Below are 55152 nucleotides of genomic sequence, written 5' to 3'. Positions count from 1 at the left end.
CGGCCGAATGCAGGTTCACGAAGCTGGCGCGGCGCGTGGCCTGGGCATAGCCGTCGGCCATGCCGACGACCACGGTTTCCTGCAGCCCCAGCACGTAGGAGAAATCTTCCGGGTAGTCGCGAAACAGCGGCAGCTCGGTGGAGCCGGGGTTGCCGAAGATGCGCGTCATGCCCAGCGCGCGCAGCATGGCGATCACGGCATGGCGCACGGTGTGGGCGGGTGGGGAACTCGAAGGGGTGTGCAAGGCGCTCTCCTGGATGCAATGGAGCGCATCTTGCGGTGCGCGATAATTTCCAGCAATTGAATAAACCATCTAAGAGATATTCGCCACATGGATATATCCGGCCTGGACCTGAACCTGCTGCGGGTGTTCGACGCGGTGTTCCGCCACGGCAGCGTCAGCCGCGCGGCCGATGAGCTGGGGCTGTCGCAGCCCGCGGCCAGCCAGGCGGTGACGCGGCTGCGCCAGCTGCTGGGCAATCCGCTGTTCGAGCGCATGCACGGCGGCGTGCGGCCCACGCCGCGCGCCGAGCGGCTGGCGCAGTCGGTGCGTGCGGCGCTGGCCACGCTGGAGGTGGCGCTGGCCGAGGCCCAGGAGTTCGATCCGCAGGCGGGCGGCAAGCGCTTTCGCATCCATCTGAGCGACATCGGCGAGGCGCGCTTTCTGCCGCCGCTGATGCAGGCGCTGCACGAGCGGGCGCCGCGCGTGCAGCTGGAGACGCTGCCCGTGCCCATGGACGAGATCGCCGATGCGCTGGACCGCGGCTCGCTGGACATGGCCATCGGCTTTCTGCCCGGCGTCACGCGCACCCAGCGGCTGGTGCTGCTGGCCGACCACTACAAGCTGCTGCTGCGCGCCGGCCACCCGCTGCTGCAGGGGCCGGGCGTGCGCCGGCTGAGCCTGGCCCGGCTGCGCCGGCTGGAGTTCGTGGCGGTGCGCTCGCATTCGCAGACGCTGCGCATCCTGCGCACGCTGGATTTACAGGCGCGGGTGCGTTTGTCGGCCGCGCATTTCATGGCGGTGCCGTCCATCGTGCGCCAGACCGACCTGGCGGTCATCATGCCGGCGGAGATCGCGGCCGCGTTCGTCGCCCAGGGCGGCTATGCGGCGGTGGAGGCCGAGCTGCCGGACAAGGGCTTCGACGTGGCGCTGCACTGGAGCTGGCGCTTCGCCCAGGAGCCAGCCAATCTGTGGCTGCGGGCGCTGGTGCAGGAGCTGTTCCAGCAGCGCGGCTAGCAGCGGTCAGGGCCGGCGCCCCAGCTTGCGGTAGACGGTGGCGCGGCTGATGCCGAGCGTGCGCGCCGCCTCCATCACGTTGCCGTGCGCAGCGGCCACCGCCTGGCGGATCAGCGCGATCTCCATGTCGCGCAGCGGCGCGCGGGCGCCCGCAGCCAGCGCGTGCGCGGCGCCGGCCAGCACCGGCCGGGCATGCAGGCGCAGGCCCGACCACAGCGGCAGGTCCAGCGGCGGCGCATCGCTGCCATGCTGGCGCGCGGCGTCGAACAGCATGCGGTGCGGCGCGGCGAACAGCTCGTCGCAGTGCAGCGGCGCGCCGGCCGGCGCCGGGGGGGCTGTGGCAGCTGTGGGGGGGGCATCAGGGCCGGCAGCATCTGGCGCGCCACCTGGTTGGCGCCGGTCACCAGGCCGTCGGCATCGAGGCAGACCAGGCCGTCGGCATCGTCGCTGCCCAGGCGCCCGGGCCAGTTCAGGTGCAGCAGCAGCCGGTGCGGCCGCGCCAGCGTGAGCGCGTTCTCGATGCTGCGCGCCGACTGCGCCACCAGGTGCTTGAGCTCGGGGCGCTCCAGCGCGTCGATGCCGGTCAAATCCAGCATGCCCACGCAATGCCCGTCGGGGCCGAACAGCGGCGCGCCCGCGCAGCTGTAGGCCGAGGTGTCGTCGAAGAAGTGTTCGCCGCGGTGCAGCCACACCGGATGGCGCTCGGCCAGCGCCGCGCCTATGGCCGAGGTGCCTATGCTGCGCTCCGACAGATCCACGCCCACGCGGGCGATGGCCTCGGCGCGCGGATCGGACCGGTCCACCGGCCCGCCCACCTCGATGACCGTGCCCTGCGCATTGGTGAGGATGGCGAAATACCGCGTGCTGGCGATGGCGCGGCACAGGCGCTCCAGCACCGGCCGCGCGGCCTGGATCAGCGCATGGTTGGCCTCCTGGTGGCGGCGCAGGGCCGCGGCCGGCACCAGCTCGAAGGCCAGGCGCTGGCCGGGCCGGCGGCCCTGCGCCAGGCAGCGCTGCCACGAGCGGGTGATCCAGGCCTGCTCGCCCTGGCCCGGGGGCTGTGATTGCGCATACCAGGCCTCGACCAGCGCATCGGTGAGCGAGCGGCCCTCGTCCATCACCGCATGGCGCGCGCGCTCGATCTGCAGCAGGCGCTGCCGGGCCAGGGTGTCGGTGGCGGGATTCATCGGGGCGTGGTGTCGTTGTGGGGCGGGGCCGAGTGTCCCATTTTGAGAATTTCCGGCCCGCGGCGCAATCGGCCCAGGGATTTCCCTAGGCCGCCGGGGCGGGGCGGCTCCAACAATGCAGGAGTCCAGGCTCGATAGAAGCCGCCGCCCAAGGAGACCCCACGATGCAAATGCGATTCACCGTGCGATTCACCGTCAATGGCCAGGCGCAGGCCGTCGATGTTCCCCCCAACACGCTGCTGGTCCACGCGCTGCGCGAGCACCTGCAGCTCACCGGCACCCATGTGGGCTGCGACACCGCGCAGTGCGGCGCCTGCACCGTGATGGTGGACGGCCGCGCGATCAAGGCCTGCAACACGCTGGCCGTGCAGCACGAAGGCGCCGAGATCACCACCATCGAGGGCCTGGCGCAGGCCGACGGCACGCTGCACCCGATGCAGGCGGCCTTCAAGGAGTGCCATGGCCTGCAATGCGGCTTCTGCACGCCGGGCATGGTGATGAGCGCGGTCGACCTGTGCCGCCAGCATCCGCAGGCCAGCGAGGCGCAGATCCGCGAGCTGCTTGAAGGCAACCTGTGCCGCTGCACGGGCTACCAGAATATCGTCAAGGCCGTCCAGAAGGGCCAGGCCGCGATGGCGGGCCACGCGATGGCCGGCAAATAAGGAGAAATCACCATGGGTGCCACCGATTTTTCCAAGCTGCCGCACATCGGCGAGGCGGTGCTGCGCAAGGAGGACTACCGTTTCCTCACCGGCGCGGGCCAGTACACCGACGACATCGTGCTGCCCCACCAGGCGCATGCGGTGTTCGTGCGCTCGCCGCATGCGCATGCGGCGATCAAGAGCATATCGACCAGGCTGGCCTCGGAGATGCCCGGCGTGATCCGGGTCTTCACCGGCCAGGATGTGGAGGGCAAGATGGGCGGCCTGCCCTGCGGCTGGCTCATCACCTCCACCAACGGCGAGCCGATGAAGGAGCCGCCCCACCCCATCCTGGCGCAGGGCAAGGTGCGCTACGTGGGCGACCACGTGGCCATGGTGGTGGCCGAGACGCTGCAGCAGGCGCGCGACGCGGCCGAGGCGGTGGAGGTGGACTACGAGATGCTCGACGCCGCGGTGGCGGTGAGCGATGCGAAGAACGGCCCCGCGCTGCACGACATCGCGCCCGACAACCATTGCTACCGATGGGCCATCGGCGACAAGGCGGGCGTGGATGCCGCCTTTGCCCAGGCCGCGCATGTCACCCGGCTCGACCTGGTCAACAACCGCCTCATTCCCAACGCCATGGAGCCGCGCGCCGTGGTGGCCAGCTACAACCGCGGCGCCGACGAGTACACGCTCTACGTCGCCAACCAGAACCCGCATGTGGAGCGGCTGCTGATGACCGCCTTCGTGCTCGGCCTGCCCGAGCACAAGGTGCGCGTGATCGCGCCCGACGTGGGCGGCGGCTTCGGCTCCAAGATCTACCTGTACGCCGAGGACGTGGCCCTCACCTGGGCCAGCCGGCAGCTCAACCGCAACATCAAGTGGACGGCCGACCGCAGCGAGGCCTTCCTGAGCGACGCGCACGGCCGCGACCACGTCAGCCACGCCGAGATGGCGATGGACCAGGACGGCAAGTTCCTCGCCATGCGCGTGCACACCGACGCCAACCTGGGCGCCTACCTGTCCACCTTCTCCACCGCCATCCCCACCATCCTCTACGCCACGCTGCTGGCCGGCCAGTACGCCTGCCCGCAGATCCATGTCGAGGTCGATGCCTGGTTCACCAACACCGCGCCGGTCGATGCCTACCGCGGCGCGGGCCGGCCCGAGGCCACCTACCTGCTCGAACGCCTGGTGAGCCGCTGCGGCTGGGAGCTGGGCCTGTCGCAGGCCGAGATCCGGCGGCGCAACTTCATCACCCAGTTCCCCTACCAGACGCCGGTGGCCCTGCAGTACGACGTGGGCGACTACCACGCCTGCATGGACCAGGCCGAGCAGCTGGCCGACGTGGCCGGCTTCGCCGCCCGCCGCCAGGCCAGCGAGGCCAGGGGCCTGAGGCGCGGCATCGGCTACAGCAGCTACATCGAGGCCTGCGGCCTGGCGCCCAGCAACGTGGCGGGCGCCCTGGGCGCGCGCGCCGGCCTGTTCGAGGCCGGCGAGGTGCGCGTGCACCCCACCGGCAGCGTGACGGTGTTCACCGGCTCGCACAGCCACGGCCAGGGGCACGAGACCACCTTCGCCCAGGTGGTGGCGGCGCGGCTGGGCATAGCGGTGGAGAACGTCGACGTGGTGCATGGCGACACCGGCCGCGTGCCCTTCGGCATGGGCACCTACGGCTCGCGTTCCATCAGCGTGGGCGGCGCGGCCATCATGAAGGCGCTGGACAAGATCGAGGCCAAGGCCAAGAAGATCGCCGCCCACCTGTTGGAGGCCAGCGACGCCGACATCGACTTCGCCGATGGCGAGTTCACCGTGCGCGGCACCGACAAGAAGCTGCCCTTCGCGCAGGTCGCGCTCACCGCCTACGTGCCGCACAACTACCCGCTGGACACGCTGGAGCCGGGCCTGAACGAAACCGCGTTCTACGACCCGACCAACTTCACCTACCCGGCCGGCACCTACATCTGCGAGGTCGAGGTCGACCCCGCCACCGGCCAGGTGCGGGTGGACCGCTTCAGCGCGGTGGACGACTTCGGCACCATCATCAACCCGATGATCGTCGAGGGCCAGGTGCATGGCGGGCTGGTGCAGGGCATAGGCCAGGCGCTGCTGGAGAACTGCGTCTACGACCGCGAGACCGGCCAGCTGCTCACCGGCAGCTTCATGGACTACGCCATGCCGCGCGCCGACGACTTCCCCATGTTCCGGCTCGGCACCGTCTGCACGCCCTGCACCCACAACCCGCTGGGCACCAAGGGCTGCGGCGAGGCGGGGGCCATAGGTTCGCCGCCGGCGGTGATCAATGCCGTGCTCGACGCGCTGCAGCCGCTGGGCGTGCAGGATTTCGACATGCCCGCATCGCCCGGCCGTGTGTGGAACGCGATCCAGGGCAGCACCCCCTGAGCGGCTGCGCCGCTTCCCCCTCTCTGGCGCTTCGCGCGGGAGGGGGACGACGCCTCCGCTGCGGGGCGGCCCTTGCTGGGCGTCCGCCGCTGGGCCGTGCCGGTTTCAGGCGATGCGATTAACGCATTGCGCTGTGAGTTAATTCAGGAGCAAGCCATGTATGCATTCAACTTCGAACGCCCCGCCTCGCTGGCCGATGCCGCCAAGCTCGCCGCCGGCGGCGCCAAGCTGCTGGCCGGCGGCCAGACCCTGCTGGCCTCGATGAAGCTGCGCCTGTCCAGCCCCGAGGCGCTGGCCGACCTGGGCGGGCTCAAGGAGCTGGCCGGCATCCGCCGCGATGGCGATGCGCTGGTGATAGGCGCCATGACGCGCCATGCCGACGTGGCCGCCAGCCCCGAGGTGCAGGCCGCCATCCCCGCGCTGGCCGATCTGGCCGCGCACATCGGCGACAAGCAGGTGCGCGCCATGGGCACGCTGGGCGGCTCGGTGGCCAACAACGACCCCTCCGCCTGCTATCCCAGCGCGGTGCTGGGCCTGGGCGCCACCGTGCTCACCACGCGGCGCGAGATCGCGGCCGACGACTTCTTCGTGGGCATGTTCACCACCGCGCTGGCCGACGATGAGATCATCACCGCGCTGCGCTTTCCCATTCCGCGGCGCGCGGCCTACCTCAAGTTCAAGCAGCCGGCCTCGCGTTTCGCGCTGATCGGTGTTTTCGTGGCGCAAACGGCGCAAGCTGTGCGGGTGGCCGTCACCGGCGGCGGCAGCGGCGTGTTCCGCCATGCCGGGCTGGAGGCGGCGCTGGCGCAGAGCTTCACGCCCGAGGCCGCCGCCGCGGTGCCTATCGACGCCAGCGAACTGAGCAGCGACATCCACGCCTCGGCCGCCTACCGCGCCAACCTGATCAGCGTGCAGACCCAGCGGGCGGTGGCTCGGATGCTTCAAGAATAGGAGCTTTTAGCGCTTGTTGGGTATGGATTTTAATATGAAAACTATTTGAAAGCCACGCCTGTCAAGCGCAAGCAGCTATGGTTTTGATGAACGCACCTTTCGACTCGATCGACGCCACGGCCTGGGCCCTGGAAGGCGTGGGCTACTACGCCGACCGGCGCCTGGCCACCGCCGTCTTCCTCGCGCTCAGGCTGCAGCGCCCGCTGCTGCTCGAAGGCGAGCCCGGCGTGGGCAAGACCGAGCTGGCCAAGGCGCTGGCCCAGGCCCTGCGGCGCGCGCTGCTGCGCCTGCAGTGCTACGACGGGCTGGAGCTGCGCGAGGCGCTGTACGAATGGAACTATGCCGCGCAGCTGCTGCACATGCGCGCCGCCGAGTCCCAGCACCTGCATGCCGACGCCATCGAGCGCGAGGTCTACCAGGAGCGCTACCTGATCCGCCGCCCGCTCTTGCAGGCGCTGCAGGCGCCGCCGCCGGGCGCGGTGCTGCTGATCGACGAGCTGGACCGCGCCGACGAGCCCTTCGAGGCCTTTCTGCTCGAATACCTGGGCGAATACCAGGTCAGCATCCCCGAGATCGGCACCGTGGGCGCGGCCGCCGTGCCGGTCACCATCCTCACCAGCAACCGCACGCGCGAGCTGCACGACGCGGTCAAGCGCCGCTGCCTGTACCACTGGCTCGACTACCCCGAGCGCGAACGCGAGCTGGCCATCGTGCGCGCCCAGGTGCCCGAGGCCGGCGCCGCGCTGTCGGCCCAGGTGGCGGATTTCGTCGGCCGGCTGCGGCGCCAGCCCTTCTCCCATGCCTTCCAGCGCGCCCCCGGCATCGCCGAGAGCGTGGAATGGGCCAAGGCCCTGGTGGCGCTGGATGCGCTGGCGCTCGACCCCGAGCTGGTACAAAGCACCGCCGGCATCCTGTTCAAGCAGCGCGAGGACGTGGCCGCGCTCACCCGCGATCTGGCCGCGCAGCTGCTCGCTCCCGAATCCGCGTGACCATGCAGCTCGGCGACGCGCGCACCGGCAAGCTGATCGGCAACATCCTCGGCTTCGGCCGCGCGCTGCGCCGCGCCGGCGTGCCGACCGACGCCAGCCGCATCGCGCTGGCCGTGGATGCGGCGCAGGCCGTGGGCGTGGCCGACCGCGGCGATCTGGGCGCGGCGCTGGAGACCGTGCTGCTCAGCCGCGAGCAGGACCGGGGCGTCTTCCGCGAGCTGTTCGACGCCTATTTCCGCAACCCCGAGCTGGCCCAGAAGCTGCTGGCGCAGATGTTGCCCAAGGCGCCCGGCGCCGAACCCGCGCGGCGCCGGCCGCGCGTGAGCGAGGCGCTGGCGCCGCCGCGCCGCCGCCAGGAGGCCGCGCACGAAGAGCTGCGCTTCGACGCCGCGATGAGCGCCAGCGAGCTGCGCCGCCTCAGGCACGCCGACTTCAACCAGTTGAGCGCCAGCGAATACCGCCTCGTCGTCCGGCTGGCCTGCGAGCTGGCGCTGCCGGTGCCGCAGCTGCCCGGCCGCCGCAGCCGCCCCGGCACCCGCGGCGCGCGCCTGTACTTTCCCGGCGCGATGCGCCAGGCCGCGCGCACCGGCGGCGAGCTGCTGTGCCTGCCGCGGCTGGCGCGCCGCCGCCAGCCGCTGCCGCTGTTGCTGCTGGTCGACGTGTCGGGCTCGATGGAGCGCTATGCGCGGCTGCTGCTGGCCTTTCTGCATGCCGCCACGCACAGCGTGCAAGGCCGGCGCGTGCGGCGCGATGTGTTCGCCTTCGGCACCGGCCTGAGCGACCTGACCCCCGCCTTCCGCCTGCACGATGTGGACGAGATGCTGCTGGCCGCCGGCGCGCGGATCGCCGATTTCGCTGGCGGCACCCGGCTCGGCGCCGCGCTGGCCGAACTGCGCGAGCGGCATGGGCGCCGCCTCGTGGGCCGGCGCACGCTGGTGCTGCTCATCAGCGACGGCCTCGACACCGGCGAGCCCGAGCAGCTTCACGCCGAACTCGCCTGGCTGCGCCGGCGCTGCCGCCGGCTGCTGTGGCTCAACCCGCTGCTGCGCTACGAGGGCTATGCGCCGCTGGCGCGCGGCGCCGCCGCGCTGCACGCCCAGGCCGACGCCATGCTGGCGGTGCACAACCTCGATAGCCTCGAAGCACTGGCCGCCAGCCTGCGGCGGCTGCTCGCCCCCCATTGACATCAGGCCGGATCTTTTCCACAAGGAGCCCCACCATGGACATGCAAGCAAGCCGCCAGCTGGCCGTCACGCAACAGCAGGCCTGGGATGCCCTGAACGACCCCGAGGTGCTCAAGCTCTGCATCCCCGGCTGCGACAAGGTCGAGGCCAGCGGCGAGCACGAGTACGCCGTGGGCATGGCGCTCAAGATCGGCCCGGTGTCGGCCAAGTTCTCGGGCCGGATCACGCTGTCGGACATCGTCGCGCCCAGCAGCTACACGATTGCCTTCGACGGCCAGGGCGGCGCGGCCGGCTTCGGCAAGGGCAGCGCGCAGGTCAGGCTCACCCCCAACGACGAGGGTTGCGAGCTGGCCTACAGCGTCAGCGCCCAGGTCGGCGGCAAGGTGGCGCAGCTCGGCCAGCGCCTGATCGACGGCGCGGCCAAGTCGCTGGCCGAGGACTTCTTCAAGCGCTTCGACCAGGAAATGCAGCGCCGCCATGGGCCGCAGCCCGAGCCGCAAGAGGCCGCCGAGGGCGAGGCCAAGGCGGGCATGGTGTCGGGGCTGATGAAGAAGATCGGGCTGGGCAAGAAAGACTAGCTATTCCATTGCTAGATCATTCGTGACGCGAAGCCGAGCCGCAGACATTGCTGTGGCAAGGCAAGGCGACAGCGACAAAGTCATGGATGGTCTAGCAATGGAATTACTCGTGCTGCAGCAGCGCGTTGACCAGATCGCGCTGGCGGCTGTGCGGCTGTGACTCCAGCTGCAGGCTGGCCTCGATGCGCGACAGGTGCGCGCGCATGCCCTCGACCGCGGCCTCGGCATTGCCGCTGCGGCACAGCTGCAGCAGCTCCTCATGCTCGTCGGAGGAGCACTGCGGGTCGTTGGACGTGTGGTAGAGCATGGCGATCAGCGAGCTGCGCGCCACCAGCTCGCGCACCAGGTCGGACAGGGTGCGGTTGCCCGCTGCCTCGGCCAGCACCACGTGGAAGTCGCCCAGCAGCCGCTCGCGCACCGTGCTGCTGGCGGAGCGTACGTGCAGTGCCTGGCGCTCGAACTGGATATGCTCGGCCAGCACCTGGTAGTCGCGCGGCTTGGCCCGCGCCATGAACAGGCGCACCACCTCGGCTTCCAGGATGCGGCGCACGCTGAACACCTCGCGGGCCTCTTCCACGCTGGGCTGGCTCACGAAAGAGCCCTTGTCGGGAATGTTCTCGATCAGCTTGTCCTTGGCCAGCATCACCAGCGCGGCGCGCACCTTGGTGCGGCTGACGGCATACACCCGGCCCAGCGCCTCCTCGCGCAGCCAGGTGCCTGGCGGCAGGCGCCGCTCAAGGATGGCCGTGGCGATATCCTGGGCAATGGATTCGACCGATTGGCGGTCGGTGTCGCTGGCTTCGGCAGAGGCGGCCGAGGGAGCGGGAGGCATTTTGCGTGGACGGGGCATGCCGCATTGTGACGCAGATGGCCGGGGCCACCCGCCCGGCTAGCCTTGCAGGGCAAAGGGCTGCAGCAGCCCGGCCATGGGCTTGGCCGGTGGGCGGCCCAGCTCGCCGTGCTTGCTGGTGGCCAGCTTGAGCGCGACCAGCGACTCCACCAGCTGGGTGCCGGCCGTCACACCGTCCACCACGGGCACGCCCAGCGTCCTGGAGATGTGCTCGCACAGGTCGCTCATGCCGGCGCAGCCAAGCACGATCACATCGCTGCCGTCCTCGGCCAGCGCGCGGCGGCACTCCTCGACGATGCGCTCGCGCGCGCGCGAGCCGGGCTCCTCCAGCTCCAGCACCGGCAGCTCGCAGGCGCGCACGTTGGCGCAAAAGCGCTGCATGCCGTAGGCTTCGGCCAGGTGCCAGGCATGGCCGATGGTGCGGCCCAGCGTGGTGACGACGCTGAAGCTGCGCCCGATGAAACTGGCCATGTGCATCGCCGCCTCGGCGATGCCCACCACCGGGCCGCGCGCCAGCTCGCGCGCCGCCAGCAGGCCCGGATCGCCGAAGCAGGCGATCACGTAGCCGTCGCAGCCCTCGCGCTCGCCGGCCGCGATCTCCGCGAGCAGGCCAGGCACCGCCAGCGCCTCGTCGTAATGGCTCTCGATGGAGACCGGCCCCATGGCCGGGCTCACGGCCACCACTTCGGTGCCGGGCCGCGCCACGGCGCGGGCGCAGGCGCCGATCTTCTCGGTCATGCTCCAGGTGGTGTTGGGATTGATGATCTTGATGCGCATGCGGCTCTCTTATTTGCGGTGGAGGATGGGATAGATGGCCAGGCCCAGTCCCATGCCGATGAACCAGGCATAGTTGGCGGCGCCGTGCAGCGCGGGCACCACGACGCACAGGATCGGGACGATGGCCGCGGGCACCATGGTCCAGACGGCGGCCTGGTTGTAGCCGTTGCTGTACCAGTACTTGCCCTGGCGGCTCATAGTGTAGAGCTCGTCGACCACCACATGGCCCTTGCGCACCAGGTAGAAGTCGGCGATCAGGATGCCGAACAGCGGGCCGATGAACGAGCCCAGGATGTCCAGCGTGTAGTGGATCACCTCGGGGTTGTTATACAGGTTCCAGGGCGTGATGAAGATCGAGCCCACGGCGGCGATCATGCCGCCCGTGCGCCAGCTGATGTGCTGCGGAGCCACGTTGGAGAAGTCGAACGCCGGCGACACGAAGTTGGCCACGATGTTGATGCCGATGGTGGCGATCATGAAGGTCAGCGCGCCCAGCACCACGGCAGTGGTGCTGTCGATCCGGCTGACGGTGTGCACCGGGTCGGTGACCAGTTCGCCAAACACGGGAACGGTGGCTGCCGAGGTAATCACCGTGAGCAGCGAGAAGAACACGAAATTCACCGGCAGGCCCCAGAAATTGCCTTTCTTCACGGCGCCGAAGTCCTTGCCGTAGCGTGAGAAGTCGCCGAAGTTGAGCATCGGGCCGCTGAAATAGCTCACCACCAGCGCAATGGCCGACAGCATCACGGGCAGCGCGTTCCAGCCCTGGTAGCGCACGCCGCCCAGGTTCAGGTCGATGTTCTCCCAGCCCGCCTTCCAGACCAGCCAGCCGCACAGCACCATCATCACCACGTACACGCCGGGCCCGGCCCAGTCGATGAACTTGCGGATGGCCTCCATGCCGTGCCAGAACACCAGGGCCTGCAGCACCCACATCACCATGAACGACACCCAGCCCAGCGTGGACAGGCCCGCGAAGCCGTGCAGCTCCACCAGCGAGTAGGGCCCGAGCTGCGGAAAGAAGTGCAGCGCCAGCACCATGAAGGCGGCGGACGCCAGGTAGGTCTGGATGCCGTACCAGGCCACCGCGATCAGGCCGCGGATGATGGCGGGAATGTTGGCGCCTTTCACCCCGAATGCCGCGCGGCAGATCACCGGATAGGGCGTGCCCGTCACCTGGCTGGGCTTGGCCACCAGGTTGCAGAAGTACTGCACGATGACGATGCCCACCAGCAGCGCCACCAGCACCTGCCAGCTCGTCAGCCCGAGCGAGAACAGGCTGCCCGCGGTGATGTAGCCGCCCACGCTGTGCACATCCGCCATCCAGAAGGCAAAGAAGTTGTACTGCCCCCAGGTCTGCTGCTTGAGCGGGGCCAGGTCTTCATTGGTCAGCGCCGGGTCGTAGCCCGGCTTGATCAGCGCATTGGAGTCGGCGTGGTCGCCGTGCGCCGGCAGCGGCATATCGGCGGGCATCTCTAGGGTGCTCATGGGTGTCTCCTGTGTGTTGGCTTGCACAAAGAACCAGATCCGGCCGCCCGGCATGCAATGCATGGAACAGGTGGCATTTAATGGATACGTTATTTGTATACAAAAATAGGATTCAAACAAGTGCACGGCATGGCCGGGAAGTCGGGGTATTCCCTTGAGGCAGGGTAATCCTTAGATGGGAAGTGCCATACTGGAAACTTCGCATTCAGCTATAAAACGAGTAGCTGAAAATGAGGCAAATGAAGGCTGCAACGGCTATGCAATAGGAGCTGTCTGCGGTACGGTGACGCTATGGAAAACCTTGATGTGATGGTGCTGCGCCAGTTGCGCGACTGGCGCCAGGCCGGGCGGCGGGCGCTGCTGGCCACGGTGGTGCGTACCTGGGGCTCATCGCCCCGGCCCATTGGCTCGATCATGGCGCTGTGCGAGGACGGCGCGGTGGTCGGCTCGGTATCGGGCGGCTGCATCGAGGACGACCTGATCTACCGCTTCACGCAGGCCTATGCGCAGGCGGCCCCGGCGCAGGCCGGCAACGCCCACACCATGCCCTCGGGCGCGCCCGGCTTCGTCAAGTACGGCATCACCGCCGACGAGGCGCACCGCTTCGGCCTGCCCTGCGGCGGCACGCTGGAGCTGCTGCTCGAATACGATCCCGACGCGGCCAGCCTGGCCGAGCTGGTGCGGCTGCTCGCGGCCGGCCGGCTGGTGCAGCGCCGCGTGTGCCTGGCCGACGGCGCGGTGCAGCTCGCCGAGGCCGCCGCGCCCGAGGCGCTGGCGCTCTCGGGCACCGAGCTGGCCAACACCTTCGGCCCCGAATACCGCATGCTGTTGATCGGCGCCGGCCAGCTGACCGAATACCTGGCCACGATGGCGCTGTTCTCGGGCTTCGCGGTCACCGTCTGCGACCCGCGCGAGGAATACCGCGGCGCCTGGCGCGTGGCCGGCGCCACCGTGGTGGCCGACATGCCCGACGACGTGGTGCTGGCCTTCAGGCCCGACCGGCGCAGCTGCGTGGTGGCGCTCACCCACGACCCCAAGCTCGACGACCTGGCGCTGCTGGAGGCGCTCAAGACCGAGGCCTTCTACGTGGGCGCCATCGGCTCGCGCCGCAACAACGAGGCGCGCCACCAGCGCATGATCGAACACTTCGAGCAGACCGAGCAAAGCCTGGCGCGCCTGCGCGGCCCCATCGGCATCTACATCGGCAGCAAGACGCCGCCCGAGATCGCGGTCAGCGTGATGGCCGAGATCCTGGCGGTGAAGAACGGCGTCGCGCTGCCGCGCGACGTGGACGTGACCCAGGCCAAGAACGAGCGCGAGCTGCCGCCGAACGATCCGGGGCTGCTGGTGTGCGGGTTGCGCTAGGCGCGAAAGCCGCAAAACGCAAGGCGCTCGACCCCCCTACAGCTCCATCCCCGCCTCGCTCATGCGCCGCGCATAGACGCTGAGCACCACGCGCTCGGAGTGGTTGAGGTAGTCGAGCATCTGCTCGGCGGCGCGGGCCATGTCGCCGGCCTCGAAGCGTTCGAGGATCGCGGCGTTCATCTCGATGTAGGGCGCGTGCAGGAATTCGGCATTGCTCAGCATGCCAAAGGCCAGCCGCAGCTCCACCAGGAGGTGCGAGAACAAGGTGTTCAGCCGCTCGCTGTCGGCCAGCGCGACCACGCCCTTGTGAAAGCGCATGTTCGCGGTGCCCACTTCGGTCCACCGGCCTGCCTCGCGCAGCTGGAGTTGCTCGGCCACCGCCTCGCGCATCTGCTCGCGCGCCGGATGCTGCGGTATCGCCTGCGCCAGCGACTGGCACTCGACCATGCGGCGCACGCGGTAGATGTCCATGATCGACGCCATGCTGGGGATGGCCACGAACACGCCGCGGTTGGGCACGTGGCGCAGCAGCCCCTCCTTGGTCAGCAGGCGGAACACCTCGCGCAGCGTGTTGCGCGAGATCTCCAGGCTTTCGCTCAGCGCCACTTCCGACAGGCGCTGGCCGGGTTCGAACTCGCCGCGCACGATCTGCTGGCGGATCTGTTCGGCGACGCGGTCGTTCAGGGTGGGGGCGGACATGGGCGCGAATCTCCGGTGGCAAGGGGCGCCGCCATCATACCGGCGCCCAATCCAGGGCATCGATCTTGCCTGATGAACAAAAACTAGGGTTTTTTCGGATGTTTTGCGGATGTTTGTATGGCTAAATTCTAATATTGTTGAACAAAATGGCAATTTGAGTGCATGCTTGAGATTGTTTGTTGAACAAAAGAGAGGCCCAGGCCTTTCATTCCTTGGTCGGCGCGCCGCGTTGCAAGCGGTGCTCAGGAGAATTCGATATGGATACCCATCTGGTCAATCTGTGGCCCCTTGTGGGCGTGGCAGTCATCATTGCGGGCTTCGTGCTGCGCTTCAATCCGTTTGTGGTGGTCGTGGCCACCGCGCTGGTGACGGCGGCGGTGGCGGGCTTCCCGGTGCAGAAGATCCTCGCAACCATCGGCACCGGTTTCGTGAAGACGCGCAACCTGCCGCTCATCATCATCCTGCCGCTGGCGGTGATCGGCCTGCTGGAGCGCCACGGCCTGCGCCAGCATGCGCAGAACTGGATCGGCAAGGTCAAGTCGGCGACGGCGGGGCGGCTGCTCATCGTCTACCTGGCGGCGCGCGAGCTGACGGCGGCGGTGGGGCTGACCAGCCTGGGCGGCCACCCGCAGATGGTGCGGCCGCTGCTGGCGCCCATGGCCGAGGGCGCGACCGAGACGCGCTACGGCAAGCTGCCCGACGCGATCCGCCACCGGCTGCGCGCCTTCAGCGCGGCCACCGACAACGTGGGCCTGTTCTTCGGCGAGGACATCTTCGTGGCCTTTGGCGCCATCGTGCTGATGACCACCTTCCTGCACGAGGCCGGCATCGATGTGGAGCCGCTGCATGTGGCGCTGTGGGGCATTCCCACCGCGATCTGCGCCTTCCTGATCCATTCCGCCCGCCTGCTGCGCCTGGACCGCGCGATCGAGCGCGACATGCGCGCCTGGCAGGCCGGGGAGGGCGGCGGCGCCGCCGCCAGCCTTGCCCGATGACTATCCCCTGCCCGATAACGACCGATAACCACAAGGTGCAACGATGATCTTCTCCATCAACCATCTGTACTACCTGGCCGGCTTTCTGCTGGCCTGCGCCGCGCTGTTCAACCTGCTCGATGCGGGCAACCCCAAGCGCTGGAGCACCGGCCTGTTCTGGGGCGTGTATGCGGTGATGTTCCTCATCGGCGACCAGTTGCCGCCCGAGCTGGTGGGCGCCGGCGTGGTGCTGCTGGCGCTGATCGTGCTGGGCAAGGGCGTGGGCTCGGGCAAGCATGTGGAGCGGGCCGAGGCCGACTACCAGGCCAGCGCGCGCCGCCTGGGCAACAAGCTGTTCGTGCCGGCGCTGACGATTCCGCTGGTGACGGTGATCGGCAGCGTGCTGCTCAAGGATGTGAAGCTTGGCGGCGCCTTCCTGATCGATCCCAAGAACGCCACGCTGGTGAGCCTGGGCCTGGGCTGCGTGATCGGCCTGGCGCTGGCCTGCTGGCTCACCCGCGAGACGCCGGTGCAGGGCCTGCGCGAATCGCGCCGGCTGATCGACGCGCTGGGCTGGGCGCTGGTGCTGCCGCAGATGCTGGGCATGCTGGGCCTGGTGTTCTCCGACGCCGGCGTGGGCAAGGCGGTGGCCCATGTGACCACCACCTACATCAACATGGACCTGCGCTTCGTGGCCGTGGCGGTCTACGTGGTCGGCATGGCGCTGTTCACCGTCATCATGGGCAACGGCTTCGCGGCCTTTCCGGTGATGACCGGCGGCGTCGGCGTGCCGGTGCTGGTGGGCGTGTACCACGGCGACCCGGCGGTGATGGCGGCGATCGGCATGTTCTCGGGCTACTGCGGTACGCTGCTGACGCCGATGGCGGCCAACTTCAACATCGTGCCGGCCGCGCTGCTGGAGCTGCCCGACCAGAATGCGGTGATCCGCGCCCAGGTGCCGACGGCGCTGGGCATCCTGATCTGCAATATCTTGCTGCTGAACTTCCTGATGTTCCGTTGAGGGGAAACCAACCATGAGCACTACCGCGATCGATCTCAACAGCGACCTGGGCGAGAGCCTGGGCGCATGGAGCATGGGGGACGACGCCGCCATGCTGTCCATCGTCAGCAGCGCCAACGTGGCCTGCGGCTTCCATGCGGGCGACCCGGTCGTGATGCTGGCCACGCTGCGCGAGGCCAAGGCGCATGGCGTGACCGTGGGCGCGCATGTGGCCTACCGCGATCTGGTGGGCTTCGGGCGCCGCCCCATGGATGTGCCGCATGCCGAGCTGGTGGGCGACGTGATCTACCAGATCGGCGCGCTGCAGGCCATGGCCCGCGCGGCCGGCACCGAGGTGCGCTATGTCAAGCCGCATGGCGCGCTGTACAACACCATCGCGCACGACGAGCGGCAGGCGAAATCGGTCATCGAGGCGGTGAAGGCCGTGGGCGGCGACCTGGCCCTGGTGGTGCTGGCCGGCTCCAGGCAGGTGCAATGGGCGCGCGACGCGGGCCTGCGCGTGATCGAGGAGGCCTTTGCCGACCGCGGCTACACGCCCCAGGGCACGCTGGTCTCGCGCCGCGAGCCGGGCGCGGTGCTGCACGATGCCCAGGCGGTGGCCCGGCGCATGCTGCAGCTGGCCACCGAGGGCACGGTGCAGGCGGTGGACGGCAGCACCGTGCGCGTGCGGGCCGATTCCATCTGCGTGCATGGCGACAGCCCCGGCGCGGTGGAGATGGCGCGCGAGGTGCGCAAGCTGCTCGAAGCCAACGGCGTGGCGGTGCGCTCTTTCATGGAGCCGCGCGCATGAGCGCCATGCCGATGCGCTTTCTGCCCGTCAGCCATAACGCGCTGCTGGTCGAGCTGCCCGACCTGGCCCGCACGCTGGACCTGCTGGCGGCGCTGCAGGCCGAGCCGCCTGCCGGCGTGAGCGAGCTGGTGCCGGCCGCGCGCACCATCCTGGTCTGCTTCGAGCCCCGGCAGACCCAGCCCGCCGCGCTGCGCCGCGCCATCGAAGGCCTGCGCGTGCAGGCCCGCCAGGGCGGCGGCGGCGAGCGCGTCGAGATCCCGGTGCGCTACGACGGCGAAGACCTGGCCGATGTGGCCGCGCTGCTGGGCATAGCCGTGCCCGAGCTCATCCGCCGCCATACCGCAGAGGACTACACCGTGGCCTTCACCGGCTTCGCGCCCGGCTTCGCCTACCTGAGCGGCGGCCACGAAAGCCTGCAGGTGCCGCGCCGCAGCACGCCGCGCACGCGGGTGCCGGCCGGCTCGGTGGCGCTGGCCGGCGGCTTCAGCGCGGTCTATCCCGATGCCACCCCGGGCGGCTGGCAGCTGCTGGGCAGCACCGATGTGCGCATGTGGGATTTGCAGCGCGACCCGCCCGCGCTGCTGCAGCCGGGCATGCGCGTGCGCTTTGTGGATATTGCATCTAAAAAGATAGCTGCTGGCGCTTTGTCTGCAAAGATTTCAGATAAAAATCACATTGAAATAGAGGCTGACAAGGCGCCAGATGCTCTCATTTTGAGTGTCCGCGCCACGGGACTGCAAACCCTGTTCCAGGACGGCGGCCGCCCCGGCCGGGCCGGCCAGGGCGTATCCGCCGCTGGCGCCATGGACCAGGGCGCGATGCGCCGCGCCAACCGCCTGGTGGGCAATGCCGCCGGCCTGCCGGTGCTCGAGGCGCTGGCCGGCGGGCTGCAGCTGGCCAGCAGCGGCGATTGCGTGGTGGCGGTGACCGGCGCCAGCGGCCCGCTCACCCTCAGCACGGCCGACGGCCGGTGCTGGCCGGTGCCGCGCAACCAGGCGCTGGCGCTGGCCGACGGCGATGTGCTGGCGCTGGGCGAGCCCGGCGCCGGCCTGCGCAGCTATGTGGCGCTGCGCGGCGGTTTCGTGGTCGATCCGGTGCTGGGCAGCGCCAGCACCGACACGCTGGCCAAGGTGGGCCCGGCGGCGCTGGCCCTGGGCCAGCAGCTGCGGGCCGGCATGGAGCCCGCGGCGGCCGTGGCCGAGCCCGACAGCGCGCTGGCGCCGCTGCCCCAGGTGGGCGACACCGTCGCGCTCGACGTGGTGCTGGGCCCGCGCACCGACTGGTTCACGCCCGAGGCCGTGGCCCTGCTGGCCGCGCAGCGCTGGCAGGTCACGGCGCAGTCCAACCGCATAGGCCTGCGCCTGGCGGGCGAGACCGCGCTGGCGCGCAGCCCCGCGCACGAGGGGCAGGAGCTGCCCAGCGAAGGCACCGCGCTGGGCGCGATCCAGGTGCCCGCCAGCGGCCAGCCGGTGCTGTTCCTGGCCGACCACCCGCTCACCGGCGGCTATCCGGTGATCGGCTGCGTGGCGCCGCACCACCTCGACCTGGCCGGCCAGATCCCGCCGGGGGCGTGGATCCGCTTCAACCCGCTGGCGCCGTTTGCCGACATTGCAGGATGACTGTCATGAAAAAAGTTTTGATTGCCAACCGAGGTGAAAACGGCCGCGCAGCGGACGTTTCACTACATCGCGGTGCCTGCGCAGCAGGCTGCGGCGATTTCGCCACCCTGTGCTCGTTTGGGGCGAAAGGCTGAAGCCATGAAAAAAGTACTTATTGCCAACCGTGGCGAAATCGCCGTCCGCATCGCCCGCGCCTGCGCCGACTATGGCGTGCAGTCCGTCGCCGTGTACGCCAATGCCGATATCGATGCGCTGCATGCGCGCATGGCAGGCGAGGCCCACGGGCTGGACGGCGACACGCCGGCCGACACCTACCTGAGCATCGAAAAGCTGCTGGCCGTGGCCCAAAAGAGCGGCGCCGATGCGGTGCACCCCGGCTACGGCTTTCTGTCCGAGAACGCCGGCTTTGCCCAGGCGGTGATCGATGCCGGCCTCACCTGGATCGGCCCCAGGCCGGCCACCATCACCCAGTTGGGCGACAAGGTGGCGGCGCGCAAGATCGCGCTGCAGGTGGGCGCGCCGCTGGTCGCGGGCACGAAAGACCCGGTCCAGGATGCCGGCGAGGTGCTGCGCTTTGCCCAGGAGCACGGCCTGCCCATCATCATCAAGGCGGCCTTCGGCGGCGGCGGGCGCGGCATGAAGATCGCGTGGCGCATTCATGAAGTCGAGGAGCTGTACGCCTCGGCGGTGCGCGAGGCGGTGACCGCGTTCGGGCGCGGCGAATGCTTTGTCGAGCAGTTCCTCGACAAGCCGCGCCATATCGAGGCCCAGGTCATCGCCGACAGCCACGGCAACGTGCTCGTGCTCGGCACGCGCGACTGCTCGCTGCAGCGGCGCAACCAGAAGCTGGTGGAAGAGGCGCCGGCGCCCTTCCTGAGCGATGCCCAGCGCGAGCGCATCCATGCCGCCGCGCGCGACATCTGCGCCGCGGCCGGCTATGTGAGCGCCGGCACGGTGGAATTCTTGCTGAGCCAGTCGGGCGCGATCTCCTTCCTCGAGGTGAACACGCGGCTGCAGGTCGAGCACACGGTGACCGAGCAGACCACCGGCATCGACCTGGTGATCGAGCAGCTGCGCGTGGCCGATGGCCTGCCGCTGTCGGTGGGCGCCACGCCGGCGCCTGTCGGGCATGCGTTCGAGTTCCGCATCAACGCCGAGGACGTGGGCCGGGGCTTTCTGCCCACGCCCGGCCCGGTGGCGCGCTTCGATGCGCCCAGCGGCCCCGGCGTGCGGCTGGACAGCGGCGTGCAGGCGGGCTCGGTGGTGCCGGGCAGCTTCGACTCGATGATGGCCAAGCTCATCGTCAGCGGCGCCACGCGCGAGCAGGCGCTGGCCCGGGCGCGGCGCGCGCTGGCCGAGTTCCGCATCGAAGGCGTGGCCTCGGTGCTGCCCTTCCACCGCGCGGTGCTGGACGAGGCGGACTTCATTGGCGGGCAGGGCTTCAAGGTGCACACGCGCTGGATCGAGACCGAGTTCGCGGCCAACCTGGCCGCCGCCGCGCGCGCCGAGCCCCAGCCCGATGCCAGCCTGGTGCGCACCGCGATCGAGATCGACGGCCGCCGCGTGCAGCTGGGCCTGCCGGCCAGCCTGCTCGCCGGCCTCGCCGCGGCCCAGCCCGGCGCGGCGGCGGCTGCGGCGGCCGTGGCCGAGCCGGTGGACGAGCAGGCGGTCACCGCCCCGGCCGCCGGCAACCTGAGTGCCTGGAAGGTGGCCGACGGCGCCCAGGTGCAGGCTGGCGACCTGATCGCGGTGATGGAGGCGATGAAGATGGAGATGCAGGTGCATGCGCACCGCGCGGGCACCATCGAGCTGCTGGCGCAGGCCGGCGCCGCGCAGGCCGTGGGCGCGGTGATTGCCCGCATTGCCTGAGCCCTGGGCTTGATCCCGCCCCCCGGGCCTGTTCATGCAGAACGCGTGGGCAGGCCCTTGTTCCAGGAAAACCCGCGCGCCAGCTGCTGGCGCTGAAGGCGGCGGTGGATGGTGGAGCGGTTGACGCCCAGCAGCCGGGCTGCCTCCGATACGTTGCCGTTGCATTGGGCCAGCACCTGCTCCAGCGTCGCCGCGCTGGCTGATTGAGCGGGCGGGGCCATGCCGGCCACGGCGGCGGGCTGCAGGGCGTCGGGCAGGTGCGGGGTGTCGATCTGCTGGTCGGCCAGCGCTGCGGCATAGCGCAGCGCGTTGTGCAGCTCGCGCAGGTTGCCAGGCCAGCGGTGGGCCTGCAAGGCGGCCAGCGCGGGTTGGCTGATGGGCAAGACTCGGTCCATGCCCGCGAGCATGCGCCCGGCCAGCGCCGCGAGGTCGCTGCGCTCGCGCAGCGCCGGCAGGCGCAGCTCGGCGGCGTTGAGCCGGTACAGCAGATCGGTGCGAAAGTTTCCGCCTGCCGCCAGTTCGGCCAGCGGGCGGTGCGAGGCCGACAGCACGCGGATGTCCACCTTGCGCGGCGCGCGCGCGCCCAGCGGGGTGATTTCCGATTCCGACAGCACGCGCAGCAGCTTGGCCTGCAGTGCCAGCGGCATGTCGCCGATCTCGTCGAGAAACAAGGTGCCCCGGTGGGCCGCCTCGATCAGGCCCTCGCGGCCCTTGCTGGCGCCGCCGGTCCAGGTGCCGGGCAGGTAGCCGAACAGCTCGCTTTCCAGCAGCGCCTCGGGGATGGCCGCGCAGTTGATGGCCATGAAGGCGCCGCCGCGGCCGCTGGCGGCATGCAGCGCGCGCGCCAGGTACTCCTTGCCGCAGCCGGTTTCGCCCTGGATGAGGATGGGCAGGCTCTGCGGCGCCAGCCGCGCGGCCTTGTGCAGCACCTGGCGCACGGCGGCGTCGCCCGTGTCCAGCGCCTGCAGCGCCGGCTGCAGGGCGGGGCGGCCCACGGCCTGCGAGGCGCCCCGATGCCGCGGCTCCATCGCGTGGGCGAACCAGATGCTGCCATTGCGCGCGCGCAGAATGCGCTCTTGCACCGGGCGGCCGCGCATCAGCTGCGGCAGGGCGCTCGGCTCGATGTCGAAGAAATGGGCCAGCGGCTGGCCGCACAGCTGCTGGCGACGGCGCCAGTCCAGGCCGGCGATGGCGGCCAGCATGCGCGCGCCGGCATGCGTCATCGTGCGGATGCGCCCGCGCGCATCGATGCTGAGCGTGGCATCGGCGTCCACGTCGAGAAAATCGGGCGATTGCGCCAGCCGCAGCACCCAGTCGTGGCCGGACTGGGCCATCAGATTGGCCTGCTCCACACGCCGGGCGGCCGACGTGACCAGGTGCAGCGCCATGTGCTGGCTGGCACGCTCGGCCGGCGAGCGCAGCAGCGACAGGTCGAGCACGGCGGCGAGCTCGCCCCGCAGGTCATAGATCGGTGCGGCGCTGCATGACAGCGTGGTGTGGGTGAAGTCGAAATGGTCGCTCTGGTGCACGGTCAGCGCTTCGCCCGTGGCCAGGCATGCGCCGACGGCCGAGGTGCCCGCCATGTCTTCGCGCCACTGCGCGCCCAGGTACAGGCCGGCGTTGCGCAGGTCGCTGGCGTGACTGTCGTGGCCGAGAAAATCCACCGCCACCCCTTGGCGGTCGGCCAGCAGCAGCACGTAGTCCAGGCCTTTGAGCTGCTGGTACAGGCGTTCGAGCCCGCTGCGGGCGATGCGGATCAGCGATTCCGATTCCTCGCGGTGCGCGCGCAGCTGGCTGGCGGGCACGATGTGGGCATCGCAGGTGGAGGCGGGGTCGAGCCGGTGCTGGTCGATGCAGCGCCGCCAGCTGCCCAGCACCGCGCGGTCGCGCTCCAGTCCATGCCGCGGGTAGCCCATGCCAAAGGCTTCCAGCTCCTGGACATGGTCGGCATAGCTTTGTACTGGCATCGCGGCTCTCCTGCAGATACCCGGCCGATTCTGTCGCGCTCCCCCTGGGGCTGCCAATGAAGACATACCCGCAGCGGATGTTGCGATGCGATCGGGCGGACGCAACAGGTGTTGCATCGGCTGCGGCACCGGGGCCGTGTGCCCGGGCGCTGGCAAACCCTGGGTTCCCGGGCCGCATGCAAGGAGGTTGCGCTGCAGCATGGCCGCTGGCACGGGCCTTGCAAAGAGTGCGCCGTGCCGCCGGCTGGCTGGCGCAGACAACCCATAGGAGACACGAAGATGACCGCCACCATATCCACCACCGCCACCGCCCATGCGCAGGCCGTGCTCGACCAGTTGAACCAGGCCCTGGAGCGGCGCGACTTCGCCGCGGCCAGCCGTCTGTTTGCCGATGACAGCTACTGGCGCGACCTGGTGCTGCTGACCTGGAACATCAAGACGCTGGAGGGCCGGGCCCAGATTGCCGACATGCTGGCGGCGCAGCTGGATGCCGCCGCGCCCGTGGTGTTCAGCCTGGACGCGAAGGAGAGCGTGGATGAAGCCGATGGCGTCACCTCCGCCTGGCTCACCATCGATGCGCGGCATGCGCGCGGCGTAGGCCATCTGCGCGTGCGCGATGGCCGCATCTGGACCTTGCTGACCACCATCCAGGAATTGAAGGGCCATGAGGAATCGCAAGGCGTGCGCCGCCCCATGGGGGCCGAACACGGCATCCACCGCGGCCGCAAGACCTGGCTGGACCACCGGGAGGACGAAGCCGCCGAGCTGGGCACGAGCCGCCAGCCCTACGTGCTGGTGATCGGCGGCGGCCAGGGCGGCATTGCGCTGGGCGCGCGGCTGCGCCAGCTGGGCGTGTCGCACATCGTCATCGACCGCCAGCCGCGCCCCGGCGACCAATGGCGCAACCGCTACAAATCGCTGTGCCTGCACGATCCGGTCTGGTACGACCATTTGCCCTATATGCCGTTTCCCGACAACTGGCCCGTCTTCGCGCCCAAGGACAAGATCGGCGACTGGCTGGAGATGTACACCCGGGTGATGGAGGTGAACTACTGGCCGTCCACCAACTGCCTGAACGCCCGCTTTGACGAGGCCGCGCAGGAATGGGAGGTGACGGTGGAGCGCGACGGCCGGCGGATCGTGCTGCGCCCCAAGCAGCTGGTGTTCGCCACCGGCATGTCCGGCAAGGCCAATGTGCCTGCCATCCCGGGCCAGGACATCTTCCGGGGCGAGCAGCAGCACTCGTCGCAGCACCATGGGCCCGAAGCCTATGCGGGCAAGAAGGTGGTGGTGATTGGCGCCAACAACTCGGCCCACGACATCTGCGCCGCGCTGTGGGAGCATGGCGCCGATGTGACCATGGTGCAGCGTTCGTCCACGCACATCGTGCGCTCCGATTCGCTGATGGACATCGGCCTGGGCGAGCTGTATTCGGAGCGCGCCCTGGCCAACGGCGTGACGACGAAGAAGGCCGACCTGATCTTCGCCTCGCTGCCCTACCGCATCATGGCCGACTTCCAGGTGCCGGTGTACGACAAGATCCGCGAGCGCGATGCGGAGTTCTACCGCAAGCTCGAAGCGGCGGGCTTCATGCTCGACTTCGGCGACGACGGCTCGGGCCTGTTCATGAAGTACCTGCGCCGCGCATCGGGCTACTACATCGACGTGGGCGCCTGCGACCTGGTGATCGACGGCAGCATCAAGCTGCAGGCCGGCGAGGGCAAGGACATCAGCCGCCTGAGCGAGAACGCCGTGGTGCTGGCCGACGGCACCGAGCTGCCGGCCGACCTGGTGGTCTACGCGACCGGCTACGGCTCGATGAACGGTTGGGTGGCCGATCTCATCAGCCAGGACGTGGCCGACAAGGTCGGCAAGGTCTGGGGCCTGGGCTCGGACACCACCAAGGACCCCGGCCCCTGGGAAGGCGAGCAGCGCAATATGTGGAAGCCCACGCAGCAGCAGCAGCTGTGGTTCCATGGCGGCAACCTGCACCAGTCGCGCCACTACTCGCTGTACCTGGCGCTGCAGCTCAAGGCGCGCCAGGAAGGGCTGCCCGTGCAGGTCTACGGCCTGCAGCAGGTGCACCACCTGCGGTAAACCCGAATAATGCCCATGGGGCGGCCGTGCCGCCCACCGACCCAACCTTGCAAACCAGAAAGTCCAAGCATGAAAGCAGCACGTTTTTACGACCGCGGCGACATCCGCATCGAAGATATACCCGAGCCCGTCGTGGAGCCCGGCACCGTCGGCATCGACGTGGCCTGGTGCGGCATCTGCGGCACCGATCTGCACGAGTTCATGGAGGGGCCGATCTTCATTCCGCCCTGCGGCCATCCGCACCCCATATCGGGGGAGTCCGCGCCCATCACCATGGGGCACGAATTTTCCGGCGTGGTCTATGCGGTGGGCGCGGGGGTGGACGACATCCAGGTCGGCCAGCACGTGGTGGTGGAGCCGTACATCGTGGCCGACGACGTGCCCACCGGGCCGGGCGAGAACTACCACCTCTCGAAGAACATGAACTTCATTGGCCTGGGCGGGCGCGGCGGCGGCCTGGCGGAAAAGATCGCCGTCAAGCGCCGCTGGGTGCACCCCATCTCCGGCGCCATCCCGCTGGACCAGGCCGCGCTGATCGAGCCGCTGTCGGTGGGCCACCACGCCTTCACCCGCAGCGGCGCCAAGGCGGGCGACGTGGCCCTGGTGGGCGGCGCGGGCCCCATCGGCCTGCTGCTGTCGGCCATTCTCAAGGCCAAGGGGCTGACGGTGATCGTCACCGAGCTGAGCGCGGCGCGCAAGGCCAAGGCGCGCGAGTCCGGCGTGGCCGACCACATCCTCGACCCGTCCGAGGTGGACGTGGTGGCCGAGACCCTGCGCATCACCGGCGGCAAGGGCGTGGATGTGGCCTTCGAGTGCTCCAGCGTCAACCAGGTGCTCGACACCCTGGTGGCCGCCACCCGGGCCTCGGGCGTGGTGGTGATCGTCTCCATCTGGAGCCATCCGGCCAGCATCAGCGTGCACAGCGTGGTCATGAAGGAGCTGGACGTGCGCGGCACCATCGCCTACTGCAACGACCACCAGGAAACCATCGAGCTGGTGGAGCAGGGGAAAATCAACCTGGAGCCCTTCATCACCCAGCGCATCCAGCTGGACGAGCTGATCGAGAAGGGCTTCGACACGCTGATCCACAACAACGAGTCGGCCGTGAAGATCATCGTGCAGCCCAGGATGGGCGGCAGTCGCGCACCAGGCTGACACGCCGGGGGCGGGAGCCGGTGTCAGAATCGGGCCATGCCTGTCTCTTCCCCACCTGCCCTGCAGCGGCTGATCGATCGCTTTCACCCGCTGCGCCCCTTCTACGCCGCCGTGCAGCTGTGGCTGCAGGCCGACGGCCTGCGCATGAGCGCGGCCATGTCGTTCTACGGCATGCTCAGCCTGGCGCCGCTGCTGCTGCTGCTGGTGGGCCTGCTGGGCTGGTGGCTGGACCGCGAATACATCGAATCGACCCTGATCGCGCAGGTGCGCTCCGTCATCGGGCCGCAGGTGGCCGACGTGGTGCGCGGCGCGCTGATCAGCGCCAAGACGCCGTCGCAGGGCTGGATCGCATCGGTCGCCGGGCTGGTGATGCTGCTGTCGGGCGCCACCGGCGTGTTCGTGGAGCTGCAGAACTCGCTGGAGCGGCTGTGGAACCACGGGCTGCCCGGCACCAAGGACGGCGCGCCCTGGTGGTATTCGCTGGTGCAGCGCATGCGCGGGCTGGGCTACATCATGGTGCTGGGCTTTCTGATGCTGATCTCGCTGGTGATCACCACCGCCATCAACCTCACCGCGAAATGGGCCGGCACCTACCTGCACATACCGGCGCCCGCGCCGGTGCTCAGCGGCGTGAACGAGCTGGTGGCGTTTGCGATCACCGTCACGCTGTTCGTGGGCATGATGCGCATAGGCACCGGCACCAAGCCTTCGCTGCGCTACCTGATCGCCGGCGCGGCCATAGGCGCGCTGCTGTTCACCGTGGGCAAGCAGGTGCTGGCCTGGTACCTGTCCACCGCGGCGGTGGTCTCGGCCTACGGCGCGGCGGGCTCGCTGGTGGTGCTGCTGATGTGGATCTACTTCTCGTCGGCCATCCTGCTGTTCGCCGCCAGCTGCGCCAAGGCGCTGGAGAACGCCTCGGTGGCACTGCACAGGGGCGAGGCCGCGCCGGCGCCCGCTGCGACGCAGGCGCAAGCGCAGGTTCAGGCGCAGACCGCGGCCGAGGCGGCCAAGGGGGATTTTCAGATCTGAGGGCGCATGCTGCCGCTGTCCAGGTAGCGCTGGTGCCACGACAGCGCCTCGGGCAGCAGGTGCGGCGTGTGCAGGCCGGCCGATCCGCGCAGCGCGCGCGCTGAATATTCCTGCAGCAGCGGGCGGTAGTCGGGGTGGGCGCAGCGCTCGATGACGAGCTGCGCGCGCTGGCGCGGCGAGAGCCCGCGCAGGTCGGCCAGGCCCTGCTCGGTGACGATGATCTGCACGTCGTGCTCGGTGTGGTCCACGTGCGAGACCATGGGCACGATGCAGCTGATGGCGCCATCCTTGGCCACCGACGGGGTGACGAAGAACGACAGGTAGCCGTTGCGCGCGAAGTCGCCCGAGCCGCCGATGCCGTTCATCATGCCGCTGCCCATGATGTGGGTGGAGTTGACGTTGCCGTAGATGTCGGCCTCGATCATCGCGTTCATCGCCACCACGCCCAGGCGCCGCACCAGCTCGGGGTGGTTGCTGATCTCCTGCGGGCGCAGCAGGATGCGCTCGCGGTAGAAGTCGATGCGCGCGCAGAAGTCGGCCATGGCCTCGGGGCTCAGCGAGATGGCGGTGGCCGAGGCCGAGCGCATCTTGCCGGCGCGGATCAGCTCCAGCATGCCGTCCTGCAGCACCTCGGTGTAGCCGGTGAGCCCCTCGAACGGCCCGTGCAGCAGCCCGGCCAGCACCGCGTTGGCCACGTTGCCCACGCCGGACTGCAGCGGCAGCAGCCCGGCGGGCAGCCGGCCCTGGCGCACCTCGTGCTGCAGGAAGTCGATGATGTGCGCAGCGATCTGCTCGGACACCGCGTCCGGCGGCGCGAACTTGGAATTGCGGTCGCTCTGGTGCGTATGCACCACCGCGATCACCTTGGCCGGGTCCACCCGCAGGTAGGGCTCGCCGATGCGCTGGTCGGGCCGGGTCAGCGGTATCGGCTGGCGGTGCGGCGGCAGCGCGGTGCCGTAGTAGATGTCGTGCATGCCCTCCATGGCCGCGGGCGGCAGGGTGTTGACTTCGAGGATCACGCGCTCGGCCAGCTCCAGCCAGGTCTTGTTGTTGCCCACGGCGCTGGACGGTATCAGCCGCCCGTCGGGCAGCACGCCCAGCACCTCGACCACCGCCACGTCCAGGTGGCCGAGAAAGCCGAACCAGGCATGCTGCGCCACATGCGACAGGTGCATGTCGGCGAAGTGCATCTGGCCGCTGTTGATCTTCTGGCGGCAGATGGGGTCGGACTGGAAGGGCAGGCGCATCTCGATGCCGTCCACCTCGGCCAGCGCGCCGTCGAGCTCGGGCGCGGTCGAGGCGCCGGTCCACACGCTCACCTTGAACGGCTGGCCCTGGGCGCGCAGCGCGCGGATGCGTTCGGCCAGCGCCAGCGGCACCGCCTTGGGATAGCCGGCGCCGGTGAAGCCGCTCATGCCTACGTTGGCGCCCGCGGGGATCAGCGCGGCCGCCGCGGCGGCGCTCATGGTGCGGGCCTGCAGCGCGCTGCAGCGGACTCGGTCGTTCAACGACATGGGGTTCATCTCCTCGTGGGATTGTTCTGGCCTCTGCGCTTGCAGGGCAAAGCCAAAATCCTACGGGGAAGCGGCGCTGCGGCGCAGTGAAACTTTTTTCAGCGGCGGGGCGGGTTTGAATTTTTTTGCAGGCGGCCATGGCGGCCTGGACGCATGGCTGCCGTTGTTTCGGAGCATTCACGCATATATATTCGTGTTCATGAGTTCGAACGATGTAAAAAGCGCCAAGCGGGTATTGGAGATCCTCCAGTTTTTTGCCGCCACCCAGACTCCTGCCAGCCTGACCCAGGTGTCGGCGGCACTGGATATCCCGAAATCCAGTTGCCTGGCCCTGTTCGATACCCTGGAGGGTGACGGTTACGCGCACCAGATCGCCGGGCGCTACTACCTGACCCGGCGCTGGCTGAACGAGGCCCAGGCCGTTGCCGAGCATGATCAGCTGGTCATGCGCATCCGCCCCTCTTTGGAGGCGTTGCGCAACGAGCTTGGCGAAACGCTGATCCTGGCCAAGCGCTCGGGCGAGCGCGTGATTTACCTGGATGTGGCGGAGCCCGATCGCATCGTGCGCTTCACCGCCAGGGTGGGCCAGCTCAAGCCATTGCACGCGTCTGCCTCGGGGCGGGCGCTGCTTGGCGCCCTGCCCGCCGACGAACGCGAAGCGCTCGTCTCCCGCTTGAGCCTGGATCGCTATACGGACCGGACATTGCAGGCCCCGCGCAAGCTGCTGGCCTTGGTCGATGCCGAAGCCAGGCAAGGCTGGCATGTGAACCTGGGGGAGCATCAGGCGGACACGCTTTCGGTGGCCGCTCCATTGGTGCTCTATGGCACGGCGCTGGCAATCGTTGTCGGCGCGCCGCTGGAGCGGGCCGGCTCGAAGGCCAACGCCATTGGCCAGGCCCTGCTCGCGGCCAGCAGGCAGCTGGCCCGGCAGTTTGAGCCTCTCGCGCCCGCATCAACGTAGAAATAGTCCGCTGCCGCCGGCCGCGCAAGCGCCTGCTGCGCAGGCGTGCCTGCGCTCGCCTGCAAATGTCGGGTTTGTACCTATCTGTGCCCTGTTTTCGTTTGCTGTTCATGGATATAAACTTTGGTTCATGTTCATAAACATGAACATGTGTTTATGGGTGAGAACAAGAACCTTGGTGCCCGGGTTTCCGTACCCCCAGCGTGGGGCCGCGCCGGTTTCGAAAGGAAGCAACATGGCAGGTCTTTACTACGAGCAATTCATCCCAGGCCAGACGTTCCACCACGACTGGACGCGCACCGTGACCGAGATGGACAATGTCTTGTTCAGCACGCTCACGATGAATGTGCAGCCGCTGCATCTGGACGCGCACTTCGCCGCCAAGACCGAGTTCGGCAAGCCGCTGGTCAACAGCCTGTTCACGCTGGGCCTGCTGATCGGCATGACGGTGAACGACACCACGCTGGGCACCACGGTGGCCAACCTGGGCATGAGCGAGATTGCATTCCCGAAACCCGTTTTTGCGGGCGACACCCTGCATGTACGCACCTGCGTGCTTTCGGTGAGAGAGAGCCAATCGCGTCCGGCCGCCGGCATCGTCGAGTTCGAGCACACGGCGCTCAATCACCGCGATGAAGTCGTGGCGGTGTGCAAGCGCTCGGCCCTGATGCACAAGCGCCCGGCGTAGGAGCGGCACAACATGACCCGTTCCATGCTGTTCGTGCCCGCAGACTCGGAGCGCAAATTCGCGCATGCCCTGGCCGGCGCGGCCGACGCCCTGATCCTGGATCTGGAGGATTCCGTGGCCCCGGGCCAAAAGCCCGCGGCACGTATCCAGGTGCAGGCCTTCTTGCACAACCGGTGCGACAAGGCACTGTGGGTGCGTATCAATGCCCTGGATGGGCCGCAGGCACTGGCCGACCTGACGGCCGTCATGCCCGCGCGCCCTGAGGGAATCGTTCTGCCCAAATGCGCGGGCCGCGCCGACTTGCTGCGCCTGGCCCATTACCTCGATGCCTTCGAGGCTGCCGCGGGCAGCATGCCGGGCAGCACGCGCATCCTGGCCATCGTCACCGAAACAGCGCAGTCGCTGTTCGGGCTGCACGACTACCGCGGCGCCACGCCGCGGCTTTGGGGACTGTCCTGGGGCGGGGAGGACTTGGCCGCCGATCTCGGGTCTTTGCGCAACCGAGTGGCGGGCCGCTATACCGAGCCCTTTCGGCTGGCGCGCTCGCTGTGCCTGATGGCCGCCGCGGCGGCAGGGGTGCGGGCGGTGGATACGGTCTGCGTGGATCTGGATGCTCCGCAGGTCCTGGCCGAGGAAACCCGCGAGGCCTTGTGCGACGGCTTCGCCGCCAAGATGGCCATCCATCCGCGCCATGTCGATGCGATCAACGCGCTGCTGTCGCCCGATGAGAGCCAGCTGCAATGGGCGCGCGCCGTCGTTCAGGCCTTCGACGCGCATCCGGGCGAGGGGGCGTTGAAGCTGGATGGCAAGATGATCGACATGCCGCATCTGCGCCTGGCGCGTCGTCTGTTGGGAGACTAGCCATGCCAGGACCTCTGCATGGAATCCGCGTGGTCGACATGACCAGCGTAGGCATGGGGCCCATGGCCACCCAGATGCTGGGCGACATGGGGGCGGATGTCGTCAAGGTGGAGTCTGCCGACGGCGATGTGTTCCGCCACGTCACGCCGCAGCGCCATGCCGCGATGAGCCATGCGCACCTCAACCTCAACCGCAACAAGCGCAGTGTCGTCATCGACGTCAAATCGGAGGCGGGGCGCAAGCAGCTCGATGCGCTGATCGCCAAGGCGGATGTCTTCATCACCAACATGCGCGCACCGGCCGTGCGGCGGCTTGGCTTGGACTATGCATCGCTGGAGCCGCGTTTTCCGCGGCTGGTCTACTGCGCCTGCTATGGGTACTCGGAACGCGGCCCCTATGCGGGCCGGGCGGCCGTCGACGACACCATCCAGGCGGTATCCGGCCTGGCCTGGCTGCAGGGCGGAGCCAAAGGCCAGGCCCCGCGGTACGTCAACACGGTGGCGGCAGACAAGGTGGTGGCGCTCTATGTTGCCAACGCCGTGACCAGCGCGTTGCTGGCGCGCGAGCGTGGCGCCCCGGGGCAGGCGATCGAGGTGCCCATGTTCGAATGCATGGTTGCATTTCTGGCGCCCGAGCATCTCGCCGGGCTGACCTTCGTGCCGCCAGAAGGGCCGCCCGGGTATTCGCGGCTGCTCAATGAATATCGCCGGCCTTTCCGCACCCGGGATGGATATATCAGCGTCGTGCCGTACACCACGCCCCAGTGGCAGCGCTTCTTCGCGCTGACGGGGCACCCGGAGATGGCTGACGACCCGCGCTACCAGACCCTGAGCAGCCGCAGCCGCCACTTCCCCGAGCTCTACCGCTATGTCGACGCCGCGCTGGCCGAGCGCAGCACCGCCGAGTGGCTCGGCCTATTGGCGACGGCAGACATCCCGTTTGCCCCGGTGAACGATTTCGCGGCGCTGCTGGAGGACCCGCATCTGAAGGCCACGGGTTTCTGGCACGAATCCGAGCATCCCACCGAGGGGGCGCTGGTCCAGGCTGGCTTGCCCGTGAGCTTCAGTGCAACGCCGCCGGACATCCGGCGCCATCCCCCGGGCCTGGGCGAGCACACGGCGGAAATCCTGGGACCGCTTCGCGCAGGCACCTGACGCTCCGAGAGGGGCCAGAGGAGACGCTGATGAATAGGCTTATGCAACCCGCCCTGCTGGCGGCGGTGGTTTGGGCATCGGCGGCGGCTGGTGCCGCCGGCTATCCGCAGGCGGATAAACCCATACGTTTCGTGGTGGGGTTTCCGGCCGGCAGCAGCATCGACAACGTGTCGCGCATCGTGCTCGATGACATCCGCACGCGCACCGGCGCCCAGATCGTCGTGGAGAACAAGCCGGGAGCGCTGGGTGTATTGGGCGTGGATGCGGTTGCGCGCGCGGCCCCCGACGGCTACACCATGATGCCCAGCTCAAGCGCCACCAGCTCGTCCGGGCCGCACTTGTCCAAGGCCTTCCAGCGCTACGACGCGCTCAAGGGCTTCACGCAGCTTGGCCGGGTGGTGCGCTTCGACGTGGTGATCGTGACCCGCGCCGGTGGTCCGCTCGAAAGCGCCGAGCAGCTGATCGCCGCGGCCAAGGCCCGGCCGAATGCCGTGACCAGCGGCTACGGCTCGGGTACCGGCCAGGTGGTGGCCGCCGCCTTCAGCCGGGCCGCCGGGGCGCAAGTGCTGAGCGTCGCGTACAAGGGGCAGCCGGCTGCGGTGACCGATCTGATCGGGGGGCGAGTCGATTTTGTCGCCTCCGACCTGGGCGCGGTGCTGACGCAGATCCGCGCCCGCAACCTGAAGGCGGTGGCCCTGATGTCGGGCAGGCGCTCCACCATCTTGGCGGATGTGCCCACGGCGCAGGAGCTGGGGTTGGGCAAGCTGGAGCTGACAGGCTGGATCGGCGTTGCCGGCCCTGCGGAGCTGCCCTCCGAAGTCAGGAACTGGTGGGCCGCGCAGTTGGGGGAGACCCTGCGCAATCCCGCCGTTCAGGAGCGGCTGCTCGGCATTGGCATGGAGCCCGACCTGATGACCGGCGCTGCCTTGCAGGAATTCGTGCGGACCCAGTACGAAAGCTGGGGGCAGCAGATCCAGCAGGCAGGCATTCAGGCCGAGTGATCCGTTTCGGGCCTGGCGACCGCCATAGGCAGGCCTTAGGCGTCTACCTGGTCGTTGGACAACGAGACGTAGATCAGCACCAGCAGCAGCGTGGTGAAGAAGCGGCTGGCGTCGGGCACGCCGTTCCATTGCTTGGACATCCACATGCCGAACCACTCGCCGCCTATGGACATGAAGCCCACCTGCCAGGTGAGAAAGCCCAGCGTCAGGCCGGCGATGGCGAAGCGCTTGGCGCGCCGGAACGCGGCGTCGTCGGCCTTGAGCGCCTTCAGCAGCCGGATGCCGCCGACCCAGCACAGCAGGGCGGTGGCGGTCTCGAGCGCGATGATGAAGATGTAGCCGGCATGCTGCACCGCGGGCGACTCGATGGCGCGGTACATGATCTGGTTGCCGGGGAAGGTCGTGTCCATGAGGAAGACGTGGTGCACGAAGGCGAAGTTGGTGCCGTAGTCGGTGATGTTGCCGAAGCTGACCAGCGAGGCGAACAGGGCCATGGCCAGCACCATGGAGATTTTGGACAGACGGATGATCATGGTCGGGGTTTCTCTTTCCTGAATGGGGGGTGGAATCCGTTTTCTCCATGCCGACGGCCATCCACTCCCGGTCAGGGCGGGGCGAAGACGGGCGTGCGCCGGCCGCGCTGAGGGCGGCCTGGCGGCTATGGACAGGGAAGAAGCGGGTGCGCGGAATGCGCGGGTAGCGCCGGGACGGCGGAAGAAATCCAGCTGGGTATCGGGACTGGCGTTACCTGAAGCCTGCGGGCCCCGCGGGGAAGCGGGCCGGCCGGCTGGATGGCCCCAGCTTTGGTGCCGCGTATTCTAGCCAGGAAAGAGGAGGTGCCGGCGCAAGGTCGAAGCTGTCTAAAACAATAGCTGCTTGCAATTGCTACACATTGATTTCAATGAGAAATATATTTGAAATCCAATGAGAATAGGCGCAGGCAGCTCTCTTTTTGATATCAACCGCGCCGGTCGAGCAGCTGGTACAGCAAGATGGCGCAGAACGTCGAGGTGCCGATGCCGCCGAGCGCGAAGTCGCCGAACTTGAGCGTGAAGTCGCCGGTGCCGATGATCAGGGTGATGGCCGCGACCAGCAGGTTCTTGTTCTGTGAGAAGTCCACGTGGTTCTCCACCCAGATCTTGGCGCCGGCGATCGCGATCAGGCCGAACACCACGATGGACACGCCGCCCATGATCGGCAGCGGTATCGCCTGGATCAGCGCGCCGAACTTGGGCGAGAAGCCCAGCAGCAGCGCGATCACGCCGGCCATCATGAACACCGCGGTCGAGTAGATGCGGGTGGCCGCCATCACGCCGATGTTCTCGGCATAGGTGGTCACGCCGGTGCCGCCGACGCTGCCGCTGACCATGGTGGCCAGGCCGTCGCCGATGAAGGCCCGGCCCATGTAGCGGTCCAGGTTCTGCCCGGTCATCGCGGTCACCGCCTTGATGTGGCCCAGGTTCTCGACCACCAGGATGATGACCACCGGAACTATCATCACCGTGGCCTGCGCGGTGAAGCTCGGCGCCACGAAATGCGGCATGCCCACCCAGGCGGCGGCGGCCACGCCCGACAGGTCGACCGGCTTGCCCAGCCCGAGGCCGTTGCTCAGCAGCGCATACACGATGGCGGCGGCGATCAGCCCCACCAGGATCAGCAGCCGCTGCACCATGCCGCGCGTGAGCACCGCCACCAGGCTCACGCAGACGAAGGTCATCGCCTGCATCCAGCTCTCGAAGTTGTTGGCCGCCATGTTCTTGACCGGCACGGCGGCCAGGTTCAGGCCGATCACCGCGACGATGGCGCCGGTCACCACCGGCGGCATGAAGCGCTCGATCCAGCCGGTGCCCACCGCCTGCACGACCAGGCCGATCAGCGTGTACACCAGGCCGCAGGCGATGATGCCGCCCAGCGCCACCGCCATGTTGGCATTGGCGCCGCTGCCGCCGTAGCCGGTGGCGGCGATCACCACGCCGATGAAGGCGAAGCTCGAACCCAGGTAGCTGGGCACGCGCCCGCCGGTCAGCAGGAAGAACAGCAGCGTGCCCACGCCGCTCATCAGTACCGCCACATTGGGGTCGAACCCCATCAGGATGGGCGCGAGGATGGTGGAGCCGAACATGGCGATGACGTGCTGCACCCCCATGACGGTGGTCTGCGGCCAGGGCAGGCGCTCGGTGGGCGACACGACGTCGCCGGTGCCGGGGCGCACTTCGCGCCAGTGGGGGATCAGTGGTTCGGACATGGTGCAGTTCGGATGAAGAGGTGCTGCATCATAGTGAAATCGTTGCAATTTGTAGTGCTGCGCGGTGGGGGCGGGAACGCTTTTTTACGCATCGCGTGCGACCCCGCGCTTTGCCTGCCCCGTAGAGCGGCGCGACAATCGGCCGCGCCGTGATAAAAAGGTAAAAAGGTAAAAAGGTAAAAAGGTAAAAAGGTAAAAAGGTAAAAAGACAGAGGGGAGTTTCATGGACTGTACGACTTGCGGGCATGCGCTTGCCGCCGACGCCCGCTTTTGCACGCAATGCGGCGCCCGTGCCGCCTTGCCTGCCGCGCCGGCCCTGGTGTTCGGCGAGGTGCAGGATTTTCCCGCGCCGCCTGCCGCAAGCCGGCCAGGGCGCCAGGCGGGGCTGCCGCCGCTGTTCCCGCAGGAGCCCGCCGCCGGCGGCGCGGCGCCCTGGATCGTTGCCGTGCTGCTGGCCGTGCTGCTGCTGGCGGCGGCCGGGGGCTGGTGGTGGTGGCGCGCACGCGATGCCGGCGAGCCCGCGGCAGGCGCGCAGGCGGTGGAGAGCACCGCCGCTGCGCCGGCCCAGCCCGAGGTGCAGGAGGCTCAGCAAGAGGATGCCCGGGCGGAATCTTCCGTGCTGGCCGCGGATGCCGCGCTCGGGCCGGGCGAGGTCATTGAAGAGGCCGGGCCTGTGGCCGTGGAGGCTGCCGCGGCGCAGGCGGCTATAGTCGACCGCCAGAGCGCCAGCATTGGCGAGGCCGGGCCGCCCGCTGCGGCGCCCCGCCCGGCACCGGCCCGCAAGCCTGCCGCCAAGCGGTCGTTGGATGATTTATTGGATTGATGGAGTCGACATGAAGAACTGGAAACTGTCTGCAGTCATTGCCGCGGTGGTGCTTGCCGGGTGTGCGGCGCCGCCGGCGGCGCCTGAGCGCAAGGCCGCGGCCGCGCCGGTGGATTGCAGGGTCTCGCCGCAGCCCGGCTGCCTGCAGCCGCCCCCGCCGCCGCCCAGCCGGCTCGATGCGTTTGCCGGCAAGGCGGCCGAGCAGATCAATGCGGTCGAGGCCCTGCGCCAGCGCGCGGTCGAGTCGATGGCCGCGCTGCCGCCCACGCAGCGCATCAACCAGAGCGAAACCCGCACCCGCATGCAGGAGTTCGCGCTGGCCTCGGGCGAGCGGCAATCCATCAAGGTGCTGGATGCCGTGGCGATCGACCTGCCGTTCGCGGCGAAATCGCAGTACGAGCACAAGCAGGCCATGATCGCGATCAAGGACATCGCCACCTTGCTGGCCGACGAGCGCGGCTCCGCCACCATCCGGGTGATGGTCTCGCCGGCCGACCTGCGCGCCAAGCGCGTCAACCTCAAGTCCGGCACCGCCGACACCGAGGCCGGGCATCCGGTCGCGGTCAAGAAATCGGCCGACAAATCGGTGCCCGCCGGCATCGAGCGCTTTCTGATCCAGGGCAATCCCCTGCCGCGCCAGGTCGACTAAGCAAGAGAGGAGCAGCGCATGACCGCGAAAGCCATGTTGAAATCGATCGACTTCGGCCAGTTGCTGCGCGCCGCCGAGGGGTTGACGCAGTGGCGGGCCATGGGGCTGTCCTTCCTCACCTGGCTGGCGGGCGGCATGGTCATGGCGCTGGGGCAGATGCTGGCCGGCGCGCTGGGCAGCGTGCTCGTGGGGCTGGTGTTCGCGCTGCTCGCCGGCGTGGTGTTCGCGGCCGGCATGTCGGCCGTCGGCATCTTGCTGCTGGACCGCGCCAAGGGCCTGGAGCCGCGGCACTATGTCGACGCAGTGGCCGCGGGCCTGGCCTGCGTGCCCAGGCTGCTGGGCTTCGCGCTGCTGGTGGTGGCGGCGCTGCTGGGGCTGTACATCGTGGCCGCCATCGTCTACTTCGTCTGCAAGCTGCCGCTGCTCGGGCCGCTGCTGTTCTTCGTGGTGCATCCGGTGCTGGTGGTCGCGGCCGCGGTGCTGTTCATCGCGCTGTACTGGGTGGCTGCGCCGCTGCTGGCGCCGGCGATCTGGGACGGCCGTTCGCTGCGCAGCGCGGTGTCGCTGGTCGTGGCGGTGGCGCGCAGCCGCATCGTGCAGGTGGTGGTGATGCTGCTGGTGCTGTATTTCATGCTCGGCGTGATCGCGCTGATCCTGTTCAGCGGCTTTGCGCCCGGCTTCTCGTCGATGACGGGGCTGGCGGCCGGCATCATCGGCCCCGGCATGCTGACCTCGCTGGGCGGCATGGAGGGCGCGATGGGCGTGATGGGCGGGGCCGCCGCCAGCAGCGGCCATGCCGTCGCGGGCGCGCTGTCCACCGTCATCATGTTCGCGGTGGTCATGACGCTGCTGGCGCAGGTCATGGTCATGGGCATGAACCTGATCTACCTGATGGTGTCCGAAGGCCTCGACGACGAGGCTTCCGAGGCCAGCCTGCAGGCCGGCATCGCCAAGGCCCGCGAAAAAGCCCGCCAAGCGCAGGAGCTGGCCCAGCAAAAGGCCCGCGAGGCGGCCGAGCGCATGCGGCAGCGGCGTGCGGCCCGCAGCGCACAGGCCGCGCCGCCCGCCGGCCCGCCCCCGCTGCTGGCGCACGATGCGGCGCTGGCGCAGCCGCCGGCCGCTGCCGCTGATGGCGGCCCAACAGCCGGCCCCCAGGCCCAGCCGGACTGCCCGATCTGCTCGCAGCTGGTCGAGCCGGGCGACCGCTTTTGCGGCCACTGCGGGCACAAGCTGCAGTGAAGCGGCAGCAAATCATTGCGCAAGGTTAAGAACTGTTGCATCTATGGGCGTGCCGGCCCCCCATAATGGCAGCCCAAGTCAGCATCGGCCGGGGAGGGTACACTTCGGCGATTGACCCCGAAATCCCTTGTAAAACACTCCATGTCCGGCGAAACGACGCAACGCAGCGGTTTTGATATGAAGAGCGCCCAATTGCCGGTGGTGGCATTCGCGCTGCGCTCCACCGACGTGGCCCTGCTGGAGCAGGAGTTCGCGCAGCGCTTCGCCGGCGCCTCGGCCTTCTTCGACAACGATCCGGTGCTGATCGACCTGCTGCCGGTGCGCGAAGCCGAGGGTGACATCGATTTCTCCGCCATCGTCGAGCTGCTGCGGCGCTACCGCACCCAGCCGGTGGCGGTGCGCGGCGGCAATGCGCTGCAGATGGCGGCGGCCCATGCGGCGGGCCTGGTGGCCGCGCCCGAGGCCCCGCCGGTGCGCCCGGCGGCCGAGCCGGTGGTGCAGGAGATCATCCACGAGGTGGAGGTCGTGCGCGAGGTGCAGCTGCCCGCCCGCCCCGCGATGCGGGTCGACAAGCCGCTGCGCTCCGGCCAGCAGGCCTATGCGCCCGGCGGCGACCTGATCGTGATGGCCATGGTCAGCTACGGCGCCGAGGTGATCGCGGACGGCAACCTGCATGTCTACGGCCCGCTCAGGGGCCGGGCGGTGGCGGGCGCGCGCGGCGACGTGCAGGCGCGCATCTACTGCACCTGCTTCGAGCCGCAGCTGGTGTCCATTGCCGGAATCTATCGTACAGTGGAGACGGAGCTGCCTCCCGAGATTGCCGGCAAGCCCGCGATGGTGCGGCTGGACGGCGAAAAGATTGTGATCGAGCCGCTGTAGCGCCAGGGCCGCCAGGGCGGCGGCAGGCAAGCGGCTCCAAAGGAACCTTGAAGGGAAACTGGAAAACATGGCCAAAATCGTCGTTGTGACCTCCGGCAAAGGGGGGGTTGGCAAAACCACCACCAGCGCAAGCTTTTCCGCCGGCCTGGCGCTCGCCGGCCACAAGACCGCGGTGATCGACTTTGACGTGGGGCTGCGCAACCTTGACCTGATCATGGGCTGCGAGCGCCGCGTGGTGTACGACCTGATCAACGTCATCCAGGGCGAGGCCAACCTCAAGCAGGCGCTGATCAAGGACAAGCAGCTCGACAACCTGCACATCCTCGCCGCGTCGCAGACCCGCGACAAGGAGGCGCTCACGCAGGACGGCGTCGAGAAGATCATCAAGGAGCTGGCCGACATGGGTTTCGACTACGTGGTCTGCGACTCGCCGGCCGGCATCGAGAGCGGCGCGCTGATGGCCATGCACTTCGCCGACGAGGCGCTGGTGGTGACCAACCCCGAGGTCTCCTCGGTGCGCGACTCGGATCGCATCCTGGGCATGCTCAGCTCCAAGACCAAGCGCGCCATCGAGGGCAGCGAGCCGATCAAGGAGCACCTGCTCATCACCCGCTACAACCCCAACCGCGTCGAAGACGGCCAGATGCTGTCGCTGACCGACATCCAGGACATCCTGCGCATCCCGCTGATCGGCGTGATCCCCGAGTCCGAGTCGGTGCTGCAGGCCTCCAACCAGGGCACGCCGGCGATCAACCTGGCGAGCACCGACGTGTCGGAAGCCTACAAGGACGTGGTGGCGCGCTTTCTGGGCGAAGACAAGCCGATGCGCTTCACCGATGCGCAAAAGCCCAGCTTCTTCAAGCGCATCTTCGGGAGGTAAGCCATGTCCCTGCTGTCCCTGTTCCTCGGAGAGAAGAAGAAGACCGCATCGGTGGCGAAGGAGCGCCTGCAGATCATCCTGGCCCACGAACGCTCCGGGCGCAGCAACAACCAGCCCGACTACCTGCCCGCGCTGCAGCGGGAGCTGATGGCGGTGATCGCCAAGTACGTGAAGATCAACCCCGATGACGTGCGGGTGAACCTGGAGCGCCAGGACGACCTGGAGGTGCTGGAAGTCAAGATCGAGCTGCCGGAAACCGTAGGCAGCAAGTAAACGCTCACATCTGATGAAAAAGCGGCTCCTGGGGAGCCGCTTTGCTTTTGGGGCAATGCTGCTTGGCTGGTTTCCAAGCGTCGGTTGTTCATTTAGAATTTCTGTTCACGAAACGTGAACATTGAAAAATGATGAACAAGCAGCGCATTCTCCAGCAGGCGCGGCAGGCTGCCATGCAATCTGCGGTGCATCTGGTGGAGCCCGAAGGCCATGGCGCCGCGGGCGACGGCCTCCTGGCCCTGGATATGCCCGATGGACGCCGTGAGCTGTTTGCGGCGCAGGTCAAGGCCGTCGACCGGCTGCAGACGCTGCGTGCCATGAGCGGGCAGGCCGGGCCATCGCGGCAGCTGCGCCGGCTCCTGGTCGCGCCGTACCTGTCGCAAGCGGCGGCGGCGGAGTGCCGCCGGCTGGGCCTGAACTTCATAGATGCGGCGGGCAATGCATATATCGACGTTCCTGGCCAACTGGTATTCGTTACGGGCATGCCCCGGCCCGAAGACGCCCGAGTCCTGCGCGAGCATGGGGCGCTGCGCACGGCGAACGGGCTGCGCATCGTTTTTGCGCTGCTGACCCAGCCTGGTCTCGTGCGTCAGCCGCAAAGGGACATTGCCGCGCAGGCCGGCGTGGCACTGGGCTCCGTGGGCAAGGTACTGGAGGACTTGCAGCGCCACGGCCACCTGAGCCTGGGGCATGGCGCAGATCGCCGCTTGCTGGCAGTGGATGAACTGCAGCAAGCCTGGGCGCGGCACTATCCGGTATCGCTGCGCAGCAAGCTGAACCCCCGCCGCTATCGCGCCACCATGGATTGGCAGTGGCAGGCAGCCAGCCTGCCATCCGGCCAGGCGGTATGGGGCGGCGAGCTTGCCGCCAGCCATTTGCAGGGCTATCTCCAGCCGGCCGAGGCAACGGTCTACAGCTGGGTTGCGCGCGAGCGCCTGATGATGGAGCTGCGGCTGCGTCCCGATCCCGCGGGCACCATCGAGATCCTGGATGCCTTTTGGCCGCAAAGGAGCCAGGAGGCGGCAGCGGTGGCGCCTGCGCTTTTGGTCTATGCCGATCTGCTGGCCAGCCCCGATGGCCGCAACCAGGACGCCGCCGCCAGGCTGTGGGAGAGCATCCCCCATGCTTGAGGTGCCCGGCCATCGACCGATAGAGCCGTTGCTGCGCGAGATCCTCGAATGTGTCTGCCAGGCCACCCAAGCGCTCGATGTGCAGTTTTTCGTGGGCGGTGCCATGGCGCGCGATATTTTGCTGACCCATGTATTTGGGCAGCGCATGGCACGGGCCACGCGCGACGTGGACCTGGGCCTCTATCTCGGCAGCTGGGGGCAGTTCCAGGCCCTGAAGGACAGGCTGGTGGCGGCTGGCCGCTTTGTGGCGGAGCCAGGCAGCGCACAGCGGCTGCGGTACCCGGGGCCCAGGGGAATGCCTGTGGATTTCATCCCTTTTGGCGCCGTGTCCACGCCTGACAAGTCGATATCCTGGCCGCCCGACCACGATATCGTCCTGAATGTGGCAGGCTTCGAGGATGCATTTGCATCCTCGCTGGTCGTGGATCTTGGGGGCGGGCTGCGGGTGCGGACCTGTTCCCTGCCAGGGCTGGCGGTACTCAAGCTCATGGCCTGGAAAGACCGCGGGCTTGCCACCAACAAAGATGCCATCGATTTCTTGCTGCTTGCACAGCGGTATGGCCAGGCGCAAAACCTGGATCGCCTGTACACCATCGAGCAAGGGCTGTTGATCGAGGCAGGGTACGATCCGGACCTCGCCGGGGCCATGCTGCTCGGCAAGGATGCCGCCATGCAATGCCAGCCGGACACAGCCCATCGGATTGCCGGCATCTGGGCCGAGCCGGCACTGCGCCAGCGCATGCTGGATCAGCTGTTGCGCGCGCAGGCGGGCGTGGCGAACCGGGGTGATGCGGCGGGCGTCGAAGACTTTGTCGACGCCTTTGGCCGGGGTTTTGCAGCGGCTCAGCGCCTGGGGTAGTGCAGAGCGTGCCGCACTACTTGGCCGTATCCGCGTAGGCGTGCGCCATCCAGTACTTGAAGGTGCCCTGCGCGGTGGCCAGGATATTGCGCTCCTGGTCGTAGATGTTGGCCTCGCAGGTGCACAGCGAGCGGCCCTGGTTGATCACCCGGCCCTCGGCCAGCAGCGGGCCGCGGCCGGGGCGGATGAAGCGCGAGGACATCTCCACCGTTACCGCGGTGCTGGCCGGCGCGCCCGGCGCGAGCACCGCGGCGCGCGACATGGCCACGTCCAGCAGCGTCATCAGGATGCCGCCGTGCGCGGCGGGCAGCTGGTTGCACAGGTCCTCGCGCAGGTCCTTGAGGTGCACGCGCACGATGCCGTCTTCGAAATTCGGGTCCTGGTAGGCGCCGATCAGCCGCAGAAAGGGTACGCGGCTGTTCAGGTCCTCGATGCTCAGGCGCTGCTGGGTGGGGCGCGGATGAGCGCTTGTCATCCCCGGGCCTCGCGGATCATGTTGCGCGCGATGATGATCTGCTGGATCTGCGTCGTGCCCTCGTACAGGCGGAACAGGCGCACGTCGCGGTAGAAGCGCTCGATGCCGTACTCCGTCATGTAGCCCGAGCCGCCCAGGATCTGCACCGCGCGGTCGGCCACGCGGCCGCACATCTCGGTGGCGAACATCTTGGCGCACGAGGCCTCGGTGGAGACGTTTTTCTTGTCGTCGCGGCGGCGCGCGGCCTCGATGGTCATGCACTCGGCGGCGAACAGCTCGGCCTCGCTGTCGGCCAGCATGGCCTGCACCAGCTGGAACTCGCAGATCGGCTGGCCGAACTGCTTGCGCTCAAGCGCATAGGCCAGCGCATCGCGCAGGATGCGCTTGGCCACGCCCACCGCCACCGCGGCAATGTGGATGCGGCCCTTCTCCAGCACCTTCATCGCGGTCTTGAAGCCCTGGCCTTCCTTCAGGCCGATCAGGTTGGCGGCCGGCACGCGCACGTTGTCGAAGATCACGTCGCAGGTGTGCGCGCCCTTCTGGCCCATCTTGGCGTCGTACTTGCCGAAGCTGATGCCGGGCGACTTGGCGTCCACGATGAAGGAAGACACGCCGCCCGAGCCCTTGTTGCTTGGGTCGGTGCGCGCCATCAGCGTGAACATGCCGGCGTGCGGCGCATTGGTGATGAAGCGCTTGGTGCCGTTGACCACGTAGTGGTCGCCGTCCTTGATGGCCGTGGTGCGCAGCGAGGCCGCGTCGGAGCCGGCCTCGGGCTCGGTCAGCGCGAACGAGGCGATCACCTCGCCGGTGGCCAGCTTGGGCAGCCACTGGGCCTGCTGCTCGCTGGTGCCGTCCATCAGGATGCCCTGCGAGCCTATGCCCACCGTGGTGCCGATGATGGAGCGGAACGCGGGCGAGGTCTGGCACAGCTCGAAGAGCACGCGCACTTCCTCTTCCATGGTCAGCTCCAGGCCGCCGAACTGCTCGGGGATGGTCATGCCGAACAGGCCCAGCTCGCGCATTTCCTGCACGATGGCTTCGGGGATTTCGTCGGTCTCGGCGACTTCGTTCTCGGCCGGCACGAGGCGTTCGTTGACGAAGCGGCGCACGCTGTCGAGCAGCGCTTCCAGGGTTTGGGGATCGCGGATCATGGTGGTGTTGCGGAGGGTGGAGTGTGGATGGATTACAGGGTGGCGGCCGTGCCCAGGATGGCGGTGGACTGGCTCGACAGCGTGCCGCCGTTGCCGTGGGCCAGCGCCAGTTGCGCGCCGGCCACCTGGCGCTCGCCGCCCTGGCCGCGCAGCTGGCGCACGGCCTCGATCAGCGCGAAGATGCCATACATGCCCGGGTGCACGCACGACAGGCCGCCGCCGTTGGTGTTGACCGGCAGGCTGCCGCCGGGCGCGATCGCGCCGCTGGCCACGAAGGCGCCGGCCTCGCCCTTCTTGACGAAGCCCAGGTCTTCGAGGAACAGCAGGGTGTTGATGGTGAAGGCATCGTACAGCTCCAGCACGTCCATGTCGGCGGGCTTGAGGCCGGCCATCGCGAACGCCTGCGCGCCCGACTGGGCCGCGGCGGTCACTGTCAGCTCGGGCATGCTGGAGATCTGGCGGTTCCAGCAGGCGGTGGCATTGCCCAGCACGTAGACCGGGGCCTGCGGGCCGCTCTTGGCGCGGTCGGCGCGGGTGAGCACGAAGGCGCCGGCGCCGTCGGTCACCAGGCAGCAGTCGCGCACGGTGAACGGATCGGCCACCACGCGGGCCTTGAGCACGTCTTCGATGCTCAGCGGCTCGCGCATGAAGGCCTCGGGGTTCTTCTGCGCCCACTGGCGCGCGGCCACCGCCACCGCGGCGAGCTGCTCGCGCGTGGTGCCGTACTGCTGCATGTGGCGCGCGGCCGCCATCGCGTAGGCGGCCACCGGCATCACCGGCTCGTAGGGGTGCTCGAAGGGCTGCGGGTCCATGAACTTGCGCGCCGCGCCCGATTCCTTGCGGCCGAACACGGCCGAGCGCTGGGCGCTGCCGTAGCACACCAGCACCGCATTGCACTGGCCGGCTTCCAGCGCCATGATGGACGGCAGCAGGTGCGCGATGAAGCTGGAGCCGCCGATCATCGTGCCGTTGACGTAGGTGGGGTTGATGCCGAGGTGCTCGATCACCGGCATGGGCCACATGGTGGCATTGACGCTGGCGGTGCACAGGCCGTCGATGTCCTGCATGGTCAGGCCCGCATCGGCCACGGCCGCATGGGCGGCGCGCACCAGCAGGGTCATGTCGTCCATGCCCGGGGCCTCGCCGCAGCCATAGGTGGCCACGCCGGTGATCGCGGCCTTGCCGCGCAGGGCCTGCAGGCCGGTGCTGCTGTTCGTCTGGATCTGCACCATGCTCATGCCCCCAATGCTGCCTTGAAAACCACTAGGCCCTTGCCGCCCTGTTGAATAACTTCTGCTTTGACCGCCAGGCCGATCTTCACATCGGCGGGCGCCGTGCCCTCGACGCGGCCCATCATGCGCACGCCTTCGGCCAGGTCGATCAGCGCCACGTTGTAGTCGCCGCCGGCCTCGGCCTTGCGGCGGATCACGGTGGTGGAATACACCGTGCCGTTGCCCGACGGCTCTTCCCAGGCGAGCTGGTCGCTGCCGCAGTGCGGGCAAAGCTCGCGGGGGTAGAAGATCGCCTGGGAGCAGCCTTTGCAGCGCTGGATCTGGAAGCGGCCGGCATCGAGCGCGGCCTGATACTGGCTTGACATCGAGGGTGTCATTTCGGAGTCTTTCTTCTGCGAAATTGGCGGATGGCCGAGCATCGGGGAATTCGCCCGCCAAGGCAATTGGGCAATCGCAAAGGGGGCCTTCGGCGTCACCTGACGAACGCATGCGGTGCCGCGCGCCCGCATCCGGGTTTGTCTGGCTTTGGCAATACCAAAGGGTGGGCTTGCAAAAAGCAAAAGCGGCTTGCGCCCAAATCCCTAGGATTTGCCGTTTGGTCCGGCCAAGGAAGACAGGAGATATCTGGATGAAACAAGCGATGGCGAATCTGGCGGCACTGGCTGCGGCGGGTGCTTTTGGTGCATTGGCATGCGCGCTCCCCGCCCAGGCGCAGGGCATATCCGGCGACGTGGTGAAGATCGCGGTGCTCAGCGACATGTCCGGCCCCTATGCCGACACGGCCGGCCGCGGCTCGGTCGAGGCCGCGAAGATGGCGGTCGAAGACTTTGGCGGCACGGTGGCCGGCAAGAAGATCGAAGTCGTCTTCGCCGACCACCAGGGCAAGGCCGACGTGGGCTCCAGCAAGGCGCGCACCTGGTTCGACACCGATGGCGTGGACGTGATCGTCGACCTGAACAACTCCGCCGTGGCCATGGCTGTCTATAACTTGGCCAAGGAGCGCAACAAGCTCATCCTGACCTCGGGCGGCGCCTCGGACGCGCTGACCAGCGAAGCCTGCATACCCACCGCCATCCACTACACCTACGACACCTACGCCATGGCCAGCGGCGTGGCCCATGCGCTGCTGGCGCAGGGCAAGAAAGACTGGTACATCATGGCGGTGGACTATGCCTTCGGCAAGGCCGGCGCCGAAACCGTGACCAACATCGTCACCAAGAACGGCGGCAAGATCGCCGGGCGCACCAACTTTCCGCTCAACGCCAGCGACTTCTCGTCCTTCGTGCTGCAGGCGCAGGAGTCCAAGGCATCGGTCGTCACCCTGGTGAGCGCGGGCAACGACACCATCAACGCCATCAAATCGGCCAACCAGTTCGGGCTGATGAAGAACCAGACCGTGGCGCCGCAGTTCATGTTCATCCAGGACGTGCACTCGCTCGGCCTCAAGACCGCGCAGGGCCTGACCTTCGCCACCGCCTTCTACTGGGACCGCACGCCCGAGACCCGCGCCTTCGCGCAGCGCTTCCATGACCGCATGGGCAAGAAGACCATGCCCTCGATGGTGCATGCCGGCACCTACTCGGCCGTCACCCAATACCTCAAGGCGGTGGCGGCCATCAAGTCCGACGACGGCCCGGCCGTGACCAAGTACCTCAAGTCCGCCAAGATCGAAGACTTTGTCAGCCAGAACGGCCATGTGCGCGAAGACGGCCGCATGGTGCACGACCTGTACCTCGCCCAGGTCAAGTCGCCCGCCGAATCCAAGGGCCCGTGGGACTACTACAAGATCATCGGCACCATCCCCGGCGACAAGGCCTTCCGCCCGATGGAAGACGGCAAGTGCCCGCTGGTGAAGAAAGGTTGAGCCCCATGAGCACATCCGCCTACCCCCAGCTGCAGCTCTACATCAACGGCGAATGGCTGGCCGCCGGCAGCCGCGCCAGCGAGCCGGTCATCAACCCCGCCGACGAATCCGTGCTGGCGCAGCTGCCCCATGCCAGCGAAGCCGACCTGCAGGCCGCGCTGGCCGCGGCCAGGGCCGCCTTTGCCGCCTGGCGCGACGCATCGCCGCTGGCGCGCGCCGACATACTGCGCCGCGCCGCCACCCTCATCCGCGAGCGCGCCGACCACATCGCCCGCTGCATGACGCTGGAGCAGGGCAAGCCGCTGCGTGAGGCCCACGCCGAAGTGCTGGCCGCCGCCGACACCTACGAATGGTATGCCGAGGAAGGCCGGCGCAACTACGGCCGCATCGTGCCCGGCAAGACGCCCACCCAGCGCATCTCGGTGCTGCACGAGCCCGTCGGCGTATGCGCCGCCTTTGCGCCGTGGAACTTTCCCTCCATCACCCCGGCGCGCAAGATCGCCGGCGCGCTGGCCGCCGGCTGCACGCTCATCCTCAAGCCCGCCGAGGAAACCCCCGCCACCGCCCAGGAGCTGGTGCGCGCGCTGCACGACGCGGGCCTGCCCGCCGGCGTGCTCAACATGGTGTTCGGCGTGCCCGCCGAAGTCTCGGGCTACCTGCTGGAGCGGCCCGAGGTGGCCAAGTTCTCGTTCACCGGCTCCACCGCCGTGGGCAAGCTGCTGGCCGCGCAGGCCGCCAAGAGCATGAAGCGCGCCACGCTGGAGCTGGGCGGCCACGCGCCGGTCATCGTCTGGGCCGATGCCGACCTGGAGCGCGCCGCCGACATGCTGGTGGCCGGCAAATACCGCAACGCCGGCCAGGTCTGCATCGCGCCCACGCGCTTTTACGTGCAAGCCAGCCGCTTCGATGCCTTCGTGCAGGCCTTCACCCAGCGGGTGAAAAAACTCAAGGTTGGCAACGGCCTGGACGAATCCAGCCACATGGGCCCGCTGGCCAACCCGCGCCGCATCGCCGCGCTCAAGCGCTTGATCGCCGACGCCAGGGAGCGTGGCGCCACGCTGCACACCGGCGGCCAGCCCATCGCCGGCCCCGGCTTCTTCTGGGAGCCCACGGTGCTCAGCAACCTGCCCGAAGACGCCGCGCTGATGAACGAAGAACCCTTCGGCCCGGTGGCGCTCATCAACCCGGTGCAGGACCTGGATGAGGCCATCGCCCGCGCCAACCGCCTGCCCTACGGCCTGGCGGCCTACGCCTTCACCCAGGACAGCGCCGTGCGCCAGCGCCTCGCCAAGGGCGTGGAAAGCGGCATGCTGGGCATCAACAGCCTCAACATCTCCATGCCCGAAGCACCGTTCGGCGGCGTCAAGGAAAGCGGCTGGGGCTCGGAATGCGGGATCGAAGGGCTGCAGGCGTATTGCAATGTGAAGCTGGTGAGTGAGGATTAGGCAATGATGATATTAAAAGAATAGCTTTTAGCGCTTGATATGTCGTCGTTTTAATATAAAAAGTATTTGAAATGATTGCTGATCAAGTGCTAGCAGCTCTCTTTTTTTGAGAAAACCGCTGCGCATGCAAAGCCGCCGAATCCCAAGCGCCGGCGGGCATCGCGCATGTGGCCACCAAGCCAATCAGCGAATACCTGGCAATTGCCGGGCCGGGGAATGCTTGGTCAACAAATGCAAATGGGTGTTCGCAGTGCACGGCAGGCGCGCTACTATCTTCGGAGCACCTTTGTGTGCACATGGTGGCATTGGCCAATTTCCAACCAGGTAAATATCGAGGATTCCTATGAGCGGCTACTACGAGCTCAAGCGCAGCGGCGATCAATACATGTTCAACCTGAAAGCTGGAAATCACGAGATCATTCTCACCAGCGAGCGCTACACCACCAAGGCCAGCGCCCAGGAAGGCATCGCGTCGGTTCAAAAGAATTCACCCACCGATGCGCGGTATGACCGCAAGGTCGCATCCGACGGTTCGCCATATTTCACCCTGACCGCGACCAACGGCAAAATCATCGGCAAAAGCGAAATGTACTCGGGCACCGCAGCCCGTGAAAATGGCATCGCCTCCGTCAAGACCAATGGGCCCAGCACCACGGTGAAAGATATCACCTGAAGAAAATGCCCTGGGCAGGGGCCAATTAATCAGGACCGCCCGGTTTGCCCCCTCCCGCTTGGGCGGGAGAGGGCTGGGGAAGCGCTTGAAGCATAAGCGCTGACAGCCCTTTTCCTATGCCCGGGCGCGGCTGTCCTCCTCCAGCTGGCGGGCGGTCTGCACCACCAGTGGGCCGACGGATTGCCGGATCTCGGCGGCGCTGTACTGGCCGCGGGGCAGCGAACAGTTCAACGCCATCGGGCCACCCTCTGCCGCGCAATGCAAGGGCGCGACCACCATCACGAAGCCGGGGTACATCTCGCTGGGCTCTACCAGGTAGCCCTGGCGCAGCAGGCTGTGCCGTGCTCGCTCGACGGCCGGCCAATGCTGCGCGAACGCGGCCGGGTCGGCCACTTGCAGGCGGTTGCGCAGGCGCTCGGCCTGGGCGCCTTTCAGCGATGCGAGCATGGTGCGGCCCAGGATGCTGGCAAGCACTGCGTAGCGCAGCCCCACGTCCGGGTGGGCGCTGCTCGATTCGTCAAAGCGCACGGTCTCGATATACAGCGTATGCAATCCGTCGAGCGTGGCCAGGTTGGTGTTGACGCGAAAGCGCTGCGTCAGCTGCTGCATCAGCGGCTTGGCCCGCTGGCGGATGGTGGAACTGGCCAGCAGCGGATACGCCAGCGAGGCAACCCCCCAGGCCAGGGCGTACCGGCCTGTGGGCGCATCGCGGCGCAGATAGCCCAGTTGCTCCAGCGTGTAGGTCAGCCGCGACACGGTGGCCTTGGGCAGGCCACCCAGGCGCGACAGCTCGTTCACGCCCAACAGGGGCTGCGCCGGCGTCCAGCAGCGCAGCAGCTCGAATGCCCGCGCCACGGCAATGACAAAGTTTCGATCCACGCAGGATCCGTCTTCACTGGATAAGGCTTGCATGCTGCCCTTGGGAGATGTTGTGGCGCATTTGTGAATGGGGAATGCGCTAGCGTTCCGCACAGCGGAACATTGTGAAGGTGTTTGCAACGGGCATGAAATACTGGGCCATCTCCCACAGAGGAGCCATGACCATCCGGCAGCCGCCGAAGGAGACAGTGGATGAAGACGGCCCTTTTCGCGCGCTTGTGCATCGGCATTGCCTGGTTCGTGCTGGCCGCGGCCCCCACGGCCCCCACGGCCCAAGCACAGGCCCCGGCCTACCCGGCCAAGACCATCAAGATGGTGGTGCCCTATGCCGCAGGCGGCACCACCGACCAGATGGCGCGGCTCATATCCGGCGAGATGAGCAAGACGCTGGGCCAGGCCATCATCGTCGAGAACCGCCCCGGGGCCGCCGGCGTGGTGGGTACCGAGTACGTGGCCAAGTCCGTGCCCGATGGCTATACCGTGTGCTTCTGTCCCACGGGCTCCACCATCGTGATGCCGCTGCTCGACCCCAAGATCCCCTACCGCATCGACCGCGACCTGCCGCCGGTGGTGTTTTCGCATCGCTATGGGCTGGCCATCATGCTCGGGCCGCGCATGCCGGCGAGCGTGAAGAACCTGGGCGATCTGATCGCCTATGCGCGGGCCCGCCCGGGCCAGCTCAGCTACGCCTCGGTGGGCACGGGCAGCCCCAACCACCTGGGCGGCGAGCTGCTCAACGCCATGGCGGGCATCCAGGTCACGCACGTACCGTACAAGGGCGAGTCGCAGGCCATGACCGACCTGCTCGGCGGCCAGGTGGACTACCTCATCGCCTCGGTGCTGATTGGCGAGGCCCAGGCCAAGAGCGGCAAGGTGCGCATGATCGCGGTGACCGATCCGGCGCGCATCGAGCGCTTTCCCGACATTCCCGCCGCCGCCGAGACCCTGCCGGGCTACTCGGCCTCGGCCCATGTGGGCCTGCATGTGCCGGCCGGCACGCCGCAAGCGGCGATCGACAAGCTGGGCGGCGCGCTCACGGCCGCCATCGCCCAGCCCGGCGTGCGCGAGAAGATGGTGGCCCAGGGCATCACCCCCATGGGCCAGGGCCCCGACGCCTACCGCCAGTACCTGCACGACGAAACCGAGAAATGGCGCCGGCTGATCGAGGGCCGGAACATCAAGCTCGAATGAAGGCCGCGCCTGGCGCCTGGGTGACTGCCAGCCGGGCGCGGGCGGCTTCTACTCGCTTAACCAACTCTGCCAAGGACTGCCATGAGCCTCGTCTTGCGCGATGACCGGGATGGCCTGGTCACGCTGATCCTGAACCGCCCCGACAAGCTGAATGCCCTGAATGTGGAACTCTTCGTCGAGCTGCGCGCCCATGTGGACCGCATCGCCCGGCAGACGGATGAGGTGGGCCTGGTGGTGCTGCGCGGCAGCGGCAAGTGCTTCTCGGCCGGGCACGACCTGGCCGACATCGGCGCTGGCGAGCAGCCGCCCAAGCCGGGCTTTCAGGCCGAAACCATCGAGGCCCTGGCCAACCTGCCGCAGCCGGTGCTCAGCGCCGTGCACGGCCACTGCTACACCGGCGCGCTGGAGCTGGCGCTGGCCGGCGACCTGATCGTGGCCGCCGCCTCGGCCCGGTTCGCCGACACCCATGCGCGCTGGTCGCTCACGCCGCTGTGGGGCATGAGCCAGCGCCTGCCGCGCCGCGTGGGGCGCGCCAAGGCCATGGAGATGATGCTCACCGCCAAACCCTACAGCGCTGCCGAGGCCGAAGCCATGGGCCTGGTCAACTGCTGTGTGGCCGACGCGGATTTCGACGCCCAGATCGAGCAGATGGCGCGGCAGATCCTGGCCAACTCGTGGTTCAGCCACCGCGCCAACAAGGCCCTGCTGGTGGAGACCGACGGCCTGCCGCTGGCCGCCGGCCTCTCGTACGAGATCAGCCGCACCCGCGGGCGCGGCCCCGACATGCAAGAGCGCATCCGCGCCTTCACCAGCAAGACCGCCAGGATTTCCTGACCGCCGGAGCCCGACCGATGACCACAGCAGGCCCGCGCAGCGGGGCACTCTCCCACATCCGCGTGCTCGACCTCTCGCGCGTGTTCGCCGGCCCCTGGGCGGGGCAGATGCTGGCCGACCTCGGGGCCGAGGTCATCAAGATCGAGCGCCCCGGCGAGGGCGACGACTCGCGCCGCCTGGGCCCGCCCTTTCTGCGCGACGACGCGGGCAACAACACGCGCGATACCGGCTTCTTCCTCAGCGCCAACCGCAACAAGAAATCCGTCACCATGGACCTGGCCCATCCCGAGGGGCAGGAGCTGATCCGCGCGCTGGCGCGCGAGTGCGACGTACTGATCGAGAACTACAAGGTGGGCGACCTGCGGCGCCACGGGCTCGACTACGAATCGCTGCGCGCCGAGAACCCGCGCCTGGTGTACTGCTCCATCACCGGCTACGGCCAGACCGGGCCGTACCGCCAGCGCGCGGGCTACGACTCGGTCTTCCAGGGCATGGGCGGGCTGATGGCCGTTACCGGCCACCCCGACGGCGAGCCCGGCGGCGGCCCGCAGCGGGTGGGCCTGATCATGACGGACTTTACCGCCGGCATGTACGCATCCATCGCCATCCTTGCCGCGCTCAACCACCGCGACGTGGTCTCGGGCGAGGGCCAGTACATCGACCTGGCGCTGCTCGACGCGCAGGTTGCGGCGCTGTCGCACGCCGGCATGGCCTACCTGGTCTCGGGCGACAAGCCGGTGCGCAACGGCGCGGCATCGCTGGCCGCCGCGCCCTCGCAGATGTACCACTGCCAGGACGGGCCGCTGATGCTGGTGGTGGGCAACAACACGCAGTTCGCCAAGCTGGTGGCCGCCATGGGCCTGCCCGAATTGCTGCAGGACGAACGCTTTGCCGCCAACGCCGGCCGCGTCGTGCACCGCCAGGCGCTGAACGCCATCCTGGAGCCGATATTCCTGTCGCGCCCCAAGGCGCACTGGGTGGAGGCACTGAACGCCGTGGGCGTGCCCTGCGGCGCGGTGAACGAGCTGCCCGAGGTGTTCGAAGACCCGCAGGTGCAGGCGCGCGAGATGGTGGTGCATATGCAGCACCCCCTGCGCAGCGCCATGCCCATGCTGGCCAACCCCATCCGCCTGTCCGCCACCCCGGTCAGCTACCGCTCCCGCCCGCCCGACCTGGGCCAGCACACCGACGAGGTGCTGGCGGCATTGCTGGGGTGCAGCGCGGAGCGGCTGCGGGAGTTGCGGGAGGCGGGGGTGATTTGAGTGGGGGCTGGGCTGGGGCTCGCAGTGCAGGCTGGAGGGGCTGCAGGCGTATTGCAATGTGAAGCTGGTGAGTGAGGAGCAGTAGGGCTGCTATTGAAAAGAGAGCTTTTGACGATTGTTTGTTAGGTATTTCAATGTGAATGCTGCGGGCGGCGCGCTCCCAGGCGCCGGCATTTTTTGCAAGGCTGGGCTTTGTTCCTTCCAGTGAGGCTATGGAGCGAGTCCGGGGGCATGCTTCATAAACCTTCTTTTTAGGCTCAAGGATTTTGAAATCGAAGGTGGTCAGTGATAGACGACAGCTTTCAGCTAGGGACTGTTATAGATCTACCGGCAAAGCCACCCTTCGAAGCCGAGCGCGACCGGAGGATTGCCGAAATGAGGCGGCTCGACAGCAGAGCTAGCCAGCAGTTTCACCTTGCACCAGAGTTTGTGCCCTCTTTCGACGTGAACTCGAGTAGTTCAATGCCTCCCATATATCGAATCGGCTCATCATCGGTGAAGGCAATGATGTAGTCTTGTAGCCAGCGATGCTTTGCAAGTTCAGTCTCACGGCCATCAAGTTCCGCTGACTCTGCGGCAAAAATTGCCTTGGCTAACTGGTAGCATTGGGTCACATGACTGTGGGCAAAATGAACAAAATGGACACCGTTTTGGATGCAAATTAGAGCTTCATCTTGGACGCGTCGTATGTCCTCGGGGGGGAATCTACTGCCGGTGCGCAACATTTCAACTACGCTTTTATCGATCACGACTCGTGGGTAAATGGCTTGTTTCTGCTCAATCTCATACGCGACCGCGAGGGCATGGCTGTATGTGAGACTGCCAGACTTGAAGTGCTGCTCGAATGCAATACCTCCACGGATCAGCAGGCCACTTTGGAGAAATGCCCGTTGAACTTCTGCGATAGTCGAGAGAAATTCCGCAATCCCTGTCGAGGCGTTTGCGGCGATGATGATCGTGTCACTGATCGCCTGATAGGCCAACTCAGTCTCATTGATTGAGTTGAGCACGGATAGGGCCGTCTCAAGCTTCGACTTAAACGTCTCGCGTCCAGAGGCGCGGTCCGCCTTAAGGTGATTGCGATACGCAAGAACGTCAAGCAGGGCAACTAAGCTATAGGTCTTTGCCATCATCGTCTACTCGAGGATGGCAGCGAGCTTTGCGATCTCTGCACTGTATTCGTCCATGCGCTTCACCCATTCACCCCAGACGGCACCGCGGTAGTAGTCACCGTCAGAGGATGCAAGCTCGGTATCCTTCTGGTCGATGTCAAAAATGGCTTTCCCGACCAATTGGGCAACTGGCGCCATTGGGCCAACATCCCGGATTGATGCAACGAATGGCTGAGATAGGAGTTGAGAGGATAATGGCTCGAGCCGCTTTAGCGTAGGGTTTGCCAGCATCCCGATTAGCGCGTCTCTGACGCGTTCTTCCCACTTCAAATAGGATGCTTTTTTCTGACCGGCTCGATGGATCTTATAGTTATTAAGAATCGCACCATAGAATTTTGTAATGGGGAAGTACGCTTCTAGGCCAAATGGCTCGAAGGATGCTACAACGGCCTCATGCCTAGAAAGCCAGTCGCTAATAATCGCTCCCATGCCTTGGACTGCCTGGAATGAGAAGCGGTCTGGCGCTGTGGGAATAAAGACGCCGTCGCACGCGAGGATCACCATGCGTGTTATCGACCCTGCACTTGGGCCGACGTCGCAAAGGACGTATTCAAAACCGTGTAGACTGGCTAGATCACGAAACATGCGGGTGAGCACGGCATATGTGTTCTTTTCGTGCACCGCCTCCGTGATTGCCTGAGCAATTGCAACCGAGAAGTTCTGCTCGGCACGCGAGAAGTTGATGTCCCCCCGGAGTAGAAAAAGGTTTTCGTAAATGGGAGAGGCTGCAAGCTGTATTCTTTTTGCATCGATCCGCGCGGCGTCACCATCGAATCGTGGTTTCAGCGCCTCATAAATGGTCGTTCCAGGGAGCGAGGCATCTGGGTCGTCGTAGCTCTCTGTGGCGCAGAAGAACAATTCTGTGCAATTGCATTGAGGATCGCAGTCAACTAGGGAAGGTCTGCAAAACCTCTCGTCAATCCGACTGGTGTGCAACCTGAGGAG

54 protein-coding genes (1 of these 54 only partly in view) are annotated in these 55152 nt (G+C 67.7%); 36 read left to right on the top strand and 18 right to left on the bottom strand.

Features of this window, described 5'->3' with window-relative positions:
• A protein-coding gene (mdlC, locus tag ACODRX_RS10880) for a benzoylformate decarboxylase (protein ID WP_488871509.1) crosses the window boundary here: on the bottom strand, window positions 1-313 show its start. The gene continues 1361 nt to the left of window position 1, outside the view; 313 of the gene's 1674 nt are visible here — the first part of the coding sequence; the start codon lies at window positions 311-313; its stop codon lies off the left edge, out of view.
• Between the two features lie 18 nt (window positions 314-331).
• Here mdlC and ACODRX_RS10875 point away from each other — a divergent pair, with 18 nt between their 5' ends.
• Window positions 332-1237: a LysR family transcriptional regulator gene (locus tag ACODRX_RS10875; RefSeq protein WP_488871508.1), complete on the top strand. Its 906-nt coding sequence runs from the start codon at window positions 332-334 to the stop codon at window positions 1235-1237.
• Window positions 1238-1243: 6 nt separating this feature from the next.
• Here ACODRX_RS10875 and ACODRX_RS10870 read toward each other — a convergent pair whose 3' ends face one another.
• A complete protein-coding gene (locus ACODRX_RS10870; protein WP_488871507.1) occupies window positions 1244-1363 on the bottom strand; it encodes a helix-turn-helix domain-containing protein in 120 nt (39 codons plus the stop codon).
• Window positions 1348-2424 carry a GAF domain-containing protein gene (locus ACODRX_RS10865; protein ID WP_488871506.1) on the bottom strand — a complete coding sequence of 359 codons (1077 nt, stop codon included), beginning with the start codon at window positions 2422-2424 and terminating at the stop codon, window positions 1348-1350. Before ACODRX_RS10865 ends, ACODRX_RS10870 begins: the two co-directional genes overlap by 16 nt.
• Before the next feature lie 164 nt (window positions 2425-2588).
• On the opposite strand from ACODRX_RS10865, the gene ACODRX_RS10860 reads away from it, so the two are divergent.
• From ACODRX_RS10860 to ACODRX_RS10835, 6 genes are all read left to right on the top strand, one after another.
• On the top strand, window positions 2589-3086 hold the full coding sequence (locus ACODRX_RS10860; RefSeq protein ID WP_488871505.1) for a (2Fe-2S)-binding protein: 498 nt from the start codon (window positions 2589-2591) through the stop codon (window positions 3084-3086).
• A gap of 12 nt (window positions 3087-3098) precedes the next feature.
• A complete protein-coding gene (locus ACODRX_RS10855) occupies window positions 3099-5471 on the top strand; it encodes a xanthine dehydrogenase family protein molybdopterin-binding subunit (RefSeq protein ID WP_488871504.1) in 2373 nt (790 codons plus the stop codon).
• A 156-nt stretch (window positions 5472-5627) separates the two neighbouring features.
• On the top strand, window positions 5628-6422 hold the full coding sequence (locus ACODRX_RS10850) for an FAD binding domain-containing protein (protein WP_488871503.1): 795 nt from the start codon (window positions 5628-5630) through the stop codon (window positions 6420-6422).
• 86 nt (window positions 6423-6508) lie between these two features.
• Entirely contained in the window at window positions 6509-7411 is a 903-nt protein-coding gene (locus ACODRX_RS10845; protein ID WP_488871502.1) for an AAA family ATPase, read from the top strand.
• A 2-nt stretch (window positions 7412-7413) separates the two neighbouring features.
• Window positions 7414-8595: a vWA domain-containing protein gene (locus ACODRX_RS10840; protein ID WP_488871583.1), complete on the top strand. Its 1182-nt coding sequence runs from the start codon at window positions 7414-7416 to the stop codon at window positions 8593-8595.
• 35 nt (window positions 8596-8630) lie between these two features.
• Complete coding sequence (locus ACODRX_RS10835; protein WP_488871501.1) at window positions 8631-9173, top strand: SRPBCC family protein; 543 nt, start codon at window positions 8631-8633, stop codon at window positions 9171-9173.
• A gap of 103 nt (window positions 9174-9276) precedes the next feature.
• Here ACODRX_RS10835 and ACODRX_RS10830 read toward each other — a convergent pair whose 3' ends face one another.
• Genes ACODRX_RS10830 through ACODRX_RS10820 form a run of 3 tightly spaced genes read right to left on the bottom strand, consistent with a single transcriptional unit; the run spans window position 9277 to window position 12288 of the window.
• The gene (locus tag ACODRX_RS10830; RefSeq protein WP_488871500.1) at window positions 9277-10005 is read right to left on the bottom strand and encodes a GntR family transcriptional regulator; all 729 of its coding nucleotides are present in this window, start codon (window positions 10003-10005) and stop codon (window positions 9277-9279) included.
• Between the two features lie 57 nt (window positions 10006-10062).
• Window positions 10063-10800, bottom strand: coding sequence for an aspartate/glutamate racemase family protein (locus ACODRX_RS10825; RefSeq protein ID WP_488871499.1), 738 nt, complete (start codon window positions 10798-10800; stop codon window positions 10063-10065).
• A 9-nt stretch (window positions 10801-10809) separates the two neighbouring features.
• Window positions 10810-12288: an NCS1 family nucleobase:cation symporter-1 gene (locus ACODRX_RS10820; protein ID WP_488871498.1), complete on the bottom strand. Its 1479-nt coding sequence runs from the start codon at window positions 12286-12288 to the stop codon at window positions 10810-10812.
• A 291-nt stretch (window positions 12289-12579) separates the two neighbouring features.
• Between ACODRX_RS10820 and ACODRX_RS10815 the strand changes: the two genes are divergently transcribed.
• Complete coding sequence (locus ACODRX_RS10815; RefSeq protein WP_488871497.1) at window positions 12580-13653, top strand: XdhC family protein; 1074 nt, start codon at window positions 12580-12582, stop codon at window positions 13651-13653.
• Window positions 13654-13689: 36 nt separating this feature from the next.
• Here ACODRX_RS10815 and ACODRX_RS10810 read toward each other — a convergent pair whose 3' ends face one another.
• Complete coding sequence (locus tag ACODRX_RS10810) at window positions 13690-14352, bottom strand: GntR family transcriptional regulator (RefSeq protein ID WP_488871496.1); 663 nt, start codon at window positions 14350-14352, stop codon at window positions 13690-13692.
• 257 nt (window positions 14353-14609) lie between these two features.
• Between ACODRX_RS10810 and ACODRX_RS10805 the strand changes: the two genes are divergently transcribed.
• The 6 genes from ACODRX_RS10805 to ACODRX_RS10780 are packed head-to-tail and all read left to right on the top strand — an operon-like array spanning window position 14610 to window position 20625.
• Window positions 14610-15347, top strand: coding sequence for a DUF969 domain-containing protein (locus tag ACODRX_RS10805; protein ID WP_488871495.1), 738 nt, complete (start codon window positions 14610-14612; stop codon window positions 15345-15347).
• Window positions 15348-15390: 43 nt separating this feature from the next.
• Window positions 15391-16347 (top strand): DUF979 domain-containing protein, encoded by a 957-nt coding sequence (locus tag ACODRX_RS10800; RefSeq protein ID WP_488871494.1) that lies wholly within the window; start codon window positions 15391-15393, stop codon window positions 16345-16347.
• Between the two features lie 13 nt (window positions 16348-16360).
• Window positions 16361-17137, top strand: coding sequence for a LamB/YcsF family protein (locus tag ACODRX_RS10795; RefSeq protein ID WP_488871493.1), 777 nt, complete (start codon window positions 16361-16363; stop codon window positions 17135-17137).
• Window positions 17138-17148: 11 nt separating this feature from the next.
• Window positions 17149-18756, top strand: a complete 1608-nt coding sequence (locus ACODRX_RS10790) for a 5-oxoprolinase subunit B/C family protein (RefSeq protein ID WP_488871582.1) — start codon at window positions 17149-17151, stop codon at window positions 18754-18756.
• Window positions 18757-18761: 5 nt separating this feature from the next.
• A complete protein-coding gene (locus ACODRX_RS10785; protein WP_488871492.1) occupies window positions 18762-18890 on the top strand; it encodes a hypothetical protein in 129 nt (42 codons plus the stop codon).
• A 4-nt stretch (window positions 18891-18894) separates the two neighbouring features.
• Window positions 18895-20625: an acetyl/propionyl/methylcrotonyl-CoA carboxylase subunit alpha gene (locus ACODRX_RS10780; RefSeq protein ID WP_488871491.1), complete on the top strand. Its 1731-nt coding sequence runs from the start codon at window positions 18895-18897 to the stop codon at window positions 20623-20625.
• Between the two features lie 32 nt (window positions 20626-20657).
• Here the strand turns inward: ACODRX_RS10780 and ACODRX_RS10775 are convergent, their stop codons facing one another.
• Window positions 20658-22592 (bottom strand): sigma-54-dependent Fis family transcriptional regulator, encoded by a 1935-nt coding sequence (locus ACODRX_RS10775; RefSeq protein WP_488871490.1) that lies wholly within the window; start codon window positions 22590-22592, stop codon window positions 20658-20660.
• 279 nt (window positions 22593-22871) lie between these two features.
• Between ACODRX_RS10775 and ACODRX_RS10770 the strand changes: the two genes are divergently transcribed.
• The 3 genes from ACODRX_RS10770 (at window position 22872) to ACODRX_RS10760 (ending at window position 26873) form a co-directional block, all read left to right on the top strand.
• Window positions 22872-24689, top strand: a complete 1818-nt coding sequence (locus tag ACODRX_RS10770; protein ID WP_488871489.1) for an NAD(P)/FAD-dependent oxidoreductase — start codon at window positions 22872-22874, stop codon at window positions 24687-24689.
• A gap of 69 nt (window positions 24690-24758) precedes the next feature.
• Window positions 24759-25844 (top strand): 2,3-butanediol dehydrogenase, encoded by a 1086-nt coding sequence (locus tag ACODRX_RS10765; RefSeq protein ID WP_488871488.1) that lies wholly within the window; start codon window positions 24759-24761, stop codon window positions 25842-25844.
• Window positions 25845-25880: 36 nt separating this feature from the next.
• A complete protein-coding gene (locus tag ACODRX_RS10760) occupies window positions 25881-26873 on the top strand; it encodes a YihY/virulence factor BrkB family protein (RefSeq protein ID WP_488871487.1) in 993 nt (330 codons plus the stop codon).
• On the opposite strand, the gene scpC is transcribed toward ACODRX_RS10760, so the two are convergent.
• Window positions 26864-28387 (bottom strand): succinyl-CoA:acetate CoA-transferase ScpC, encoded by a 1524-nt coding sequence (gene scpC / locus ACODRX_RS10755; protein WP_488871486.1) that lies wholly within the window; start codon window positions 28385-28387, stop codon window positions 26864-26866. The genes ACODRX_RS10760 and scpC overlap by 10 nt on opposite strands.
• Between scpC and ACODRX_RS10750 the strand changes: the two genes are divergently transcribed.
• The 5 genes from ACODRX_RS10750 (at window position 28386) to ACODRX_RS10730 (ending at window position 33052) form a co-directional block, all read left to right on the top strand.
• A complete protein-coding gene (locus ACODRX_RS10750; protein ID WP_488871485.1) occupies window positions 28386-29348 on the top strand; it encodes an IclR family transcriptional regulator in 963 nt (320 codons plus the stop codon). The genes scpC and ACODRX_RS10750 overlap by 2 nt on opposite strands.
• A gap of 235 nt (window positions 29349-29583) precedes the next feature.
• Entirely contained in the window at window positions 29584-30036 is a 453-nt protein-coding gene (locus ACODRX_RS10745; protein WP_488871484.1) for a MaoC family dehydratase, read from the top strand.
• Between the two features lie 12 nt (window positions 30037-30048).
• Window positions 30049-30897, top strand: a complete 849-nt coding sequence (locus tag ACODRX_RS10740; RefSeq protein ID WP_488871483.1) for an HpcH/HpaI aldolase/citrate lyase family protein — start codon at window positions 30049-30051, stop codon at window positions 30895-30897.
• Between the two features lie 2 nt (window positions 30898-30899).
• A complete protein-coding gene (locus ACODRX_RS10735; RefSeq protein WP_488871482.1) occupies window positions 30900-32051 on the top strand; it encodes a CaiB/BaiF CoA transferase family protein in 1152 nt (383 codons plus the stop codon).
• A 41-nt stretch (window positions 32052-32092) separates the two neighbouring features.
• Window positions 32093-33052 carry a tripartite tricarboxylate transporter substrate binding protein gene (locus ACODRX_RS10730; RefSeq protein WP_488871481.1) on the top strand — a complete coding sequence of 320 codons (960 nt, stop codon included), beginning with the start codon at window positions 32093-32095 and terminating at the stop codon, window positions 33050-33052.
• Between the two features lie 35 nt (window positions 33053-33087).
• Here ACODRX_RS10730 and ACODRX_RS10725 read toward each other — a convergent pair whose 3' ends face one another.
• Both ACODRX_RS10725 and ACODRX_RS10720 read right to left on the bottom strand, forming a co-directional pair.
• Window positions 33088-33585, bottom strand: coding sequence for a DUF2165 family protein (locus ACODRX_RS10725; RefSeq protein ID WP_488871480.1), 498 nt, complete (start codon window positions 33583-33585; stop codon window positions 33088-33090).
• A 425-nt stretch (window positions 33586-34010) separates the two neighbouring features.
• Entirely contained in the window at window positions 34011-35297 is a 1287-nt protein-coding gene (locus ACODRX_RS10720; RefSeq protein WP_488871479.1) for a solute carrier family 23 protein, read from the bottom strand.
• A 223-nt stretch (window positions 35298-35520) separates the two neighbouring features.
• Between ACODRX_RS10720 and ACODRX_RS10715 the strand changes: the two genes are divergently transcribed.
• From ACODRX_RS10715 to ACODRX_RS10680, 8 genes are all read left to right on the top strand, one after another.
• Window positions 35521-36120 carry a zinc-ribbon domain-containing protein gene (locus tag ACODRX_RS10715; RefSeq protein WP_488871478.1) on the top strand — a complete coding sequence of 200 codons (600 nt, stop codon included), beginning with the start codon at window positions 35521-35523 and terminating at the stop codon, window positions 36118-36120.
• A 10-nt stretch (window positions 36121-36130) separates the two neighbouring features.
• Window positions 36131-36769, top strand: coding sequence for a hypothetical protein (locus ACODRX_RS10710; protein WP_488871477.1), 639 nt, complete (start codon window positions 36131-36133; stop codon window positions 36767-36769).
• 18 nt (window positions 36770-36787) lie between these two features.
• Window positions 36788-38008 carry a zinc ribbon domain-containing protein gene (locus ACODRX_RS10705; protein WP_488871476.1) on the top strand — a complete coding sequence of 407 codons (1221 nt, stop codon included), beginning with the start codon at window positions 36788-36790 and terminating at the stop codon, window positions 38006-38008.
• Window positions 38009-38149: 141 nt separating this feature from the next.
• Window positions 38150-38887 carry a septum site-determining protein MinC gene (minC, locus tag ACODRX_RS10700; protein ID WP_488871475.1) on the top strand — a complete coding sequence of 246 codons (738 nt, stop codon included), beginning with the start codon at window positions 38150-38152 and terminating at the stop codon, window positions 38885-38887.
• A gap of 67 nt (window positions 38888-38954) precedes the next feature.
• Window positions 38955-39767, top strand: a complete 813-nt coding sequence (gene minD / locus ACODRX_RS10695; protein ID WP_488871474.1) for a septum site-determining protein MinD — start codon at window positions 38955-38957, stop codon at window positions 39765-39767.
• A gap of 3 nt (window positions 39768-39770) precedes the next feature.
• On the top strand, window positions 39771-40040 hold the full coding sequence (gene minE / locus ACODRX_RS10690) for a cell division topological specificity factor MinE (protein ID WP_488871473.1): 270 nt from the start codon (window positions 39771-39773) through the stop codon (window positions 40038-40040).
• Between the two features lie 128 nt (window positions 40041-40168).
• Window positions 40169-41170 (top strand): type IV toxin-antitoxin system AbiEi family antitoxin, encoded by a 1002-nt coding sequence (locus ACODRX_RS10685; RefSeq protein WP_488871472.1) that lies wholly within the window; start codon window positions 40169-40171, stop codon window positions 41168-41170.
• Complete coding sequence (locus tag ACODRX_RS10680; protein ID WP_488871471.1) at window positions 41163-42029, top strand: nucleotidyl transferase AbiEii/AbiGii toxin family protein; 867 nt, start codon at window positions 41163-41165, stop codon at window positions 42027-42029. The genes ACODRX_RS10685 and ACODRX_RS10680 overlap by 8 nt, the downstream gene beginning before the upstream one ends.
• Before the next feature lie 16 nt (window positions 42030-42045).
• Here the strand turns inward: ACODRX_RS10680 and ACODRX_RS10675 are convergent, their stop codons facing one another.
• From ACODRX_RS10675 to ACODRX_RS10660, 4 genes are read right to left on the bottom strand one after another with little or no spacing between them, the layout of a single operon-like run.
• Window positions 42046-42504, bottom strand: a complete 459-nt coding sequence (locus tag ACODRX_RS10675) for a PaaI family thioesterase (RefSeq protein WP_488871470.1) — start codon at window positions 42502-42504, stop codon at window positions 42046-42048.
• The gene (locus tag ACODRX_RS10670; RefSeq protein ID WP_488871469.1) at window positions 42501-43655 is read right to left on the bottom strand and encodes an acyl-CoA dehydrogenase family protein; all 1155 of its coding nucleotides are present in this window, start codon (window positions 43653-43655) and stop codon (window positions 42501-42503) included. Before ACODRX_RS10670 ends, ACODRX_RS10675 begins: the two co-directional genes overlap by 4 nt.
• A gap of 32 nt (window positions 43656-43687) precedes the next feature.
• The gene (locus ACODRX_RS10665; RefSeq protein ID WP_488871468.1) at window positions 43688-44893 is read right to left on the bottom strand and encodes a thiolase; all 1206 of its coding nucleotides are present in this window, start codon (window positions 44891-44893) and stop codon (window positions 43688-43690) included.
• The gene (locus ACODRX_RS10660; RefSeq protein ID WP_488871467.1) at window positions 44890-45252 is read right to left on the bottom strand and encodes a Zn-ribbon domain-containing OB-fold protein; all 363 of its coding nucleotides are present in this window, start codon (window positions 45250-45252) and stop codon (window positions 44890-44892) included. Before ACODRX_RS10660 ends, ACODRX_RS10665 begins: the two co-directional genes overlap by 4 nt.
• A gap of 263 nt (window positions 45253-45515) precedes the next feature.
• Here ACODRX_RS10660 and ACODRX_RS10655 point away from each other — a divergent pair, with 263 nt between their 5' ends.
• From ACODRX_RS10655 to ACODRX_RS10645, 3 genes are all read left to right on the top strand, one after another.
• Window positions 45516-46751 carry an ABC transporter substrate-binding protein gene (locus ACODRX_RS10655; protein WP_488871466.1) on the top strand — a complete coding sequence of 412 codons (1236 nt, stop codon included), beginning with the start codon at window positions 45516-45518 and terminating at the stop codon, window positions 46749-46751.
• A gap of 5 nt (window positions 46752-46756) precedes the next feature.
• Entirely contained in the window at window positions 46757-48196 is a 1440-nt protein-coding gene (locus ACODRX_RS10650) for an NAD-dependent succinate-semialdehyde dehydrogenase (protein WP_488871465.1), read from the top strand.
• A 343-nt stretch (window positions 48197-48539) separates the two neighbouring features.
• Complete coding sequence (locus ACODRX_RS10645; protein ID WP_488871464.1) at window positions 48540-48869, top strand: YegP family protein; 330 nt, start codon at window positions 48540-48542, stop codon at window positions 48867-48869.
• A gap of 114 nt (window positions 48870-48983) precedes the next feature.
• On the opposite strand, the gene ACODRX_RS10640 is transcribed toward ACODRX_RS10645, so the two are convergent.
• Entirely contained in the window at window positions 48984-49748 is a 765-nt protein-coding gene (locus tag ACODRX_RS10640; RefSeq protein WP_488871463.1) for an IclR family transcriptional regulator, read from the bottom strand.
• A gap of 192 nt (window positions 49749-49940) precedes the next feature.
• Here ACODRX_RS10640 and ACODRX_RS10635 point away from each other — a divergent pair, with 192 nt between their 5' ends.
• The 3 genes from ACODRX_RS10635 (at window position 49941) to ACODRX_RS10625 (ending at window position 53035) form a co-directional block, all read left to right on the top strand.
• A complete protein-coding gene (locus ACODRX_RS10635; protein ID WP_488871462.1) occupies window positions 49941-50939 on the top strand; it encodes a Bug family tripartite tricarboxylate transporter substrate binding protein in 999 nt (332 codons plus the stop codon).
• An 81-nt stretch (window positions 50940-51020) separates the two neighbouring features.
• Window positions 51021-51773: an enoyl-CoA hydratase/isomerase family protein gene (locus ACODRX_RS10630; RefSeq protein WP_488871461.1), complete on the top strand. Its 753-nt coding sequence runs from the start codon at window positions 51021-51023 to the stop codon at window positions 51771-51773.
• 17 nt (window positions 51774-51790) lie between these two features.
• Window positions 51791-53035: a CaiB/BaiF CoA transferase family protein gene (locus ACODRX_RS10625; protein ID WP_488871460.1), complete on the top strand. Its 1245-nt coding sequence runs from the start codon at window positions 51791-51793 to the stop codon at window positions 53033-53035.
• A 410-nt stretch (window positions 53036-53445) separates the two neighbouring features.
• On the opposite strand, the gene ACODRX_RS10620 is transcribed toward ACODRX_RS10625, so the two are convergent.
• Together ACODRX_RS10620 and ACODRX_RS10615 are read right to left on the bottom strand one after the other, a co-directional pair.
• A complete protein-coding gene (locus tag ACODRX_RS10620) occupies window positions 53446-54168 on the bottom strand; it encodes a hypothetical protein (RefSeq protein WP_488871459.1) in 723 nt (240 codons plus the stop codon).
• 3 nt (window positions 54169-54171) lie between these two features.
• Window positions 54172-55152: ParA family protein (locus ACODRX_RS10615; RefSeq protein WP_488871458.1), on the bottom strand; the 981-nt coding region annotated here is incomplete at its 5' end.

The organism is Comamonas sp. FG99 (assembly GCF_057808605.1).
This window is presented reverse-complemented; position numbering and strand designations above follow the sequence as displayed.

Coding starts and splice junctions, on each gene's coding strand:
- ACODRX_RS10685 (WP_488871472.1), top strand. CDS start 40,169: ATGATGAACAAGCAGCGCATTCTCCAGCAGGCGCGGCAGGCTGCCATG.
- ACODRX_RS10765 (WP_488871488.1), top strand. CDS start 24,759: ATGAAAGCAGCACGTTTTTACGACCGCGGCGACATCCGCATCGAAGAT.
- ACODRX_RS10850 (WP_488871503.1), top strand. CDS start 5,628: ATGTATGCATTCAACTTCGAACGCCCCGCCTCGCTGGCCGATGCCGCC.
- ACODRX_RS10660 (WP_488871467.1), bottom strand. CDS start 45,252: ATGTCAAGCCAGTATCAGGCCGCGCTCGATGCCGGCCGCTTCCAGATC.
- ACODRX_RS10870 (WP_488871507.1), bottom strand. CDS start 1,363: ATGGAGATCGCGCTGATCCGCCAGGCGGTGGCCGCTGCGCACGGCAAC.
- ACODRX_RS10650 (WP_488871465.1), top strand. CDS start 46,757: ATGAGCACATCCGCCTACCCCCAGCTGCAGCTCTACATCAACGGCGAA.
- ACODRX_RS10845 (WP_488871502.1), top strand. CDS start 6,509: ATGAACGCACCTTTCGACTCGATCGACGCCACGGCCTGGGCCCTGGAA.
- minC (WP_488871475.1), top strand. CDS start 38,150: ATGTCCGGCGAAACGACGCAACGCAGCGGTTTTGATATGAAGAGCGCC.
- ACODRX_RS10780 (WP_488871491.1), top strand. CDS start 18,895: ATGAAAAAAGTACTTATTGCCAACCGTGGCGAAATCGCCGTCCGCATC.
- ACODRX_RS10805 (WP_488871495.1), top strand. CDS start 14,610: ATGGATACCCATCTGGTCAATCTGTGGCCCCTTGTGGGCGTGGCAGTC.
- ACODRX_RS10720 (WP_488871479.1), bottom strand. CDS start 35,297: ATGTCCGAACCACTGATCCCCCACTGGCGCGAAGTGCGCCCCGGCACC.
- ACODRX_RS10645 (WP_488871464.1), top strand. CDS start 48,540: ATGAGCGGCTACTACGAGCTCAAGCGCAGCGGCGATCAATACATGTTC.
- ACODRX_RS10620 (WP_488871459.1), bottom strand. CDS start 54,168: ATGATGGCAAAGACCTATAGCTTAGTTGCCCTGCTTGACGTTCTTGCG.
- ACODRX_RS10760 (WP_488871487.1), top strand. CDS start 25,881: ATGCCTGTCTCTTCCCCACCTGCCCTGCAGCGGCTGATCGATCGCTTT.
- minD (WP_488871474.1), top strand. CDS start 38,955: ATGGCCAAAATCGTCGTTGTGACCTCCGGCAAAGGGGGGGTTGGCAAA.
- ACODRX_RS10625 (WP_488871460.1), top strand. CDS start 51,791: ATGACCACAGCAGGCCCGCGCAGCGGGGCACTCTCCCACATCCGCGTG.
- ACODRX_RS10815 (WP_488871497.1), top strand. CDS start 12,580: ATGGAAAACCTTGATGTGATGGTGCTGCGCCAGTTGCGCGACTGGCGC.
- ACODRX_RS10800 (WP_488871494.1), top strand. CDS start 15,391: ATGATCTTCTCCATCAACCATCTGTACTACCTGGCCGGCTTTCTGCTG.
- ACODRX_RS10785 (WP_488871492.1), top strand. CDS start 18,762: ATGAAAAAAGTTTTGATTGCCAACCGAGGTGAAAACGGCCGCGCAGCG.
- ACODRX_RS10810 (WP_488871496.1), bottom strand. CDS start 14,352: ATGTCCGCCCCCACCCTGAACGACCGCGTCGCCGAACAGATCCGCCAG.
- ACODRX_RS10855 (WP_488871504.1), top strand. CDS start 3,099: ATGGGTGCCACCGATTTTTCCAAGCTGCCGCACATCGGCGAGGCGGTG.
- ACODRX_RS10725 (WP_488871480.1), bottom strand. CDS start 33,585: ATGATCATCCGTCTGTCCAAAATCTCCATGGTGCTGGCCATGGCCCTG.
- ACODRX_RS10735 (WP_488871482.1), top strand. CDS start 30,900: ATGCCAGGACCTCTGCATGGAATCCGCGTGGTCGACATGACCAGCGTA.
- ACODRX_RS10770 (WP_488871489.1), top strand. CDS start 22,872: ATGACCGCCACCATATCCACCACCGCCACCGCCCATGCGCAGGCCGTG.
- ACODRX_RS10705 (WP_488871476.1), top strand. CDS start 36,788: ATGACCGCGAAAGCCATGTTGAAATCGATCGACTTCGGCCAGTTGCTG.
- ACODRX_RS10670 (WP_488871469.1), bottom strand. CDS start 43,655: ATGATCCGCGATCCCCAAACCCTGGAAGCGCTGCTCGACAGCGTGCGC.
- ACODRX_RS10840 (WP_488871583.1), top strand. CDS start 7,414: ATGCAGCTCGGCGACGCGCGCACCGGCAAGCTGATCGGCAACATCCTC.
- ACODRX_RS10865 (WP_488871506.1), bottom strand. CDS start 2,424: ATGAATCCCGCCACCGACACCCTGGCCCGGCAGCGCCTGCTGCAGATC.
- ACODRX_RS10635 (WP_488871462.1), top strand. CDS start 49,941: ATGAAGACGGCCCTTTTCGCGCGCTTGTGCATCGGCATTGCCTGGTTC.
- ACODRX_RS10825 (WP_488871499.1), bottom strand. CDS start 10,800: ATGCGCATCAAGATCATCAATCCCAACACCACCTGGAGCATGACCGAG.
- ACODRX_RS10630 (WP_488871461.1), top strand. CDS start 51,021: ATGAGCCTCGTCTTGCGCGATGACCGGGATGGCCTGGTCACGCTGATC.
- ACODRX_RS10820 (WP_488871498.1), bottom strand. CDS start 12,288: ATGAGCACCCTAGAGATGCCCGCCGATATGCCGCTGCCGGCGCACGGC.
- ACODRX_RS10680 (WP_488871471.1), top strand. CDS start 41,163: ATGCTTGAGGTGCCCGGCCATCGACCGATAGAGCCGTTGCTGCGCGAG.
- ACODRX_RS10715 (WP_488871478.1), top strand. CDS start 35,521: ATGGACTGTACGACTTGCGGGCATGCGCTTGCCGCCGACGCCCGCTTT.
- ACODRX_RS10655 (WP_488871466.1), top strand. CDS start 45,516: ATGAAACAAGCGATGGCGAATCTGGCGGCACTGGCTGCGGCGGGTGCT.
- ACODRX_RS10790 (WP_488871582.1), top strand. CDS start 17,149: ATGCGCTTTCTGCCCGTCAGCCATAACGCGCTGCTGGTCGAGCTGCCC.
- ACODRX_RS10775 (WP_488871490.1), bottom strand. CDS start 22,592: ATGCCAGTACAAAGCTATGCCGACCATGTCCAGGAGCTGGAAGCCTTT.
- minE (WP_488871473.1), top strand. CDS start 39,771: ATGTCCCTGCTGTCCCTGTTCCTCGGAGAGAAGAAGAAGACCGCATCG.
- ACODRX_RS10750 (WP_488871485.1), top strand. CDS start 28,386: ATGGGGTTCATCTCCTCGTGGGATTGTTCTGGCCTCTGCGCTTGCAGG.
- ACODRX_RS10835 (WP_488871501.1), top strand. CDS start 8,631: ATGGACATGCAAGCAAGCCGCCAGCTGGCCGTCACGCAACAGCAGGCC.
- ACODRX_RS10875 (WP_488871508.1), top strand. CDS start 332: ATGGATATATCCGGCCTGGACCTGAACCTGCTGCGGGTGTTCGACGCG.
- ACODRX_RS10830 (WP_488871500.1), bottom strand. CDS start 10,005: ATGCCTCCCGCTCCCTCGGCCGCCTCTGCCGAAGCCAGCGACACCGAC.
- ACODRX_RS10665 (WP_488871468.1), bottom strand. CDS start 44,893: ATGAGCATGGTGCAGATCCAGACGAACAGCAGCACCGGCCTGCAGGCC.
- ACODRX_RS10795 (WP_488871493.1), top strand. CDS start 16,361: ATGAGCACTACCGCGATCGATCTCAACAGCGACCTGGGCGAGAGCCTG.
- ACODRX_RS10745 (WP_488871484.1), top strand. CDS start 29,584: ATGGCAGGTCTTTACTACGAGCAATTCATCCCAGGCCAGACGTTCCAC.
- ACODRX_RS10860 (WP_488871505.1), top strand. CDS start 2,589: ATGCAAATGCGATTCACCGTGCGATTCACCGTCAATGGCCAGGCGCAG.
- scpC (WP_488871486.1), bottom strand. CDS start 28,387: ATGTCGTTGAACGACCGAGTCCGCTGCAGCGCGCTGCAGGCCCGCACC.
- ACODRX_RS10740 (WP_488871483.1), top strand. CDS start 30,049: ATGACCCGTTCCATGCTGTTCGTGCCCGCAGACTCGGAGCGCAAATTC.
- ACODRX_RS10730 (WP_488871481.1), top strand. CDS start 32,093: ATGCAACCCGCCCTGCTGGCGGCGGTGGTTTGGGCATCGGCGGCGGCT.
- ACODRX_RS10675 (WP_488871470.1), bottom strand. CDS start 42,504: ATGACAAGCGCTCATCCGCGCCCCACCCAGCAGCGCCTGAGCATCGAG.
- ACODRX_RS10710 (WP_488871477.1), top strand. CDS start 36,131: ATGAAGAACTGGAAACTGTCTGCAGTCATTGCCGCGGTGGTGCTTGCC.